This is a genomic window from Nereida sp. (assembly GCF_965655635.1).
GTDB lineage: Bacteria > Pseudomonadota > Alphaproteobacteria > Rhodobacterales > Rhodobacteraceae > Nereida.
Genome location: NZ_CBFHHE010000002.1, coordinates 84,844 through 135,965, shown reverse-complemented (window position 1 = coordinate 135,965; position 51,122 = coordinate 84,844). Strand labels below are relative to the sequence as shown.

General features: G+C 54.6%; 50 protein-coding genes and 1 pseudogene. 28 read left to right on the top strand and 23 right to left on the bottom strand.

What is annotated here, in order from left to right; genetic code table 11:
• Window positions 1-563: L-serine ammonia-lyase, iron-sulfur-dependent, subunit alpha (locus ACTF5M_RS01415; RefSeq protein ID WP_438959328.1), on the top strand; the 563-nt coding region annotated here is incomplete at its 5' end.
• 9 nt (window positions 564-572) lie between these two features.
• On the opposite strand, the gene ACTF5M_RS01410 is transcribed toward ACTF5M_RS01415, so the two are convergent.
• Window positions 573-1,244, bottom strand: a complete 672-nt coding sequence (locus ACTF5M_RS01410; protein ID WP_438959327.1) for a thiamine diphosphokinase — start codon at window positions 1,242-1,244, stop codon at window positions 573-575.
• A 139-nt stretch (window positions 1,245-1,383) separates the two neighbouring features.
• Here ACTF5M_RS01410 and ACTF5M_RS01405 point away from each other — a divergent pair, with 139 nt between their 5' ends.
• Window positions 1,384-3,417, top strand: coding sequence for a hypothetical protein (locus ACTF5M_RS01405; RefSeq protein ID WP_438959326.1), 2,034 nt, complete (start codon window positions 1,384-1,386; stop codon window positions 3,415-3,417).
• Between the two features lie 74 nt (window positions 3,418-3,491).
• Here the strand turns inward: ACTF5M_RS01405 and ACTF5M_RS01400 are convergent, their stop codons facing one another.
• Window positions 3,492-3,740, bottom strand: coding sequence for a DUF2842 domain-containing protein (locus ACTF5M_RS01400; protein ID WP_438959325.1), 249 nt, complete (start codon window positions 3,738-3,740; stop codon window positions 3,492-3,494).
• Window positions 3,741-3,773: 33 nt separating this feature from the next.
• A complete protein-coding gene (locus tag ACTF5M_RS01395; protein ID WP_438959324.1) occupies window positions 3,774-5,069 on the bottom strand; it encodes an adenylosuccinate synthase in 1,296 nt (431 codons plus the stop codon).
• A 213-nt stretch (window positions 5,070-5,282) separates the two neighbouring features.
• Here ACTF5M_RS01395 and secG point away from each other — a divergent pair, with 213 nt between their 5' ends.
• From secG to ACTF5M_RS01325, 14 genes are all read left to right on the top strand, one after another.
• Entirely contained in the window at window positions 5,283-5,636 is a 354-nt protein-coding gene (gene secG / locus ACTF5M_RS01390; protein WP_438959323.1) for a preprotein translocase subunit SecG, read from the top strand.
• A gap of 216 nt (window positions 5,637-5,852) precedes the next feature.
• The gene (locus ACTF5M_RS01385; RefSeq protein WP_438959322.1) at window positions 5,853-7,496 is read left to right on the top strand and encodes a CTP synthase; all 1,644 of its coding nucleotides are present in this window, start codon (window positions 5,853-5,855) and stop codon (window positions 7,494-7,496) included.
• A 173-nt stretch (window positions 7,497-7,669) separates the two neighbouring features.
• Window positions 7,670-8,035: a TerB family tellurite resistance protein gene (locus tag ACTF5M_RS01380; protein ID WP_438959321.1), complete on the top strand. Its 366-nt coding sequence runs from the start codon at window positions 7,670-7,672 to the stop codon at window positions 8,033-8,035.
• A gap of 91 nt (window positions 8,036-8,126) precedes the next feature.
• Window positions 8,127-8,990, top strand: a complete 864-nt coding sequence (locus tag ACTF5M_RS01375; protein WP_438959320.1) for a PhzF family phenazine biosynthesis protein — start codon at window positions 8,127-8,129, stop codon at window positions 8,988-8,990.
• A gap of 42 nt (window positions 8,991-9,032) precedes the next feature.
• Entirely contained in the window at window positions 9,033-9,326 is a 294-nt protein-coding gene (locus ACTF5M_RS01370; protein WP_438959319.1) for a DUF1330 domain-containing protein, read from the top strand.
• A 58-nt stretch (window positions 9,327-9,384) separates the two neighbouring features.
• On the top strand, window positions 9,385-9,819 hold the full coding sequence (locus ACTF5M_RS01365) for a TerB family tellurite resistance protein (protein ID WP_438959318.1): 435 nt from the start codon (window positions 9,385-9,387) through the stop codon (window positions 9,817-9,819).
• Window positions 9,820-9,935: 116 nt separating this feature from the next.
• Window positions 9,936-10,706, top strand: a complete 771-nt coding sequence (locus tag ACTF5M_RS01360) for an ABC transporter ATP-binding protein (protein WP_143081985.1) — start codon at window positions 9,936-9,938, stop codon at window positions 10,704-10,706.
• 40 nt (window positions 10,707-10,746) lie between these two features.
• Window positions 10,747-11,472, top strand: coding sequence for a transporter substrate-binding domain-containing protein (locus ACTF5M_RS01355; protein WP_438959317.1), 726 nt, complete (start codon window positions 10,747-10,749; stop codon window positions 11,470-11,472).
• Window positions 11,473-11,579: 107 nt separating this feature from the next.
• Window positions 11,580-12,461, top strand: coding sequence for an ABC transporter permease (locus tag ACTF5M_RS01350; RefSeq protein WP_438959333.1), 882 nt, complete (start codon window positions 11,580-11,582; stop codon window positions 12,459-12,461).
• A complete protein-coding gene (locus ACTF5M_RS01345; protein ID WP_438959316.1) occupies window positions 12,461-13,267 on the top strand; it encodes an ABC transporter permease in 807 nt (268 codons plus the stop codon). The genes ACTF5M_RS01350 and ACTF5M_RS01345 overlap by 1 nt, the downstream gene beginning before the upstream one ends.
• A gap of 44 nt (window positions 13,268-13,311) precedes the next feature.
• A complete protein-coding gene (locus tag ACTF5M_RS01340; RefSeq protein ID WP_438959315.1) occupies window positions 13,312-13,995 on the top strand; it encodes a type 1 glutamine amidotransferase in 684 nt (227 codons plus the stop codon).
• Complete coding sequence (locus ACTF5M_RS01335) at window positions 13,992-15,344, top strand: glutamine synthetase family protein (RefSeq protein WP_438959314.1); 1,353 nt, start codon at window positions 13,992-13,994, stop codon at window positions 15,342-15,344. Before ACTF5M_RS01340 ends, ACTF5M_RS01335 begins: the two co-directional genes overlap by 4 nt.
• Before the next feature lie 5 nt (window positions 15,345-15,349).
• Window positions 15,350-16,663 (top strand): NAD(P)/FAD-dependent oxidoreductase, encoded by a 1,314-nt coding sequence (locus ACTF5M_RS01330; RefSeq protein ID WP_438959313.1) that lies wholly within the window; start codon window positions 15,350-15,352, stop codon window positions 16,661-16,663.
• A 139-nt stretch (window positions 16,664-16,802) separates the two neighbouring features.
• The gene (locus tag ACTF5M_RS01325; protein ID WP_438959312.1) at window positions 16,803-17,996 is read left to right on the top strand and encodes a DegT/DnrJ/EryC1/StrS family aminotransferase; all 1,194 of its coding nucleotides are present in this window, start codon (window positions 16,803-16,805) and stop codon (window positions 17,994-17,996) included.
• Between the two features lie 20 nt (window positions 17,997-18,016).
• On the opposite strand, the gene ACTF5M_RS01320 is transcribed toward ACTF5M_RS01325, so the two are convergent.
• From ACTF5M_RS01320 to phaC, 4 genes are all read right to left on the bottom strand, one after another.
• A complete protein-coding gene (locus ACTF5M_RS01320; RefSeq protein ID WP_438959311.1) occupies window positions 18,017-18,967 on the bottom strand; it encodes a LysR family transcriptional regulator in 951 nt (316 codons plus the stop codon).
• 3 nt (window positions 18,968-18,970) lie between these two features.
• On the bottom strand, window positions 18,971-19,525 hold the full coding sequence (gene phaR, locus ACTF5M_RS01315) for a polyhydroxyalkanoate synthesis repressor PhaR (RefSeq protein WP_438959310.1): 555 nt from the start codon (window positions 19,523-19,525) through the stop codon (window positions 18,971-18,973).
• A 213-nt stretch (window positions 19,526-19,738) separates the two neighbouring features.
• Complete coding sequence (locus ACTF5M_RS01310) at window positions 19,739-20,176, bottom strand: phasin, PhaP (protein ID WP_438959309.1); 438 nt, start codon at window positions 20,174-20,176, stop codon at window positions 19,739-19,741.
• A gap of 180 nt (window positions 20,177-20,356) precedes the next feature.
• Complete coding sequence (gene phaC / locus ACTF5M_RS01305; protein ID WP_438959308.1) at window positions 20,357-22,192, bottom strand: class I poly(R)-hydroxyalkanoic acid synthase; 1,836 nt, start codon at window positions 22,190-22,192, stop codon at window positions 20,357-20,359.
• Between the two features lie 121 nt (window positions 22,193-22,313).
• On the opposite strand from phaC, the gene phaZ reads away from it, so the two are divergent.
• Both phaZ and ACTF5M_RS01295 read left to right on the top strand, forming a co-directional pair.
• Entirely contained in the window at window positions 22,314-23,585 is a 1,272-nt protein-coding gene (gene phaZ / locus ACTF5M_RS01300; protein WP_438959307.1) for a polyhydroxyalkanoate depolymerase, read from the top strand.
• Between the two features lie 18 nt (window positions 23,586-23,603).
• On the top strand, window positions 23,604-24,182 hold the full coding sequence (locus ACTF5M_RS01295) for a DUF6151 family protein (protein ID WP_438959306.1): 579 nt from the start codon (window positions 23,604-23,606) through the stop codon (window positions 24,180-24,182).
• A 10-nt stretch (window positions 24,183-24,192) separates the two neighbouring features.
• On the opposite strand, the gene ACTF5M_RS01290 is transcribed toward ACTF5M_RS01295, so the two are convergent.
• From ACTF5M_RS01290 to ACTF5M_RS01250, 9 genes are all read right to left on the bottom strand, one after another.
• Window positions 24,193-24,900: an alpha/beta fold hydrolase gene (locus ACTF5M_RS01290; protein WP_438959305.1), complete on the bottom strand. Its 708-nt coding sequence runs from the start codon at window positions 24,898-24,900 to the stop codon at window positions 24,193-24,195.
• A complete protein-coding gene (locus ACTF5M_RS01285) occupies window positions 24,897-26,018 on the bottom strand; it encodes a cobalamin-independent methionine synthase II family protein (protein ID WP_438959304.1) in 1,122 nt (373 codons plus the stop codon). The genes ACTF5M_RS01290 and ACTF5M_RS01285 overlap by 4 nt, the downstream gene beginning before the upstream one ends.
• Window positions 26,019-26,100: 82 nt before the next feature.
• Window positions 26,101-27,060 (bottom strand): cupin domain-containing protein, encoded by a 960-nt coding sequence (locus tag ACTF5M_RS01280; RefSeq protein ID WP_438959303.1) that lies wholly within the window; start codon window positions 27,058-27,060, stop codon window positions 26,101-26,103.
• 29 nt (window positions 27,061-27,089) lie between these two features.
• Complete coding sequence (locus ACTF5M_RS01275) at window positions 27,090-28,040, bottom strand: nuclear transport factor 2 family protein (protein ID WP_438959302.1); 951 nt, start codon at window positions 28,038-28,040, stop codon at window positions 27,090-27,092.
• Window positions 28,040-29,047: a LacI family DNA-binding transcriptional regulator gene (locus ACTF5M_RS01270; RefSeq protein WP_438959301.1), complete on the bottom strand. Its 1,008-nt coding sequence runs from the start codon at window positions 29,045-29,047 to the stop codon at window positions 28,040-28,042. The genes ACTF5M_RS01275 and ACTF5M_RS01270 overlap by 1 nt, the downstream gene beginning before the upstream one ends.
• Before the next feature lie 25 nt (window positions 29,048-29,072).
• Window positions 29,073-29,819, bottom strand: coding sequence for an SDR family NAD(P)-dependent oxidoreductase (locus ACTF5M_RS01265; RefSeq protein WP_438959300.1), 747 nt, complete (start codon window positions 29,817-29,819; stop codon window positions 29,073-29,075).
• Between the two features lie 190 nt (window positions 29,820-30,009).
• The gene (locus tag ACTF5M_RS01260) at window positions 30,010-30,996 is read right to left on the bottom strand and encodes an ester cyclase (protein ID WP_438959299.1); all 987 of its coding nucleotides are present in this window, start codon (window positions 30,994-30,996) and stop codon (window positions 30,010-30,012) included.
• On the bottom strand, window positions 30,993-31,643 hold the full coding sequence (msrA, locus tag ACTF5M_RS01255) for a peptide-methionine (S)-S-oxide reductase MsrA (RefSeq protein WP_438959298.1): 651 nt from the start codon (window positions 31,641-31,643) through the stop codon (window positions 30,993-30,995). The genes ACTF5M_RS01260 and msrA overlap by 4 nt, the downstream gene beginning before the upstream one ends.
• A gap of 44 nt (window positions 31,644-31,687) precedes the next feature.
• Window positions 31,688-32,917, bottom strand: coding sequence for an MFS transporter (locus ACTF5M_RS01250; RefSeq protein ID WP_438959332.1), 1,230 nt, complete (start codon window positions 32,915-32,917; stop codon window positions 31,688-31,690).
• 136 nt (window positions 32,918-33,053) lie between these two features.
• Here ACTF5M_RS01250 and ACTF5M_RS01245 point away from each other — a divergent pair, with 136 nt between their 5' ends.
• Window positions 33,054-33,797 (top strand): rhomboid family intramembrane serine protease, encoded by a 744-nt coding sequence (locus tag ACTF5M_RS01245; protein ID WP_438959297.1) that lies wholly within the window; start codon window positions 33,054-33,056, stop codon window positions 33,795-33,797.
• A gap of 29 nt (window positions 33,798-33,826) precedes the next feature.
• On the opposite strand, the gene ACTF5M_RS01240 is transcribed toward ACTF5M_RS01245, so the two are convergent.
• Window positions 33,827-34,612 carry an inositol monophosphatase family protein gene (locus ACTF5M_RS01240; protein ID WP_438959296.1) on the bottom strand — a complete coding sequence of 262 codons (786 nt, stop codon included), beginning with the start codon at window positions 34,610-34,612 and terminating at the stop codon, window positions 33,827-33,829.
• A gap of 71 nt (window positions 34,613-34,683) precedes the next feature.
• Here ACTF5M_RS01240 and ACTF5M_RS01235 point away from each other — a divergent pair, with 71 nt between their 5' ends.
• Window positions 34,684-36,099, top strand: coding sequence for a pyridoxal phosphate-dependent decarboxylase family protein (locus tag ACTF5M_RS01235; protein ID WP_438959295.1), 1,416 nt, complete (start codon window positions 34,684-34,686; stop codon window positions 36,097-36,099).
• Between the two features lie 6 nt (window positions 36,100-36,105).
• On the opposite strand, the gene ACTF5M_RS01230 is transcribed toward ACTF5M_RS01235, so the two are convergent.
• Window positions 36,106-37,011, bottom strand: a complete 906-nt coding sequence (locus ACTF5M_RS01230; protein ID WP_438959294.1) for a LysR family transcriptional regulator — start codon at window positions 37,009-37,011, stop codon at window positions 36,106-36,108.
• A gap of 87 nt (window positions 37,012-37,098) precedes the next feature.
• On the opposite strand from ACTF5M_RS01230, the gene metF reads away from it, so the two are divergent.
• Window positions 37,099-37,965 carry a methylenetetrahydrofolate reductase [NAD(P)H] gene (gene metF, locus ACTF5M_RS01225; protein WP_438959293.1) on the top strand — a complete coding sequence of 289 codons (867 nt, stop codon included), beginning with the start codon at window positions 37,099-37,101 and terminating at the stop codon, window positions 37,963-37,965.
• Here the strand turns inward: metF and ACTF5M_RS01220 are convergent.
• Window positions 37,931-38,914 (bottom strand): DUF2235 domain-containing protein, encoded by a 984-nt coding sequence (locus ACTF5M_RS01220; RefSeq protein WP_438959292.1) that lies wholly within the window; start codon window positions 38,912-38,914, stop codon window positions 37,931-37,933. The two genes, metF and ACTF5M_RS01220, sit on opposite strands and share 35 nt — an antisense overlap.
• 257 nt (window positions 38,915-39,171) lie before the next feature.
• On the opposite strand from ACTF5M_RS01220, the gene ACTF5M_RS01215 reads away from it, so the two are divergent.
• The 3 genes from ACTF5M_RS01215 (at window position 39,172) to ACTF5M_RS01205 (ending at window position 43,480) form a co-directional block, all read left to right on the top strand.
• A complete protein-coding gene (locus ACTF5M_RS01215; RefSeq protein WP_438959291.1) occupies window positions 39,172-42,063 on the top strand; it encodes a valine--tRNA ligase in 2,892 nt (963 codons plus the stop codon).
• A 44-nt stretch (window positions 42,064-42,107) separates the two neighbouring features.
• Window positions 42,108-43,208 (top strand): pyridoxal phosphate-dependent aminotransferase, encoded by a 1,101-nt coding sequence (locus tag ACTF5M_RS01210; protein WP_438959290.1) that lies wholly within the window; start codon window positions 42,108-42,110, stop codon window positions 43,206-43,208.
• Window positions 43,209-43,282: 74 nt separating this feature from the next.
• Window positions 43,283-43,480: a hypothetical protein gene (locus ACTF5M_RS01205; protein WP_438959289.1), complete on the top strand. Its 198-nt coding sequence runs from the start codon at window positions 43,283-43,285 to the stop codon at window positions 43,478-43,480.
• A 23-nt stretch (window positions 43,481-43,503) separates the two neighbouring features.
• On the opposite strand, the gene ACTF5M_RS01200 is transcribed toward ACTF5M_RS01205, so the two are convergent.
• Window positions 43,504-44,700, bottom strand: a complete 1,197-nt coding sequence (locus ACTF5M_RS01200) for a pyridoxal-phosphate-dependent aminotransferase family protein (RefSeq protein ID WP_438959288.1) — start codon at window positions 44,698-44,700, stop codon at window positions 43,504-43,506.
• A 155-nt stretch (window positions 44,701-44,855) separates the two neighbouring features.
• Here ACTF5M_RS01200 and ACTF5M_RS01195 point away from each other — a divergent pair, with 155 nt between their 5' ends.
• Together ACTF5M_RS01195 and ygfZ are read left to right on the top strand one after the other, a co-directional pair.
• Complete coding sequence (locus ACTF5M_RS01195) at window positions 44,856-46,763, top strand: ABC transporter ATP-binding protein (protein WP_438959287.1); 1,908 nt, start codon at window positions 44,856-44,858, stop codon at window positions 46,761-46,763.
• Between the two features lie 19 nt (window positions 46,764-46,782).
• Window positions 46,783-47,511 carry a CAF17-like 4Fe-4S cluster assembly/insertion protein YgfZ gene (gene ygfZ / locus ACTF5M_RS01190; protein ID WP_438959286.1) on the top strand — a complete coding sequence of 243 codons (729 nt, stop codon included), beginning with the start codon at window positions 46,783-46,785 and terminating at the stop codon, window positions 47,509-47,511.
• Here ygfZ and efp read toward each other — a convergent pair.
• On the bottom strand, window positions 47,508-48,071 hold the full coding sequence (gene efp / locus ACTF5M_RS01185; protein ID WP_438959285.1) for an elongation factor P: 564 nt from the start codon (window positions 48,069-48,071) through the stop codon (window positions 47,508-47,510). The two genes, ygfZ and efp, sit on opposite strands and share 4 nt — an antisense overlap.
• A 212-nt stretch (window positions 48,072-48,283) precedes the next feature.
• On the opposite strand from efp, the gene ACTF5M_RS01180 reads away from it, so the two are divergent.
• Window positions 48,284-48,601, top strand: coding sequence for a DUF6280 family protein (locus ACTF5M_RS01180; protein WP_048598313.1), 318 nt, complete (start codon window positions 48,284-48,286; stop codon window positions 48,599-48,601).
• A 104-nt stretch (window positions 48,602-48,705) separates the two neighbouring features.
• On the opposite strand, the gene ACTF5M_RS01175 is transcribed toward ACTF5M_RS01180, so the two are convergent.
• Window positions 48,706-49,278, bottom strand: a complete 573-nt coding sequence (locus ACTF5M_RS01175) for a cobalamin biosynthesis protein CobQ (protein WP_438959284.1) — start codon at window positions 49,276-49,278, stop codon at window positions 48,706-48,708.
• A gap of 52 nt (window positions 49,279-49,330) precedes the next feature.
• Here ACTF5M_RS01175 and ACTF5M_RS01170 point away from each other — a divergent pair, with 52 nt between their 5' ends.
• Window positions 49,331-50,797, top strand: coding sequence for a cobyric acid synthase (locus tag ACTF5M_RS01170; protein WP_438959283.1), 1,467 nt, complete (start codon window positions 49,331-49,333; stop codon window positions 50,795-50,797).
• Here the strand turns inward: ACTF5M_RS01170 and ACTF5M_RS01165 are convergent.
• Window positions 50,794-51,122: pseudogene (locus tag ACTF5M_RS01165) on the bottom strand (hypothetical protein); the annotation flags it as partial. The gene ACTF5M_RS01170 and the pseudogene ACTF5M_RS01165 sit on opposite strands and share 4 nt — an antisense overlap.

Here is a 51,122-nt window from a genome sequence, read left to right as displayed (position 1 = left end):
CAATGGCCGTGAATGAAGAAAACGCGGCTGGTGGACAGGTGGTCACAGCCCCCACCAATGGGGCCGCCGGCGTGGTGCCGGCAACAATACGCTACTACCTCGATCACGTGCCTGGCGCATCTGTCAGCCGCGTGCCGGAATTTTTGCTGACCGCTGCGGCGATTGGCGGTTTGGTGAAATTCAACGCGTCAATCTCAGGCGCAGAAGCTGGTTGTCAGGCCGAAGTAGGTAGCGCCGCCGCAATGGCCGCCGCTGGCCTGACGGCTGTTTTGGGTGGCACGACTGAGCAAATCGAAAACGCTGCAGAAATCGCACTTGAGCACCACTTAGGCATGACATGTGATCCGGTGCGCGGCTTGGTTCAGGTGCCCTGCATTGAGCGTAATGGGCTTGGCGCGATCAAGGCCGTATCTGCGGCATCGCTATCGATGCGCGGCGACGGCACACATCTTGTCCCGCTTGACGCGGCGATCGAGACCATGCGCCAAACCGGTGCGGATATGTCGGAGAAATATAAAGAAACGTCTCTGGGCGGTCTGGCCGTCAATATTCCGAACTGCTGACCACAGCACCTACCAGCTGGGTGCGGCACGCAATGCATCCGCCAGCACGTAGATCAACGTGCGGGGTAAAATAAGCAACATTTTGGGATCATATGTTTCGATTGTTACGGCGCCGCCCAAAGCCTCGTTCGAGGTGCCGATTGCGCTGTCGGGACTAAAACGAATGCCATCCAGCGCCCACTTCAGCCCAGTCGAGCTTGCCCGTGCGGGGCCCATCGGAAACAGTGAAACCCGCGTTTGCGCAGTCACATCCCTAAAATCAAGGCGCGCCGGCGCAAGACAAGCCGTATCGACCTCACCCACCACGATGCAGCGGGATTTGGGCGCTTTGACAAGGCCGCTAAGCACAGCAAGGCCGTGATCCATGCGCGCGCCGGTAAACCCGATGGCATAGATAAGCGGCGCATCGATATTGCGTAACGCTTTGTCAAAATCCGTTGTGTCTTGTTCGGGCACTGCAATGACCCGATCCGCGAGTTTGTCATGGGCGGTTCCGCTGATACTGTCCAAATCGCCGATCACAAAATCAGGTGTCACGCGATTGGCCAGGGCTGCATCCGCCCCGCCATCCACAGCCACAACGCAACCGCACCTAGACGCCAAAGACCAATCATCACGATGAGTCGGACCACCACCAACAAGTAAAACCGGTGCGTTTTGTGAAACAATTGCTTTGGACATTTAACATTACTGCCTAAGTTGGAAACAAATCACAATTCTGCCTTGAAATAACACCGCCATCAACGCGGCATTGTTCCAATTTGACACATGTATCAAGTTAAACCGTTCCCCGCTGGATTACAAAGAAAGCGAGTACGCAATGGTAGGGCCAAATAAAATTCTAACAGTCTCATATGGGACGTTTTCACGCACTCTTGAGGGGTTTGACGATTCCTTCAATGCGATGAAAGCGATTGCGGAGTATTTCCGCGACCTTGCGGCTGATGACCGGTACTTTGGCGCAGAACCACCCGTACCAGACGCAGAGATGTTGGCCCGTGTCGCAGAGCGTGAAATTGAGCGGCGCGTGATTGGTCGCATTGAAGGCAATGACGTCGAACTTAGCGCCAGACCGAGCAGCCCTGCCCCCACACCCGCCGCACAGCCCGACGTTAGCGGCCCGCAAAACGCGACGATGGTGCCAAATATGGCTTCAGCAAGCGCCCAATCACAGCCTGATAGTGGCGTTGCAAGTGCTGCCGAAAAGCTCAAGCGCATCAGGTCAGCGGTCCAATCATCTGCAGCAACTAAAAGCGAGGCCACACGCGGCGCAGCACCAACCACTGCTGCGATTGCACCCAACCCCAGTGAATTTATCGAAGACCAGCACGCCGATGCAGAACGCGGTATAGACACTGCCTTTGCGGATTTGCATAACAGCGATGACGCCCCAACAGCGACTAACGCCGCCCCCTTCACACCAGTTGAAGCACCAAATGACAACGAAACAGACTTAGCTACGGACGATTTCGATATCGATAGCTTCATCTCGACTGTCGAAAACGATGAGGCCAACGACACAGTTGCGCACGCCCCCAAAGTTGATGCAGCAACAAGTCCCGTTGCACGGGTCATCAAAGTCAAAAAAGCAGATCTTGAGCGCGCATTGGACAGCGGTGAGTTGGAAGAACTGTTCGACGATGAAAGCGATGAACAGGAAGAAAACGAAGTCCAACAAGGCAATAAAGTTGAAGCCGCAAGCCCAGCAGATGACAGCGCTGAGGACGATGATGATCTAATGGATGACCCTCTCGATGCAGAAGACGAAACGGACGTGGAGGCAACAGAGACCGCGACAGATCACCCACAAATTATGCTCACAACACCCTCGTCCCTAAGCCCCGAGGATGAAGCGGATTTACAAGCAGAACTCGCGGCGGCGCTTGCTGCCGAGGAGGAAGCACAAAACGTGGCAGAAGCGCCCACACCAGAATTCATACCAGAACCTGAGACGGAGACGGAAGCGCGCGCAGTTGACCAACGCGCGCCTGAACCTACAGTTGAAACGCGTGACGAAGCCGCCACTACCAAAGAAGATGACGCAGCAGACGCTCTTGCAGCAATGCTTGCCAAAGCTGAGGTCGATGCCCGCAAAGAAGCAGCGGCCCAAACCCGCAAAGGCGCGCCAATTGATATGGAGCGTTTAATGCAGCAAGCGGACCGCGAGTTGACCACCGCCGAAACAGGCCGCAAGCAAAATGCTATTGCGCACCTGAAAGTAGCGGTCGCATTGAAAGCAGCAGACCTCGCCGCGGGCTTTGGCAATCGCAACGCCGATCAGACGGATGAGTACCGTGCAGATTTAGCCGACGCCGTGCGCCCAGCGCCCGCAGCCCCGCTTAAGTTGGTGGCCGAGCAACGTGTAGACATCCCGCAAGCACCGGAACCTGAGATGCAAGATGAGGATACGACACTCCCTGTGCGTCCTATCCGTCCGCGCCGTGTTGTTCGCGGATCAAAACCGGTTGCACAGCAAACCTCCGCTGCCGATCCACAGACGGCCGCGCCCAAGGCACCAATAAGCGCAGCGACTACAATTCCGGCATTTCAGACCGAAAGCTTTTCAGAATTCGCCGCCCAAATGGGCGCACATGAACTTCCCGATCTACTTGAGGCCGCGGCAGTTTATCTCGCTGTGGTCGAAGGGCAGCCAACGTTCTCGCGCCCACAAGTCATGTCAAAAGCAAGCAGCGTAAGTGACGACGGATTTAGCCGCGAGGACGAGTTACGCTCGTTCGGACAGCTGTTGCGTCAAGGTAAATTCCAAAAACAAAAACCAGGGCAGTTCGTGGTGCAAGAAACCAGCCGATTTAATCCCAACCAAGATTTCGCCCCCTTGCGGCGCGGGGCTTAATACCACCATTTTGTTAAAAGACTTGGTGAGCAGAAACAAAAAAGCGGCCTTAGATCTGGGCCGCTTTTTTTCGATTAGTGTTGTTCATCTTCCGGTGGTGCATTCGGATCAGCTTGCCCAACCCCTTTGAAAACCGCCTTCAGCGGGAAAGCCCATAAAACACCAAGTAAGACAAATACGCCCAACTCGATTAAAATAGAGGGCCGTCCCATCACGTCACGGAGCAAATCAATAAGTGTCACCGCCATAACAATGTAAATCGGCACCCCAAAAATCAGGATGAACAGTGACCAACGTCTCTTTGCTTTGTGGCTTAGCGCCATTGGTGGCCTCCGGAGTGTTAACGTTCGTGCTATTTAGTCTGCAAATGGATCCGTCACGAGAATGGTGTCTTCGCGCTCTGGTGAAGTTGAAACTAGGGCGACGGGGCAGTTGATCAACTCTTCGATCCGGCGGACATATTTGATGGCCGCAGCAGGCAAATCGGCCCATGATTTTGCACCAGCAGTGCTATCTTGCCAGCCTTCAATTTCCTCATAAATCGGTGTTACGCGTGCTTGTTGGTCTGCCGCCGTTGGCAGGTAGTCAAGACGCTCGCCATCCAGATCATAGCCAACGCAAATTTTGAGCGTGTCAAAACCGTCGAGAACATCAAGCTTGGTAAGCGCGATGCCAGAAACGCCAGACGTGGCGCAGGTCTGACGTACGATGGTCGCGTCAAACCAACCACAACGACGCTTGCGCCCTGTTGTCGTGCCAAACTCATGACCGCGCTCACCAAGACGTTGACCGTCTGCATCTTCCAGCTCGGTCGGGAACGGCCCTTCGCCCACACGGGTGGTGTAGGCTTTGACTATGCCCAAAACGAAATCAATCGCCGTTGGCCCAAGACCTGTACCCGTCGCAGCCTGCCCTGCGATTACGTTAGAGGATGTCACGAAGGGGTATGTGCCGAAATCGATATCGAGCAATGCGCCTTGGGCGCCTTCGAACAAAATCCGCTGACCGGCTTTGCTACGCTCGTTCAAAACTTTCCAAACCGGTGCTGCGTAGGGCAGCAGCTGTGGCGCAATGGCGCGCAGCTCGTTCAAAAGCGCTTCGCGGTCAACGGGCTCAATTCCCAAACCTTTGCGCAGCGGGTTGTGATGCTGCAACGCACGATCAACCCGCGCAACAAGTGTTGCATCATCAGCAAGGTCGGCTACGCGGACAGAACGACGTCCAACTTTGTCTTCATATGCAGGCCCGATACCGCGACCTGTTGTACCAATCTTGGTGCCAGCGCATGCAGCTTCTTCACGGGCACGATCCAGTTCGCCGTGTATTGGCAAAATCAGTGGTGTGTTTTCAGCGACCATCAATGTCTCGGGCGTGATTTCAACGCCTTGGGCACGGACCGTTTCGATCTCTTTCATCAAGTGCCATGGGTCCAGCACAACGCCATTCCCAATAACGGAGAGCTTGCCGCCACGCACCACACCGGATGGCAGCGCATGCAATTTGTAGACGTTGCTATCAATAACCAGCGTGTGGCCCGCGTTGTGCCCCCCTTGGAAACGGGCAATGACATCTGCGCGCTCTGAGAGCCAATCAACGATCTTGCCTTTACCTTCGTCACCCCACTGGGCGCCAACCACCACTACATTTGCCATTGCGCTCTGCCTTCATGCCTAGAGATCAAACCGTGGTCCCTATAAGACAGAGGCACGGCAGGGGAAAGGGTGAAAGGCGCGCTCAAACCTCAAAGCTGATAGAGTTACCCAGGTAGCAGCGTCAAATGAATGATAAATCCCCTACATTCGGACCTTGCGACATTGGGCCGTTCCCACTACATACCGGCCAACCTTTGATAAACGAGCGCCCCCATGGAAAACGTACTGCTGATTGTTTTGTTGTTGCTAGCTTTGGCTTTGATCGGCGTTGTGCTGCTTCAACGGTCTGAAGGTGGCGGCCTTGGCATGGGCAGTGGTGGCGGCGGTGGCGGTGTTATGACCGGCCGCTCGGCTGCATCGGCCTTGTCAAAAGTGACATGGATTTTGGGCGTCGCTTTCATGACGGTCGCTTTGTTGATGACTGTTTTGACATCCCTTGATGGCAACGGCAGCTCTGTTGTGGATCAATTGGCACCTCCTTCTGCGGAAACAGCACCTGTGGCCCCAGCGGGCGCGGACTTGCTGCCACCATCTGCGGATGAGCCAGCAACACCGCGTGCTGACTAAACAACCCAACACGACACAAGTTAGTCTAAATACCTGATCTAAAAGCGGCTTTCTTATACTATCTATAGTATATGGCGACATTAATTCCGCCCTATATTGCGTTTGACTGGTTGCGCACCTCGTCCGAATCCTGATAGGATTAAACCCCGTGATACAGCGCATCTGAGGTGCTGTTTTGCACCGAGCATGCAACAAAACACGGGGATATCTCACACCATGGCACGGTTTATTTTTATTACAGGTGGTGTTGTTTCCTCGCTTGGCAAAGGCCTTGCTTCTGCTGCTTTGGGCGCTCTTTTGCAGTCGCGGGGTTTTACTGTCCGCCTGCGTAAACTGGACCCATATCTCAATGTCGATCCGGGCACGATGTCACCCTTTGAGCACGGAGAGGTGTTTGTAACGGACGACGGCGCAGAGACCGATTTGGACCTTGGCCACTATGAGCGCTTTACCGGCGTTGCGGCGCGCAACAGTGATTCCGTTTCATCTGGTCGGATTTACTCAACCGTTCTCGAGAAAGAACGGCGCGGCGATTATTTGGGCAAAACGATCCAAGTAATCCCCCACGTAACCAACCAGATCAAAGAGTTCATCGACATTGGTGATGATGAAGTTGATTTTATGCTGTGCGAAATCGGCGGCACTGTTGGGGACATCGAAGGCCTGCCTTTCTTTGAAGCCATCCGCCAATTCGCCAACGATAAGCCGCGCGGTGACTGTATCTTTATGCACCTGACGTTGCTGCCGTTCATCAAAGCCTCGGGCGAGTTGAAAACAAAGCCGACCCAACACTCGGTCAAGGAACTCCGCTCAATCGGGTTGGCACCGGATATTCTGGTTTGCCGTTCAGAGGGTCCAATCCCGGAAAAAGAGCGTGAAAAGCTTGCTCTATTCTGCAACGTGCGCTCCGAGAGCGTGATTGCGGCGCAAGACCTTAAATCCATCTACGAAGCCCCACTTGCCTATCACCGTGAAGGCATGGACCAAGCAGTATTGGATGCCTTTGGCATTACACCTGCCCCTCAGCCCAACCTAAAGCGTTGGGAAGATGTGGCCGACCGCGTTTACAACCCCGAGGGCGAAGTCAAAGTTGCGATTGTTGGCAAATACACCCAGCTAGAAGATGCTTATAAATCAATCAACGAAGCTCTAACCCACGGTGGCATGGCCAACCGTGTGAAGGTCAAAATTGAATGGGTCGACGCAGAACTTTTCGACCGTGAAGACCCTGCTCCGCACCTCGAAGGGTTCCACGCGATTTTGGTTCCGGGCGGCTTTGGCGAGCGCGGCACCGAAGGTAAAATCAAAGCGGCAGAATTCGCTCGTACCCGTAAAGTGCCCTACCTCGGAATTTGCCTTGGCATGCAAATGGCTGTCATTGAGGCCGCACGAAATGTGGCTGGGCTTGCGGATGCCGGTTCCGAAGAGTTCGACCATGAGGCAGGCAAAAAGCGGTTTGAACCGGTTGTCTACCACCTCAAAGAATGGGTGCAGGGCAACGCAAAAGTTCAGCGTAAGGCAGATGATGATAAAGGCGGAACCATGCGCTTGGGGTCATATGACGCAACGCTGGTCGAAGGATCTAAAGTTGCCGAAGTGTACGGCACGACATCCATCGAAGAGCGCCACCGCCACCGGTATGAAGTTGATACGAAGTACCGCAAGCAGCTTGAAGAATGTGGCTTGTTGTTCTCGGGCATGTCCCCCGACGGCACGCTGCCCGAAATCGTTGAGTGGCGTGACCACCCCTGGTTCATCGGCGTACAGTTCCATCCGGAGCTGAAATCCAAGCCTTTCGCGCCGCACCCTCTGTTTGAGGGGTTCGTGAAAGCAGCGAAAGAGGCCTCCCGCCTTGTCTAAACCCGCCTTAGTTGGTTGAATTATTTAACACGCGCCCCGCACCCGCAGGGCGCGTTTTCTTGCAACACTTACCAAGACATGATTCGCCTTTGTTATTTTTTCCTTTGGAAACCGTCACCTCTGGGCCATTGCTAACGTAATGATCGCGAAAAATCGCGGCGCAAGGAGCAGATATGATAGGTGGAATTCTTGGGGTGGTCTCACGACCTGCTCGGCTCGAACCCGTTTTACCAGCACTCGACGACCACGTAACCCTTGCAGCACTGCTGGTGCGGCTTGCGCGCAGTGATGGCCCTCTCAACTTGGCAGAGATAACCACGATTGATGAGGTTCTGAAACGCCGCCTAGGTCTCAACGGTATTGCCGCTGCGCAATTGCGTGCATCCGGTGAAACGATTGAGCGCGAATATCCCCACACCGAAGCTCTGGGGCGCTTGCTAGCCCATGAGACGCCCGCCCACGAGCGCGACGCGCTGATAGATGACTTGCTTCTTGTGGTCAATTGCGACGGCCCAAAACAAGCCCCGAACACAACTTGATGGAGCGGATCGAAGCCCTCTTGCCCGCACCTGCGAAAACCATTCAAATGTACGGGACGATCAGCTAGGTCGTCCCTGCACGGTGGACCCAATGCTTACTCTCGACTTCACGACCTACGACGTATTCACGCAGCGCCCGTTCAGTGGCAACCCATTGGCCATTGTTGAGGGTGCAGACGATCTGAGCACAGCGCAGATGCAAACAATTGCTCGTGAATTCAACTTGTCAGAAACCATCTTTGTGCAAACGCCAGACGATACTGCGAACACGGCTAAGGTCCGGATCTTTTTCCCAACCGCCGAAATCCCTTTTGCAGGTCATCCCACCATTGGCTGTGCGCTGCATCTGGCCCAAAAGCGTGGGTTGGATCATGTGGTGCTTGAGGAAGTTGCCGGGCTTGTACCCGTCACAGTTACCAACGCCACAGCACAATTTACCGCGCCAGTTGTGCCTTTTGACTGCAATATTGCAGTCGATACTCAATTAGCGGCCTCCGCTTTGGGCCTGACCACCACGCAAATTGGCCCGCACACAGCGGGCGTGCACGAAGGCGGGCCGCGTTTTCTCTATATTCCCGTGGTGAATGAGGCCGCGTTGCAACAAGCCCGCCCACTCGAGCCCGCATGGGATCAACTGATACAAGCCTGTCAGGTGGACAATGCGTATCTCTATACACCAAGTTCCAATGCGCGAATGTTTTCCCCCACCGCCGGTATTCCCGAAGATCCTGCAACAGGCAGCGCAAGCGCAATTCTGGCTAGTCAGCTTTTGCAAAACGGCGCGCTGAACAAAGACGGCACAACCAAACTGCAATTGACCCAAGGCATTTCCATGGGACGGCCAAGCGAGATCCAATTTGAAGCAGATTTAGCCAACGGCGTACTGACTGCGGTGCGCATCGCAGGCAGCGCCGTGCCAATCTCAAAAGGGCAAATTACCGTTCCTTCCGCCTAATCAGCCCACCTATTTATCCCCCCCCACAAATCGGAGAAATACATGCCCAAAGGATACTGGATTGCACACGGAGATGTCTCAGACCCTGAAGGTTATGAAGCCTACAAGGCCGCAAACGCAGCCCCATTTGCAGAATTTGGCGCGCGTTTCGTCGTGCGAGGCGGCAAGCAAACCCTTGAAGAAGGGACTGCGCGCTCACGCACCGTCGTCATTGAATTCCCAAGTATTGAGGCTGCCTACGCTTGCTACAACAGCGCGGAATATCAAGCCGCCAAAGCCCTGCGAGAGCCAATCGCATTGACCGATATGGTTATCGTCGAAGGGTATGACGGCTAGACGCCGCGCAGTTCGGCACGCCACTTGAAAGCCCTTTTTAAAAGCATAAATACTGAATATGTTTGCACAACTTCTAAACCGCCTCACAGCCGATAAACCCTCCCAGCTTGCGGATACGGACGCGCGGCTTGCCCTGACGGGATTGCTGGTCCGGCTTGCCAAATCTGATGGGGATTACGCGCTTGCAGAACAACAGCGCATCGTTTCGATCATTCAGGCCCGCTACGGGCTGTCTGGCAGCGATGCTCAAAGCCTAAAACTGCAGGCCGAGGAGTTGGAAAAAGAAGCGCCCGACACAGTGCGCTTTACCCGCGCTATCAAAGATGCAGTCGCCTATGAGGACCGCATCGCAGTCGTCGAAGCGCTGTGGACCGTTGCATTGGCGGATGGTGAGCGTGACGACGAAGAAGATGCGCTTTTGCGCATGGTCGTGTCGTTCCTTGGTGTCTCAGATATCGACAGCAATCTGGCGCGCCAAAGGGTCAGCACCTAGGAAAGCCAAAAATAGCCGCAGCGGCGCCAAGTTCCGCTGGGTCAAGTTTGGCGCATACCATTGCAATTTCTGTAGAATCGAAGTGTATTAAAGCGCTAACATTTGCAGGGATAGCTGTGACCACCGACACTGTCATCGAATTGAAGGATTTGCACAAATCCTACGGAGAGCTTGAGGTTCTCAAAGGGGTCGGTATCCGCGCGGAACGTGGGGATGTTGTCTCGCTCATCGGCTCATCTGGTTCCGGCAAGTCCACGCTTTTGCGCTGTGCGAACCTGCTCGAAGACAGCCAGCAGGGCGATGTGATTTTCGAAGGCGATCCAGTCAATTGGCGCGGCACAGCCCAAGCCCGCCGTCCCTCTGATGCAGCTCAGGTTCGCCATATCCGCACTAACCTGTGCATGGTATTCCAACAGTTTAATCTGTGGGCCCATATGACAATTCTTGAAAATGTCATGGAAGCGCCTGTTACTGTTTTGGGGCGAGCCAAGTCAGAAGTTGAAGCCTCTGCGCGCAAATATCTCGAAAAAGTGGGCATTGGGGACAAATGCGATGTGTATCCCGCACAGCTTTCGGGTGGCCAGCAACAGCGTGCTGCCATCGCGCGTGCCCTTTGCATGGAGCCAAAGGCCCTGCTGTTTGACGAGCCGACGTCCGCCCTTGACCCAGAGCTTGAGCAAGAAGTGATCCGCGTGATCAAAGACCTTGCCGCTGAGGGGCGCACGATGCTGATCGTCACCCATGACATGAACCTTGCCCGCGATGTATCTGATCACGTTGTGTTTTTGCACCAAGGGCTGATCGAAGAAGAAGGCGCACCTGACGAGTTGTTTGGCGCGCCAAAATCCGAGCGTTTGCAGCAATTTCTTTCTGCTGGCAGCGCATAACAACACCAGTACTGACTTAATGAGACAAGGGAGAAACCTCATGAAGACACTAATTACAGCAACCGCTTTGCTTGCAATCACCGCAGGTGCAGCACTGGCAGGTAGCCACTCTGTGGTTCGTTTGGGAACCGAGGGCGCCTACCCTCCCTACAACTTCCTCAATGACGCAGGCGAAGTTGATGGCTTTGAGCGTGAAGTAGGCGATGAGCTGTGCGCACGCGCTGAGCTGACATGCGAGTGGGTCACAAACGAGTGGGACAGCATTATCCCGAACCTCGTGTCTGGCAACTACGACGCAATCATCGCAGGCATGTCCATCACAGCCGAGCGTGACGAAGTTATCGATTTCACAACACCTTACACACAGCCCGATCCCTCTTCATTCGTAGCAGCATCTGCTGACGTTGATCTGGCAGGTGGCGTAATCGCTGCGCAAACTGGTACAATCCAAGCGGGCTACGTTGCCTCAATGGGCGCGACACTTCTCGAGTTCGCAACACCAGAAGAAACAGTTGCAGCCGTGAAATCAGGCGAAGCAGATGCCGTCCTTGCAGACCGTGCATTCCTTGAGCCAATCGCAGCTGAAGATGCAGACCTGCAAATGGTTGGTGATGACGTATTGCTTGGCGGCGGCATCGGCATGGGTATCCGTGAAAGCGATACAGAGCTGAAAGAGAAGTTCTCCGCGGCAATCGAAAGCATGAAGGCGGACGGTTCACTGAACGTACTGATCGCAAAGTGGCTGCCTGAATCCGCTCCTTTCTAAGCGGTCAAAACATCCCGAAGGGGCGCTTGGCACACAAGCGCCCCTTTTGATATGTGGTGACCACCCCAAACCGCCAACATTTCGGCCATAACCCACAGAGGCTCGCCATCTTTGAATTTTGCTCAGACCCCAGCCTGTTGGCTGACTGGCGCTGGATGGCGTGTTACCTGACCACCGGCAAGCACATGTCGCTTTACTGGTCCGTGGGCACGGTTCTTTTGCTACTGGCAATTACGGCACCCGCTGCTTTGATGTTTGGTTTTGGCGGTGCGGCAGCCGCGCGATCATCTTTTACGCCACTGAGATGGTTTGGCAAAACATACATGGCGCTGGTGCGCGGCGTGCCTGACATTGCGTTTTTCCTCTTTTTTGTGATCGCACTGGACCAAGGGTTTGAATGGGCTCGCCACCAAGTCCTGTGCCCCGATTGGACAGACGCAATCCGCCAAGGCAACGATTTTGTCGTCTGCGCCGAGGCCAAACTGCCACAAGGCAACGCACCGCAGTGGGTCCATGAGGTCTACGGCTTTTTTGTTGCAGTGCTGACGTTTGCCATTGTTTTCGGGGCCTTCGCGGGCAACGTTTTGTTCGGCGCGATGCGTGCAGTACCGGCCGCGCAACTCGAAACGGCTGCGGCATACGGCATGAGCAAGCGCCAAACCTTCTGGCGCATCTTGGTGCCGCAAATGTGGGTGTTTGCCCTGCCCGGCCTATCAAACCTCTGGATGGTACTGATCAAAGCGACGCCACTTTTGTTTTTGCTGGGCGTTGAGGACATTGTCTATTGGGCGCGCGAACTAGGCGGTACGAAAAACCCGCGCTTCACAGATTACCCCCACGGCGATTGGCGGATGTGGTATTTCTTAGCGCTGCTCGTCTTTTATTTGGCCTTCACCAAAGTCTCTGAAGTGGTCCTTGACCGCGTCATGGCGCGCTTGACCCATGGACAGGCCACAGCCGCTGGTGAAGCCCAAAGAAAGGCCGCGTGATGAGTTGCACCCAAACTATCCTTGATTACGGTCTGCGCGCCATTGGGTACGGCGAGCGGCTTTTGCCACGTAGTGATTTTACGTTGTGCCAACAGTTTACGCTGATCGGTTCAGGCATGATCTGGAACATCTATTTTGGCTTGTTCGCCCTGATGTTTGGCTTTTGTTTCGCGGTCGCTCTTGCCATGGGAAAAGACAGCCCAAGGGCGCTTTTGCGCAAACCCTCCGAATGGTTCATTTTCGTATTTCGCGGATCACCGCTCTTTATTCAGTTCTTTTTCGGATACTTCGTCTTTTTGTCGCTCAAACCGATCCATCCGATGTTTGAAAGCCTTTCGGCAGCGTGGCTTGGTGCGTTGATCGTGCTCTTTTGCAATACCTCTGCCTACTCAGCCGAGATATTTTACGGAGCACTGAAATCAATCCCCAAAGGCGATACAGAGGCCGCAGACGCGTATGGGATGAGCGGCTGGCCACGGTTCAAGCGGATCGTTTTCCCCACCATGTTGCGCCTTGCGTGGCCTGCGTACACCAACGAAGCGATCTTTCTGTTTCACTCAACTACATTGATTTTCTTCACCGGATTTCCTGCGCGCCAACAACGCGGAGACGCGCTGTATTACGCCAGCTACTTTGCCGACAAAACGTTCAACCCGTTTGTACCCTACCCGATCTTGGCAATGTATTTCATTCTTGTGACCCTGTTGATTATTGGCGTCTTTGGCATTGCCAACAAACGACTTAATCGCCACCTTCCGTCACAGGCGCGCCCCAAACTTCGGTTGCGTCCACAGATCATCCGCTAAGCACGGATCATCGCCCTATTTTCGCTGTCAAAGGACACCACGCGATGCACATCGGTATTTTGCAATGCGGTCACACCCCTGACTTGGTCAACGCAAACCATGGCGACTTTGACGCCCTGTTCACACGTATGTTTGATGGTGAGGGGTTCAGCTTCACGACTTTCAATGTTGTCGATGATGAGTGGCCCGAGGATCATTTAACTGCGGATGGTTGGCTGGTCACAGGGTCCAAACATGGCGCCTATGAGGATCATTCTTTTATCCCACCGCTCAAAGAATTCATCCGCGCAGTAGATCAAAGCGATCGCCCCATGGTGGGGATCTGTTTTGGGCACCAGATCATCGCGCAGGCCTTGGGCGGTAGAGTTGAGAAATTTGCAGGCGGTTGGGCCGTTGGCCGCCACACGTATGATTTTGAAGGCACGTCCCTGTCGTTCAACGCGTGGCATCAAGATCAAGTCGTCACACGCCCTGAAACAGCCAAAGTTGTGGCCACGTCGTCTTTTTGTGAGAACGCAGCCCTGCGCTATGGGGCCCGAATTCTAACAACGCAGGCGCATCCTGAAATTACCAACGCCGTGCTGCATGATTATCTGGCCGCCCGCGGGAGCGATCCGCAGTATCCGACGGCTTTGATTGAGCAGGCCCAAGCACATGTGGATACCCCAAATGATGAATGGGTCGTCGCACGAATGCTATCGCATTTTTTGAAAGACAACGCACCATGACATGGACTGCAAACCTTCCCACACCGTTCAACGACTACTTGGGCGAAAACCGCCTTGATGAAGTGGAATGCATCATCGGTGACTTATCCGGTATCGCGCGCGGCAAAGCCGTTCCCGCAAAGAAATTCGCAAAACAATCCCAGTTCTTTTTGCCCAATTCGATCTTCTTTCAGACTATCGCCGGTGGTTGGGGTGAGGCCGCAGGCCCTGAAGGCTGGATCGAGCCGGACATGACCCTTGTGCCCGACATGAGCACTGCCACCGCCGCCCCTTGGACTGGTGATTGGACCCTACAAGTCATCCATGATGCAGTCACCCGCGAGGGCGAGCCTGTGCCAATGGCACCGCGCAACGTACTGAAACGGGTTGTCGCCGCCTATCACGCACGCGGCTTGACCCCTGTTGTTGCTCCTGAGATGGAATTCTATCTGGTCGGTCGCAACACCAATCCCGCCAACCCGATTGAGCCGATGATGGGCCGCAGCGGCAGGCCAGCCGCCGCACGCCAAGCGTACTCAATGTCAGCAGTCGATGAATATGGCCCGGTGATTGATGACATTTACGATTTCGCCGAAGCGCAAGGATTTGAGATTGACGGCATCACCCAAGAGGGCGGCGCAGGGCAGCTAGAGATTAACTTGCGCCACGGCGATCCGGTCAAACTTGCCGATGAAGTGTTCTACTTCAAACGTCTGATCCGCGAAGCAGCCCTGAAGCACGACTGCTTTGCAACCTTCATGGCCAAACCAATCGAGGGCGAGCCCGGCAGTGCGATGCACATCCACCACTCGGCCCTTGATCAAGACGGCAACAACATATTCTCAGCCGCTGATGGCGCTGAGACCGACGCCTTCTACCATTTCATTGCAGGGCTGCAAAACCACGTGCCTTCAACCATCGCCGTACTGGCCCCCTACGTGAACAGCTATCGTCGGTACGTCAAAGATCTGGCCGCGCCAATCAATCTGGAATGGGCCCGTGATAACCGCACAACGGGCATCCGTGTGCCCATCAGCGATGCTGCTGCACGGCGAGTTGAAAACAGGTTGGCGGGCATGGATTGTAACCCCTACCTTGCGGTTGCCGCCTCTTTGGCGTGTGGGTTGATGGGCCTTGAAGAAGCGCGCGCGCCACGCCCTGAATACCGCGGTGATGCCTATGACGCGGATGAAGACATCCCCCGTGGCCTGTTCGCGGCACTTGAACTTTTCGATAGTGCAGAGCGGCTCAAAGACATTCTTCACCCTGAATTTGCGCGGGTGTACTCCATCGTAAAGCGTACGGAATACGAAGAGTTTTTGCAGCAAATCAGCCCTTGGGAGCGTGAGCATCTTTTGCTCAACGTATAACCTGAATGAACTGGCTTTTTGCAAACGAAGCACAGGGTGTGATGCCCGAAAGCTGGTACGCAGCAACTGCTGAGGCCCCTGCCCCGCACCCTGTTTTGCGCGGAGATCATCGCGCTGATCTGTGCATCATTGGCGCGGGCTACACGGGTCTGTCTGCTGCACTTCACGCGGCCAAAGCTGGCATGTCGGTCATTGTTATTGACGCCCACCGTGTGGGATGGGGCGCATCGGGGCGAAATGGCGGACAAGTTGGAACGGGCTTTAATTGGGATGTTAGCGTGCTCGACAAAGCATTTGGCAAACAACGCGCCGATGCACTTTGGGCCATGACCGAGGACGCCAAAAAATTTACCCGTTCACTGCTTGCCGAACACGCGCCTGACGCTGACTACACCGCAGGCTTGCTACAAGCGGCCGTTACTGCGCAAAAAGCTGACGAGCTTGCTCAAGAAGCCGAATTAATGCACGCACGATTTGGATATGACACCACCATGTGCGACGCAGCACAGGTTGAGGCCCATATCGGAACAACAGCCTACGCAGGCGCAGCCCTAGATATGGATGCGGGCTACTGCCACCCGCTTCGCTACGCCTTCGGGCTTGCGCGGGCGTGCGATGCGGCAGGCGTTCGGATGTTTGAACGGTCCACAGTTCATAAAATTGATGTCGGCACTGGTCACAATTCCGCCCGATCACCCCACACCGTGCGCACAGAGTCTGGCACTGTTTCGGCAAAGTTCATCTTGCAAGCTACCAATGGCTACGGCGCGCATCTAAGTCGCAAAACCGCCGCCCGCGTATTACCCATCAACAATTATATCGCCGCAACCGAGCCTCTTGGCGCGCGCGCACCCATTAAGAAACCAATGGCTGTGTATGACAGCAAGTTCGTGCTGAATTACTTTTGGCAATCACGTGACGGACGGCTTATTTTTGGGGGCGGAGAAAACTACGGCAAACGCTTTGGCGAGATTGAGCCACGCGTCAGAAAGCAGCTGTCTGAAATTTATCCACAACTATCTGATATCAAATTTAGCCACACATGGGGCGGCACCCTCGCCGTTACCGCAACACGTTTACCATTTGTAGGCCGAGTCGCGGAAGGGCATTACAGCGCGGGCGGCTACTCAGGGCACGGGCTTGTGCTTGCCACTTTTGCAGGTCGAGCCTGTGTGAAAGCGATGCGCGGCAATACCGGTGAGTTTGACATGCTGCAAAGCCTTCCGTCGCCCGCACTTCCAGGCGGCGCCGTTCTTGGCGGTCTAATTACCAACGCCGCAATGCGGTGGATGGTGCTGAAAGACAGGCTTTTTCACTAAGCGCACAGCCCGCCAATCTTCTGACACACGTCCAAGACACCAACACGCATCGGTCCAATTGCCGCGGCGCTCAATTTTCATGGACCGATCAGTTTTAGTATTTTATAATTACAGAAAGTATCTTTCGGAAAGTATAAAAATGCTAGATCAAGCTCAGCCTACCAAAGTGCCCTCTGACCTTCACGCAGCTGAACCCATCCCCGCCGCTGTTCGCGATGAAATCGAGCGGCTTCTTAGCTCGGGTGATCTGTTCCGCTATACGTCCCAGAACGCACCCGTCACTCTGCTCGAACAAGAGTTTGCCGCACAGCTTGGAAGTACGTACGCGCTGGCGGTTTCATCATGTTCAGCAGCATTATTTCTGTCCCTTAAGGCCCTAGACCTGCCGCGTGATGCGCGGGTTCTTATTCCTGCTTTCACATTCGCAGCGGTGCCGTCATCTGTGGTGCACGCGGAATGTGTTTCAGTCCTTTGTGAAGTCGGTGAAAACTACCGGATTGATCTGAACGATTTTTCAGCCAAGCTTGAACAAGATATCAGCGCCGTCATCATCAGCCATATGCGTGGTCACACCTCTGACATGGACGCCATTATGCGTCTTTGTGATGCGCGAGATATCCCAGTTATAGAGGATGCCGCACATTCGCTGGGTACGACATGGCACGGCAAAAATATCGGTACATTGGGACGGATCGGATGCTTTTCGTTTCAATCCTACAAGCTCCTTAATGCCGGTGAGGGCGGCATTTTAATTACTGACGATGCTGACTTGGTTGCGCGCGCCACAATCATGTCCGGTGCCTATGAACACGCTTGGGAGAAACACGGCATCGCCGCTGAAGCCGTGGAAAAATGGCAAAACAAACTGCCGCTTTATAATTTGCGGCTGTCCAATATGTCTGCGGCAATCGTGCGCGCGCAACTGCCGGAAATTGCGCGGCGTGTTGCGGACGGGCGGCGCAATCATGACCGGCTAGCCACACAGCTTAATCGCCATCCCAATGTAACAGTGCCCGAAAAGCTTGACCCCGAAAACCGCGCCCCTGACAGCATCCAATTCAATCTGACCGATATGACTGATGCTGCGGTCACCGACTTTATACACCGCGCAGACGCACAAGGCATCAAAGTGCAGGTCTTTGGCATGTCAACGGATAACGCGCGGGCATTTTGGAACTGGCAGTTTTTGGATGACACCCCAGAGCTACCCAAAACCCGCGCGATGCTGATGCGCGCTTGTGATGTTAGGTTGCCAGCCCGCCTGACACCGCAAGACTGCGACATGATCGCAGAAATTTTGCTAAAGTCGTTGCCTAGTAGCGAGTTGAATTAGCCACGTAACAGTGACGCGCGCTACAAAATGGTCAGCGCATCCTTAAGCCAAGGGTGCCGCTGTGATGCGGGCTTCACGATCATCTCATTAAGATGGCCTTTGAGGCGCGCTGCCGTTTGTTCAGGCATATCGCGCAAAATACCGCGTCGCGCCGTCAGGCTGATTGTCCGGCTAAGCGCGCCAAAGGGCAGCGGGGCCACATCAACCTGCTCACGGAACCGGTCCGCACGCAACCACCCAAGCGGCGTAAAAATGGTCCAACCCTGCCCTGCAGCCACCATTGCCATGATCGCGTGATAGCTATCGAGTTCAAACTGATGTCCAAGGTTTAGCCGCTGCCGCGCCAAATGAGCCGTGATCGAGCGGCCCATATGATGGCGCTGTGTGTATTGAATCAGCGGCATTTTCTTCAGCGCGTCCGCGTCTGTGGGCTGGCCTCTGGGGACGGCGACGATGAAGTCTTCTCTCATCAATGGGTGCACATCCATCCACTCGCCGGATGCACCAACATCTGCAGCCACGACAATATCCAGCGCGCGGGCGTCCAGCAGATCAAACAGACGGTGCGACGCACCAGTCTCTAACAAGAACTGACACCCTTTCAGATCATTGGCCATGCCAGACAGAAGGCGCGGCGTCACATCCGCGTCAAAATCCTCTATCATCCCAAGGCGAAAGCTGGTCAACGCTTGCCCATCGAGAGCCAGTTCACTTCGTGCTTGGGTTACTTCGTTAACAATGTTTTGAGCGCGCAGTCGGAACGTCTCACCGGCAGGGGTTGGCAGCACAGGGCGAAGCGAGCGGTTCAAAAGCGTCACCCCGATGGCGCTTTCAAGGTTGGTCAACTGCTGACTAACCGTGGCCGGAGATGTGCCAAGCCTGCGCGCGGCCGCACTGATGCTTGCCTCCTCGACAGTAGCCAAAAATACTTCGATGCCCCAAAGGGTGAAACGGTCTTGGGATGCGCGCATGGACTAGGACAGTTTTGAAAGTTTATCTTGCAGCTCTGCCAGTTGCTTTTTGATATCGCTTAAGTCTTCGCCTTTTGGCGCGGAGACCTCGTCCTTCGCAGATGGTGGTGCCGCAAATCCAGTCATGCCGCTGGTCATTGCCTTCATGAAGGCTTCTTGTTGGGCTTGCATCGCCTCAAATCCGGGCATTTTGGCCATTGGATTGATTGTGCTCATGCTATCGACAACTTTTGATTGTCCGTCGCGAAGCATATCAAACGACATCTGCAAAAACTGCGGAACAACACTGGCGGTCTGGGTCGTATAGCTACGCACCAAATCATTGAGCACACCAACAGGCAAAACGCTTTCACCGCGGCTTTCGTGATCTGCGATAATCTGGAGCAGATACTGACGGGTTAAATCATCGCCTGATTTCAAATCGACAATCTGAACTTCGCGGCCTGCACGAATGAAGCTCGCGATATCTTCAAGGGTCACGTAATCGCTGGTCTCGGTATTATAGAGCCTGCGGCTTGCGTAGCGCTTAATTAGCAATGTCGATTTTTCTTCAGCCACGCGACAATCCTCCCAAGATGGTGCATTGGGGATAAGCCTATGCGCGCGCAGCAAAAAAGGAAAGAGATCTTGTGATCGTTCAAAGCTGCGGCGCAGCACAGACGGTACAAGGAACATACCGCAAAGAAAAAGCGGGCGCCAATACCGGCACCCGCTCTTTTGTATCCGTGTCAGTAATTGGGAGGAATGACGCGGATGAGCCTAAGGGGCTATTTATTTAGATGTGGCTTTTTTCGTTGCCGCAGTCGCATCAGCAGTCGCTTTTTTAACCGCTGCTGTTGTCTCGTCAGACATGTCTTTGCCAGCGGCCAAAACCAAATCAACTGTTTCCATCTGAACTTTTTTCGCAACTTCTGCGAAAGCTGCCATGTATTCAGCAGAAGCTTCTGCAGAAGCAGAGGCGAAATCTGTCATCGCTTTTGCGTAATCAGCAGGCTCAGCTTGTGCTTTGGTAACACCAGAAAGCTTAGTCAGCGTTTCTTTGGTCCATTTCGCAGAAATCTCGGAAGATTGGTCTGCTGCACTCAATGCAACTGCGGAGAGTTTTTCAGACAATGAAGCATGCGTTTTGAACGCGTCTGTCAGTGCGGATGTATCCACAGGGAATGCGCCCATCATGTCTTTCATTGCGGCTGTGAAATCTTGTGCCATTGGTCATACCTCTTAAATTCGCCAGCAAGACAACCCTGCTGCTTTCTGCGTCTGCAACATTGATACACGCTGCATCGCAGCAAATCAAGATTTTTCTGCCGTGCAGCATTGAGCGAAAAAGAGGTTAACAATCAAAGATCTAGCGAAACGCAGCCGCAAGGCGGGCTTGAGATGCGTAAACTATTTTGGCAGCACATATGTCCCTGGCGCGTCACAAATCACTTTGTGAGTCGCATCACCAGGCATACGCGCCTTACATTTCTTGGCGGAACGAGTTGCCAACCAATCGCCCCACGTCGGCCACCACGATGATTTAGGCGTAAACTCGGCCGCCTCTTGCCACGCGTCAGCAGTGCCTGACATGTCAGGGTTTAGGTAGTGTCCATATTTGTTGCGGCTCACCGGATTGATGATGCCCGCGATATGTCCTGACTGGGACAGAATGAAAGTTTTGTCTGTGCTGCTCATCTTCTGGATGCCGGCATAGCTGGATTTCCACGCAGCAATATGATCGGTCTCACAAGCAATGGCGCAAACGGGGACCGTCACATCGCTAATGTGAAGGGTTTCGCCCAACAGTTCAAACCCGGTTGAGGCAAACTCATCGCGCTGGCACAGGCCGCGCAAATACTGGATCGCCATCTTACCAGGAAGGTTGGTGCTGTCGCCGTTCCAAAAAAGCAAATCGAACGCGGGCGGGGCCTCGCCCAGCATGTAACTGCGGATCGCCGGGCGATAGATGAGATCGTTCGAACGCAGATAGCTGAACGTGCGGGACATATAATAGCTGTCCAAAATCCCATCTTGGCTGCACTGGTATTCAATACCGTCAACAAAATCATCGTTGAGGAAAACACCCACCTCACCGCGATCAGAAAAATCCGTGAGGGTCGTGAAAAAACTGGCCGCGTTCACCGACGTATCGCCGCGCTTTTTTAGCAATGACAAAGTCAGCGACAGCGTGGTCCCCGCAATACAGTACCCGACAGCATTGACCGATTTGACATCACAAATTTGCTTAACCTGCTCAATCGCTGTCAAGTACCCGCTCTCTACATACGCCTCCATCCCAACGTCCGCATAGCTGTCATCTGGGTTCACCCATGAGACAACGAACAGCGTAAACCCTTGATCGACGATCCATTTGATCAGGCTGTTTTGCTCTTTCAGGTCGAGAATATAAAATTTGTTGATCCAAGGCGGGAAGATGATCAGCGGCGTCTGGTGAACCTCGTCTGTGGTCGGCGTGTATTGGATCAGCTCAAACATGTAATTACGGAAAACCACCTTACCTTGGGATGTTCCGAGGTTTTCACCAACGGTGAACGCATTTTTATCCGCAAGCGTGATCAGAAGATCGCCATCGTTTGCCTCAATATCACGCACCAGATTTTCCAGCCCCTGCACCAGCGAGGCACCGTCGGTTTCCACCGCACGCTCAAGCGCATCTGGGTTGGTCTGCAAAAAGTTTGTGGGCGCCATCATATCCACAATTTGCTGGGTGAAATATGAGACGCGCTTGCGATCTTCGGAGGCCAACCCGTCCAACGCGTCAACCGCATCAGACATCGCTTGTGCATTCATCATGTATTGCTGCTTGATGAAGTTAAAATACGGATGGCTCTGCCACAGCGGGTTTGAGAACCGGCTGTCGGAGGGGGTCTCATCGGCTGGTGCTTCAAGCTTTCCTGCCGCCAGCGCATTCTGCGCCTCAACGAAATGCGCCATCGATTTGCCCCAAAAGGCAATCTGCTGTTCAAACAGTTTTGATGGATCACGGACCGCCTCGCTCCAAAAACTAGCGGCGGCCTTCAACATCAAGTCTTGGCCTGGACCCTCAAGCGAGGGATTTACCTGCCGCTTTTGCTGCATTGCAGCAGTGAGCCGTTTGGACAATTCTTCGACTTTCGATAGGTTTTGCGCAAGTTTTGCTGAGTGCTCACCAACCAAAAGGTCATTTGGTCGATCGATTGTTTCAGAAGGACCCCCGCTGATAGAAGATTCTTTGGTTGTCATATCGATCTGAGCCCCATACCGTGCAGTCGCAGCATAACACATGCTTTGTTCCCAAAGCAGCCCCACTATGTGTTACCATACAGCAACGTAGCGCACGCGTGAACCGATGCAGGAGACGAACATGAAATATATGGCAATGTATGACTGGATGGAGACGGTTCGAAACACCAACCAGTGGCTTGGTGCATCCGCGCGTGCCCTTACATCCTACCCTGCAACGGCCGCCATGCCCAACCCGATGCTGGACTGGGTCCGTGCATGGGGCGAAGTCACAGAGCGCAGTTTTTCGCGCATGACCGTCAAACCTGACTGGGACATCGCGCATTTCACCAACGCAAAAGGCCAAGACCGTCTGGTTGAACCACGCGTCGTCATGGCGCGCGATTTTGGTGATCTGCTGCACTTTCATATTCCGGGCCGCAAAAAGAAGCGCCACAAAGTGCTGCTCGCCGCGCCAATGTCCGGCCACTATGCAACATTGCTACGATCAACCGTTTTGAGCCTGCTGCCCGATTGCGAGGTCTACATCACAGATTGGCACAACGCCCGCGACATTCCCGTCAGCGCGGGTAAGTTCGATGTGGAAGACTACACGCTCTATCTGACAGACTTCATGCGCGAACTTGGGCCAGAAACACACGTGGTTGCAGTGTGTCAGCCCGTACCGCTTGCGCTTGCGGCAACGGCTTATCTTGCGGAAGAAAACCCTGACGCGCAGCCAGCCAGCCTGACTTTGATCGGCGGGCCGGTGGATCCAGATGCTAACCCAACTGATGTGACAGACTTTGGCCACTCGGTCTCAATGGGACAGTTGCATGAGACAATGATCCAACGGGTCGGTTTTAAATACAAAGGTGTTGGGCGCAAAGTATACCCCGGTTTGCTGCAGCTTTCGTCGTTCATCTCGATGAACCTTGAAAAACACGCAACAGCATTCGGGGATCAAATCGCCCGCGTTGCCCGCGATGAGGCCGGTGATCACGACAAGCACAACGTATTTTATGACGAATACCTTGCTGTCATGGACATGACCGCTGAATTCTACCTTTCAACAGTTGAACGCATTTTCAAAGAACGCGAAATCGCCCGTAATTGCTTCACGGTGAACGGCAAGAAAGTAGATATCAGCAAGATCACCGATGTTGCCGTCAAAATCGTAGAAGGCGAGAACGACGACATTTCAGGGCCTGGGCAATGTCTTGCTGCTCTCGATTTGTTGACTGGCCTCCCCGATACGAAAAAGGCTAGCCATTTGGAGCCGGGCGCGGGTCACTATGGCATCTTTGCAGGCCGCAAATGGCGCGAAAATATCCGTCCGTTGGTTATCGATTTTATGGCCAGCAACGCACGAACAACGAGTACTGACGCTGCAAACTCGAACACTGCAGCTTGACTTTAAACGGGGTCATTCATGGCTACTGATGTAACGCTAAGCTGCAGCTGCGGTGCGCTTTCGGCAAAACTGTTAAATGTGGGACCGCAACACGGCTTTCATGCCTCGTGTGATTGCGATGATTGCCACGCCACAAACAACCACCACGGCGTACACGACCCCAAAGATACGGCGATTGATCTTTATCAAACCAGCCCATCAAACCTGAAAATCCTATCGGGTGGTGAGAACCTGAGTGTCCTGCGGCTTTATAAATCCGGTGGGCTGCTGCGCTGGTATGCGAAATGCTGCGACACACCGATGTATAACACCATGGCCAGCCCGAAGCTGCCCGTGGTGGGAGTTATTGCCAGCAACGTCGATAACCACGAAGCGCTTGGCCCGGTGCGCGCACAAGGCTTCGTCAAAAAGGGTGGAAAAACCACGCATAAGAATATGGTCGGAATGCTGAGCCGCATGATTGGCCGCATGGCCCGTGAGCGTATCTCAGGAAGGTGGCGTGACACGCCCTTTTTCGACGCATCCACGATGGAACCCGTTGCACCACCCTACACCCTTACCACAGACGAACGCACCGCCGCTTACCAACCAAGGTAACGCGGGCGGCTTAGGCTGCTGTAGGCATATTCATCCAGTCATAGAGCAGGTCAATGACCTCATCAGGTGTCTCGAGCGTGGGCAAATGGCCCGCGTTTTCCAGCACGTGAAGCCGCGCGTTTACGATCAGCTCGGCCATAAACGTGTGGCGTCGCACAGGACACAGCGCATCATGTTCACCGCAAATGACCATGGTCGGCACATTTACACGGCGCAGAGTGCCTTGCTGGTCGCGACGGCGCTGTAGCGCGCGGGACTGACGGATGAACACATCAGGCCCAAGGGTCCGCGCCATTTCCATCACCAGATCAAGTACATCTTGGCGTGCAGGACCCGGTGCCAGATAATTGGGCTTCATTTCGTCGCGCATGACCTCAAGCAAACGACCGGTTTTCGCCGCAACAATCTGCGGCTCGCGCATTGCAGCAACTTGGGGCGTTTCAGCAAGCGGGTTCGTGTCAAGCAGGCAGAGCCGTGTGATCCGCTCAGGCGCGCGGCGCATCAACTCCATCGCTACGATGCCCCCCATCGACAAGCCAGCCAATGCAAACCGGCGCGGCAACAGATCGAGAAGCGCACCTGCGATATCCTCAACCCGCTCGCCTTGCGTGATGGGGGCAACCATCACAGCATGTGTTGACGACATCGCCGCCAACTGCGGCCCAAAAAGCCGCGCGTCACACATCATACCGGGTAAAAATACAATTGGTTCGCTCATGCGCTTTCCAAATTGGCTCCTTCACTTAGTGAACCAAGTTTTGCATATGCAATGTCCGGATCAACGGCTCCAAAGCCTGCAAATGTGCCAAAGCCGCAGTCACTACCAGCGATCACACGGTCTGCCCCGACGATATTGGTAAACTTGGCAATGCGTTCCGCGACCAGCTGGGGGTGCTCAACAAAGTTTGTCGTCGTGTCTACAACACCTGGCACCAAGATTTTGCTATCAGGGATTTCAGAGACGCGATCGCGGAACACTGTCCATTCGTGGGCGTGACGCGGGTTCGATGTTTCAAAGAGCAATTGATCAGCACCGACCGACATGAGCGTGCTGAAGACCTTGTCCATATCAATGTCGCATACGTGTGGTCCCTCGTAATTGCCCCAACAAATATGGACGCGGACACGCGACGGGTCGATCCCTTCAAGGGCGTGGTTCAGCGCCTCAACGTGCCCCGCAGCGATTTTCAAAAACTCCGCATCAGTCAGGTCTTGGAACAGCATGTGGCGCGACAAAGCCAGATCCGGGCAATCAAGCTGTAGGTACAGGCCCGCGTCGACAATCGCGCGGTACTCGGCACGCATTACATCCGCGAGTGCTGCCAAATAGGCCTCGCGCGTGGGGTAGTAATCGTTTTGCAGAAAGAGGCTGATCACACCGGGGGACGCGGCATTCATAAAGCCCTCAGACGCGCCGTGCTTTTGCATCGCGGCTTTCAGGTTTGCGATATCTTTGGCCAGATCATCAACAGGCTTGGCCTTCACCTCGCCCACACACATGGGGCGGTTATATGTAGGGGTACCGCCACCTTGGGCTTGCCGCTCAAGAAACTTGGGGAACAGCTTCAAATCAGCAGGCGCATTGCGGGGGCTGTCACCGTCAAAACCAGTGTAGCGGTCTTTGACGTAGGTCGCATAGCTGATCTTGGACGTTTCACCATCACTGACGATATCAACGCCTGCGGCCACTTGGCGCGCAACCACATCATCGACTGCCTTTGTCATGCAGCTGTCAAATGCGGCTTGATCGTATGGCTGCTCTTTTTCACGGGCGAAAATGAAATCCACCACTTCTTGAACCCGCGGAAGTGAGCCTACGTGCGTTGTTTTAACCATCTGATATCCCCAAAATTATTCAACGCTACACTAGGCATTTTGGCCCTGCCCTCAACCCGATAGTCCGGCAAGGCCAATCATTTTACTGGCGCCAAGTAAGGCCGGCAGCGTCATCCGTAGCACTCACACGGTAAAGTGCCGCCTCGCCTGTCATCGCAGGTGTAATGATGCGTGCTTTGTTGGGGGGAATAGCAAAAGTATCCCCCGGGGACAGAACCGTTTCAAAGCCTTCGACATTCACCTTCCAATGGCCGGTCATGCCCATAAGCACCTCATGCTTGTCGGTGGTGTATCCCGCATCTGGTAAGGAACCGCGGCCAATCATGTCCACATGAAAGCCGGGCTTATCAACCAGCATCCCGTGCTCACCGATAACGCGCGCGGGCTGTTTATCCGCCAACGCAAGCATGTCGTAATACCGCGCCACGTATCCCGGCACGACCTCAGACGTAGTAGGTTCAGGGAATGCAGCCAATTCCGCATCACTCAGCACCGGCATCGGAACAACCCCATCAGGCAAGGTTTCCCCTTTTTTGGTGTCATAAAGACGTCCGTTGTCGCCCAGAATCAAACCGTGCGCACCCGCATCTTCAATAACTTGCGGCGCCCAGATCACGCCGCCGCCTGCATCATCGCCGCCCAAGATGGCCATAATCATACCGTAGTCATCACCGATGTTTTCAAACCCGCGGAACATACCTGTTGGAATATTGAAGATATCGCCCGCTTCCAAAGTGACTTCGCCTGCATCACCCCAACGGCCCCAGAAAAAGCGCCACTTACCTTTAAGGACAAAGAAAACCTCAGCAGTGCGGTGGCTGTGCAGAGAGTTGCGGCACTTAGGCGGCTGTCCCGCAGCACCAATGTTAAAGCCGATCTGATCAGAAATATGGACGTGCTGGTCGGCGCTTTCAGACACGCCGCCCCCAATGATTGTGAAGTTCTCTTTTTGATCAGAACCCGGCGTATGCGCATCAATAAATGCTGTCCTGCAGGGTTTAAGTTCACCGTAGCGAACGATGCGATCTGACAAATAAGTCATGGTGGTCTTCCCGTAGTATGGTGGCTGGCTCAGCCTTGGTGTTTCAAAATTTGCGCCCAAATGGCGACTTCATCAATCAGCGTCCACTCGCGGCGCAGGCCCCAAGGCCCGTATTCCACGTGGGTAATCCCCATCACGTGGACCGGCGCACCCGTGGGTTTTCCGAACATACCCCATCCGTCGTGATTGCCGTCCAGTGACCAACGCACAGCGGCACGTGGCGGCATCATTAGGTCTTCGCGACCGATAACGTGGTTCAGTTTGAATTCTGCAGAAGGGAACGCAGAGCGAAGCCCAAGCCAGAATGCATCGGCAAACTCGTGGCTGTGACCTTTCTTGTTGCCCGCGTATTCAAGCTGTGCGCCGCGGTCATATTCACGACTGATCACGCTGAATTCTGCGTGCATCATTCGCTCGATAAGACTGGCGGTCTTAGCGCCCCAGTCATTGTCGTTGCCGCGCCCAAGGTAGGGGCCGTCTTCGTCAATCGCAGGGGTGAACGGCGTCATCTCGTCCAAACGCTCGGCTGCAAATTCCCGTGGGTCATAGCCAAGTTGACGTACAATGCCGCCATTATCGCGGATCAGCCATTCGTCAGAAATCATGTTGTCTTGGGCAAAACAGTCTGCCAGCGCAAGGCTAACCACCTTGCGGCCCGTTGGCGCGCCAAATGCCCCATCCCCAAGATGCGTCGCCGTTGAGCGGATCCGGTGAGACGACAACATCCCTCGCTCCGGCGTACCAGACCAAATTACGTCTTCTCCCAGCAAAGTACGATCGGGAAACTGAACCAGCGTTGCCATCGTCGCTGCAGTCGCACCCTTTTCACCACGCGCAAACACACCGGGCATCCGGACGTAGACATCAGGGTGGTAATAGCGCTCCATCGCTTCGCCCAAGCCGCGATCTTCCCAGACCTCTTTGGTAATGCCGATGATATAATCAGGGAAATCTTTGAACTTATTGTCGAAGCCGCGCATCAGTTTTCCTTTGGTACTTTGGCTGAAGTTCTGACCACGAGGGGTCCATCAATTGTAATCTGATCTGCTGAGGCATCTGCGTCCTCAATCATCGCTAAAAGAGTGTCGACGGTTGCATGAACCATACGGTTTACGGGCTGACGAAGGGTCGTCAGCTCATATGCCCCCCAAGCCGCCATAGACACGTCATCATATCCGACGATTGAAACATCATTTGGCACAGATATCTTCATTGCGCCGCGCAAATGATCCATCACCGCGAATGCCATGTGATCATTACCCACAAAAATTGCGTCGCAACCCTGCTCACTCACCAGAGTTTCTGCCGCCTCAGCCGCAGTATCGCGGCGGTACATCCCATCAATCTGATGCACCAGTTCTGATCCCGCCGCTTGTAGCCCAATTGCAAAGCCTTGCGCGCGATCTTGGCCCGTGATCGAGCCCATCCAGCCCGAAATATGACCGATCCGCCGATGCCCGCCTTTAGCCAGAAACGACCCAATCTTGGCCGCACCTTGAAGGTTGTCGCTGGTGACCTGAGCCAATGCACCGCCCCGGTGACCACGGTTAAAAAGGACCAGTGGAATACCAGCAGCAGCGCATTTATTGGTCAGCTCGTCACTGATGCCCACACTTGCGGCGATGATGCCGTCCACCTGATAATCCATTAACTGATCAAAAGTCTGTTTGACCTCTTCGCCGCGGCCTTTGGTCGTAAATATCAGGATGTGGTAACCTTGCTCTTTGAGCACATTACTCAGCCGCTCAAGCGCATCTGGATAAAACTGATTATCAAGGTAAGCCACGACCAACCCAATGATCTTTGAGCGCCCTGTAATTAACCCGCGCGCCAACCTATTGGGCCGGTATCCAAGGGCATCAGCCGCGCTGCGTACTTTGTCTTGGGTGGCCTTGCTGGCGCTGGCACCACTGAAAACGCGGCTGACCGCAGACTGGCTCACACCCGCCCGCTGCGCCACATCAAACGAGGTGACCTTACCCTTCATTGGGCACCATGTTGGCGCACATACATCATCCCGCAGTCCAGCCACCATCCACTAAAATAGACGTTCCAGTGACCATCGCACTGGCGTCCGTGGCCAAAAACACCACAGCTCCCATAATATCTTCGATCTCGGCCACACGGGGCAGTTTAATCTTTTCTTCGATCCACGCGCGCTTTGCTGGATCTTCAAAAGTGGCTTCGGTCAACGGTGTGCGAATAAACGTCGGACAAATGGTGTTCACGCGAATGTTGCGCGGCCCCCATTCGATGGCCATCGCCTTGGTCATGCCCTCAACGGCGTGTTTTGTGCCGCAATATACAGCACGTTCCATCCCGCCGACGTGACCCATTTGGCTGCTGATCTGAATGATCGAACCACCGTTCTGCATGCCTTTGGCCGCTTCTTGCGCGAGAAAATAAGCCGCTTTGAAATTAATTTCTGACACTGCATCAAAATCTTCAGAGCGCGCATCAATCGCGGGACCGTGACGCGCCATACCGGCGGAATTACACACAACATCAACAGGTGTTTTCAGCACATTACGCACCGCTTCAAGGTCCGTCACATCAAGCTGAACTGCCTCAACAGAAAGGCCCTGAGCGGCCATTTCATCTGTGGCAGACTGCAACTCGGCAATGCCGCGCGCAGCCATGACCACATGCGCTCCTGCTTGTGCCAAAGCGGCAGCACAGCCCAGACCGATACCACGCGATGCGCCAGTAACCAGTGCACGTTTGCCATCAAGACGGAACGACGGGGTGTTGGGGATCATGGCTCAGACTCACTCTTGCATAGGTTTGCAAGATTACCCTACGCCCAAGATTTACACCTGACAATCCCCTTAGGGTGATCACCTTAAATGTCGAGAGATGTGATGAGATTTCTTAGCCGGAACGCGGATATGGCAGCGCCATTCGTTTAACACCACCACTTTCACCGTGATACTTTTGAGGCGCGCTTCCTTAGCGGGTTAATTCACGCATCCGCGCCAGAACATCCACGCCAAGCTGAGCGTAGGCATCTAGCAAATCAACAAGCACCCAGTTTTCACGAATAAGACCGTCTTTCACCCGCCAGAAATCAAGACTGCGCATAGTGATACGCTTGCCCGATGGTGCAATTCCAAGCCATCCACTGCCATCAAGCGTCATATCCATACCGGGCCATGCAGTGAAAGCAACATAGTCGCCTTGCGCAAAATAATGCCCCTTTTCGACCTCACCCTTGCGATCAGGCATCGCATTCAAAAACGGTATTTGATGGTGCTTGCGAAAACCTTCGATCCCGCGCGCAGTCCCAATGCCCGCTGGCCCGTACCAGCTACAGCGCGGATCCCAAAACGCAGGAAGCCGCATCGCATCTTCGCCGTCGTTGTTAAAACTTAGGTGATGCAACATATCACCCACCACCGCAGATGCCGCAGTACCATCCCCTTCAATGCGCAGACCGTCACAAGTTGACGGTCCAAAAACCGTCATCTCGCGGCCCAAGCTGGGCGACATCGGCCACGCACCGGCCTGCATCATTAGTTCGGGAATGTCCCAAAGCGCCTGCATTTCAACGATCTGATCGCCTTCAACGCGAAAGAACTCGTGAAACCGCATTGTCGCAAGGCGCGCCGTGGGCGGGATGTCCAAGAAGGGTGCCGCAAATTTACCCGCGTAATGGCCGCAGTGGCCAATCCATGTTTGACCATGGGTATCGACGCCCTGCATTTTGATGAACGGACGACGCTCAAGATCGGGAAACGCAGTGTAGAGCGCGCTTAACGGTCCCCCTTTTGAGGAACCGTCACCAACTGCCCCGTCAGCCGCGGTAAAATCAGCGACCGGCATCGTTTCAAACGGATAGGCCAGATGCACTGTGGCGCCTGGTGCAAATTTCGCATTTACTTCAGCCTGAGCTGCCGCAAGCGAGCACCCCTGCAGAACATCAAAAACGTTAATCATGCATCAAGTCCCGCAGGGCAGCTAACGCCGGTTCCGCCGATCCCGCAATACCCAGCCGGATTTTTCGCCAGATATTGCTGATGATAATCTTCCGCAAAGTAGAACGTTTGTGCCTCAAGAATTTCAGTGGTGACCGCTGGAAAACCCGCCGCATCGAGGTGCTCTTGATAGGCAGATTTACTTTGTAACGCCGCAACCATTTGCGCCTCGGTGCTGCAATAAATTCCCGAGCGGTACTGCGTGCCAAGATCATTACCCTGTCGCATACCTTGGGTAGGATCATGTCCTTCCCAGAAAGCCACAAGCAATTCTTGGAACGAGATAACCGCCGGATCATAAACGACCCGCACCACTTCGTTGTGCCCTGTCTTGCCGGTGCAGACCTCATCATATGTGGCGTTCGGTGTGTAACCCGCAGCGTAGCCAACCATCGTCAGCCATACGCCTTCAAGTTGCCAAAAAATCCGCTCAACGCCCCAAAAACAGCCCATGCCAAACTGCACCACTTCCATGCCTGTCGGAACCTCCATCGTCAGATCACGGCCCGACACGAAATGCGTCGCAGCCGTTGCAATAGGATCAGCGCGCCCCACAAGCGCATTTTGCGCACTTACCATCTGCATCTTTTTTCTTTGAAATAACATCATCGCAAAAACTCCGTTCCGCAGCTTCTTTGGTCAGTGATATAGGATCAGGTCGCCGGTTCGGCCAGCACGCGGCTAAACACAGTTTCGTTGCCAGGTGTTGGGTGACGCGGGATCAACAGGGACAAGCCAAGCGACAAAGCAGCCATGCCCGCCGCCAAGATAAACACCAGCCCCGGTGATGTCAGCCATACATATCCCAACAGAGCAGGCAAAAAGACCGCTGCGATGTGGTTGATGGTGAACGCTACAGCCGCCGTGGGCGCGATATCTGCGGGATCAGCGATTTTCTGAAAATATGTTTTAATCGCCAGCGCAAGGCTAAAAAACAGATGGTTTACCACGTAAAGTGACGCCGCCAAAACAACGCCCCAGCCCAAGTAATAAATGCCAGAATACGCCACGAAGACCACGAACAGTCCCACATATTCAACTGCCAATGCGCGGCGCTCGCCGAAGACTGCGACAACCTTGCCGATCATCGGCGCGAAAACCATGTTCGCTACCAAAGTAATCATCAAAAGCCCTGTGATCTCGTCCACTTTGTAGCCAAAACGCTCAACCATCATGAACGCTGCGAAAACCACAAAAATCTGACGGCGCGCGCCGGACATGAACTGCAACGCATAATATAGCCAGTACCGTTTGCGCAAAACGAACTCCTTGCGCTGTGGGTTGGGGCTTTCAAACTGTGGATAGGCAAAATACGCAAAAATCGCGAGGCACGCCGTGATCAAACCGCCTGTCATATAGACTGCGTTATAACTCAGGCCGAGCGGCTCCCACAAAAACTGCAGACCGATGTAGACAGACAATGTGGCCGCAGACCCTGCGCCGATGATCCAGCCCAATGTTTGTGGCGCACGCGCCTTATCGATCCACTGCAACTGAAGCGATTGGTTCACGGTCTCATAGTAATGAAAGCCAATGCTGCTTAGCATTGTAAGGGTCAAAATACCGCCCATGTAGGGAAACTTTGCAGTCAAAGCTGTGGCAACGCCCAGCAAAACCAATGACACAATTTTCAAAACCTGCTCACGCATCACCATCAAAACGGCGATGACCCCGATTGCAAAAAAGCCAGGAATTTCCCGCACCGTGTGAAGCCAGCCAATGTCACTGCCGTCAAAACCCGCGACCTCAATCACAAAGTTATTAAGAAGTGCGGACCATGTGGAAAAGGCAATTGGCATCGCGGCCGCCATCAAAAACAGCAGAGCAACAGGCTGGCGCCAAACCGGCAGGGTCTTGGCTTCGGAGAGTTGAATGTATTTCATACGCATTGCGATACGCCGAACCCGCATCAAAAGGAAGCCACCTTGTGCCGCGCTTATGTGTTCTCACGGTAGTATATGTCCGCCGAGCACGCTGTTGCCCTTGACCAATGCATAGGCGCAGATCACCTTTGCGAGTATGTTTCCAATCCGCGATCATAACCCGTCAGGCCGCGTGCCATTCGTGACCTACACGTTGATGGCACTGAACATCGGCATTTTCCTAAGTTATTGGTCGATCATGGATGACCCTCGCGCGCTGACGCGACTTTATATGGAGTGGTCGCTGATCCCACATCAGGTAACGGGTGGCTTGGACGTTGCGGGGTTGGTGACGTCCATGTTTTTACATGGTGGCCTGATGCATTTGGCTGGAAACATGCTTTTTTTGTTCATCTTTGGCGACAACATGGAAGACGCATTTGGCCATTTTGGCTTTGCTGTTTTCTATCTGGCGTGCGGTGTGGGCGCGGGTCTCGCACATGTTATTTCTGATCCACTAAGCACAATTCCCACTGTCGGCGCATCAGGGGCAATTGCCGCTGTGATGGGGGGATACTTGCTCCTCTACCCCAAGGCGCGGGTGGATATTTTGTTGATCTTGGTGATCATCTTCAAAGTCATCCCCGTACCCGCGTGGATCATGCTGGGGCTGTGGTTTGCATTTCAACTCTTTAGCGGGATCACTGCGCCTGCTGGCGCGGGCGTTGCCTACTGGGCGCACGCGGGGGGCTTTATAATCGGGATGGCCGCGACTGTGCCCTACTGGGTCAAAAACGGTGGGCCTGCATTCTGGCGGGTACGGCAGATGCAGCCGCCCCACCCAGAAGCGCAATACACATACGCGCGCAGCAACGTCCCGCGCGTAACCCGGCACAGATAAGCCTAGCGGTCAAACTTCAGGCACGTGCCTTAAGAGCGGATGACTTTGGCGAAGTTGTCGAAGATTTCGTTGTTTGCGGCAACCACTGTGCCGCTGCCGATGATGTCGTCACCTGCTGTTACAGCGTCAATCATGCCGCCACCCTCAGTCACGATGATCAAGCCCGCAGCAATGTCCCACGGCTTAAGGCGGCGCTCCCAAAAACCCTCATAGCGGCCAGCCGCCACATAAGCCAAATCAAGCGAGGCCGCACCAAAGCGGCGCACACCGGATGTTGCAGGCAACAAACGACCCAAGTCTTGGAGTGTCTGTGGAAGATCTGCGCGACCCGCCCAAGGCAAACCAGTTGCAAAAACTGATTCGATCAAACGGTTGCGTCCAGACACCCGAATACGGCTTTCGTTCAGCCAAGCACCCTGTCCCTTTTCAGCAAAGAAACATTCATCTTTCACCGGATCGTAAATGACGCCGGCAACAACCACGCCCTTATGCTCAAGCGCAATTGAAACAGCCCAGTGCGGCAGGCCATGCAAAAAATTTGTCGTGCCATCAAGCGGGTCGACGATCCAGCGGCGGGTTGGGTCCTGCCCTTCGGTCTCGGCGCTCTCTTCGCCCAAGAAACCATAGGTCGGACGCGCTTCCACAAGTTCTTCGCGAATGATTTGTTCTGCGTTCAGATCAGCGCGCGTCACAAAATCGCCCGCCCCTTTGACGCTGACTTGGAGCTGTTCGACCTCTCCAAAATCCTTCAAAAGCGCGCGGCCCGCTTTTCGGGCAGTTTTTATCATTACATTAAGATTGGCACTGCCCTGCATGGCTCAACTCCTATAAAGCTCAAGCCGCGGCTATAGAACGTCATCCACCATCACGCAAGGAGTTGTAACTCATGACAAACAAGAACCTTCATGAAGGCAACCGGATGGACCCAAGTGACTGGACAGCGTTTCGCGCCGAGATGCATCAGGTCCTTGATGCCTGCGTCGATCACCTTGAAAATGCCCGAAACCATCCATGGCGGCCTGTTCCCGATGGGTTTGACGCGGCCATATCGCTCGACACGCCAACGCGCGGTGATGTGACCAGTTTATTGACAGACACAATCATGCCCGCCTCCACCGGCAACACGCATCCAGCGTTCTTTGGATGGGTCCACGGCACAGGCCAAGCCATGGGGCTGGCCTCAGAAATGGTGGCGGCCGCGATGAATTCGAACTGCGGAGGCCGCGATCATGGGGGGATCCGTATTGAAAAAGAATGCATCCGCTGGCTGACCGATTTGGCGGGACTAGGCGAAAATGCAAGCGGCATCCTGACCACGGGCACATCGCAGGCCACAATCTATGCGCTGTCTGCAGCAAAAGTATCACGGTTTGGCGCAAATGTCCGCAAAACGGGCGTTCAAAATTTACCCCCAGTGCGTGTGTATATCGCCAAAGGTGCACATAGCTGCATCAAACAGGCCATGGAAATTCTTGGCTTTGGTGGGGACGCCGTTTGCCAGATCGCCTTGAAAGACGGGGCGATGGATGCGGACGCGCTGCAAACACAGCTGAACCAAGACACCGCCGCTGGCATTGTGCCGTTGGCAATTGTGGGCACCGCCGGAAGCGTGAACACCGGCACTTATGATGATCTGAACACTCTTTCGCGTATCGCCCAAGAGCATAGCACATGGTTGCACGTTGATGCGGCTTTCGGGTTTTGGATCCGCATCGCCGCACCACGCCTAAGCGTCCTTGCGAGCGGTATTGAGCATGCCAATTCCATCGCGCTGGACGGGCACAAGTGGTTGGGTGTGCAATACGATTGCGGCGCGTGTTTGCTACGTGATCATGATCTGCACCGCGCGACATTCTCGGATCGTGCAGAATATTTGACCGCGCAATCCGCAGGGATTGGTGCGGGGGACTGGTGGCCCACGGATTACGGCACCGAACTTAGCCGCGGGATGCGCGCGCTTAAACTCTGGACCACGCTCAAAACCCACGACTGCGATACAATAAGCGCCGCCATCACCGACAACTGTGATCAGGCTACGTTGATGGGCGAGTTGGTTGAGGCCTCTCCCCATCTAACGCTCGCCCATCCTGTCATCTCAAACCTGTGTGTTTTTACGCCAAATGCGGGTGACGCATCTGATATCGCAGCGGCCTTGCAACTGTCTGGTGATGCCGTGTTCTCGACCACGACGGTTGATGGCAAAAACTGTTTGCGTGCGGCGATCGTGAACCACCGTACCACATCGCAAACAATCCACGACGTGATCGCTGCTGTCGAGGCGCAAGTGATCGCTGCGCGTTAAATCGTGCTACTGGCGCTGAAGTTTAACCGCTTCAATGCCAGCCAGCTTTAGCAGATGAGCCATGTAGGGTAGCGTGGTCTCGTTGCTACGTGTGGCTGCGTAAAGCCTGCGCGTAATGCCTGTTTCTGTCAGCGGCCGCGTCACATAGTCAGACGAGTATTTCACCTCGCGCACGACCCAATCAGGCAACACCGCCACCCCGCGATTTGAGGCAACCAACAACAAGATGACGGCCGTCAGTTCCGCTTGACGGACCTCTGCGGGTTCAACTTTTGCAGGGATCAAAAGCTGTGAGAAAACATCAAGCCGCGAGCGTTCAACAGGATAGGTTATCAGAGTTTCACCGCGAAAATCCTCGGCATCGACAAAAGGCTTGCTGGCCAGCGGGTGCTGGTTCGAGGCAACAAAAACCGCGTCGTAATCAAAAAGAGGTGTGAAATCGACACCAACCAAATCCGCCGGATCTGACGATACAACAAGATCAACTTTTTCCTTTTGCAACGCGGGAAGCGCGTCAAAGGCCAAACCGGGTAAAATATCAACATCCACGTCAGGCCAGGCTTTGCGGAATTTCTCAAGCACCGGAAACAACCACTCAAAACAAGCGTGACACTCGATCGCTATATGAAGACGTCCTGCGCGGCCCTGCTCAATGCCCGCAAACTCAGCCTCAAGCGCTGCGACCTGAGGCAACACTTGCTCAGCCAGTCCCAACAGCTTCATGCCCGCCGCCGACAATTTCAACGGCTTTGAACGCCGGATAAACAACTCAACTTGCGCTTGATCCTCGAGGCCTTTGATCTGATGGCTCAGCGCAGATTGGGTAATGTTGAGCCTATCCGCGGCAGCCGACAGCCCACCGGCTTCGTGGATCGCTTTGATCGTGCGTAGATGGCGAAACTCAATATGCATGCTGCCCTCATAATGATGGTGAGCGTTATGAACTTGTCTCAGGTAATGCCCGCAGGCACAAAAACGCAAGCCAAAAAGGAATATACCATGCCAAACCCATCTGTGAGTTTCGAGTTTTTTCCGCCCAAATCCATCCCCGCGGCGTTCCGCCTTTGGGATTGCGTGCAAACCCTTGCGCCCCTTGATCCGTCATTCGTGTCTGTGACCTACGGGGCGGGCGGCACAACCCGCAAACTTACCCACGAAGCCGTGAGTGCGCTGAGCAGTCAAACAGACCTGACCGTAGCCGCACATCTGACCTGCGTCGATCAAACCCGTGATGAGACGTTGGAAATTGCGCGCGCCTACATGGATCAAGGTGTGCGCCAAATTGTGGCACTTCGCGGCGACGCGCCAAAAGACCAAGCTAAGTTCACACCACACCCCGAAGGCTTTGCATCGTCCCTTGAGCTGATCAGCGCGCTTAAAGCAGAAGGCGTTGAGCACATCCGCGTCGGCGCTTATCCGGATTGCCATCCTGATGCCGCGGACATGAAGGCCAACGTTGAATGGCTGAAACGAAAAATAGACGCAGGCGCCGACAGCGCATTAACGCAGTTCTTCTTTGAAGCCGACACGTTCCTGCGGTTCCGCGATCACTGTGCTGCAGCGGGCATCACTGCGCCGATCATCCCCGGCATTTTGCCGATCGAAACATGGTCGGGCGTGCGCGCTTTTGCCAACGCCTGCGGCACGCCAACGCCGCGCTGGCTTGATGATGCATTCGATAAAGCAACCCGCGACAACCGTTCCGACCTGCTAGCAATTTCACTGGCAACAGAGCTGTGCGATGCGTTGATTACGGAAGGCGTCGAACAGCTGCATTTCTATACGCTGAACAAGCCAGAAATGACGCGGGACGTCTGTCATGCTTTGGGGATTACTCCGCGACTCGAACTTGAGAAAGTCGCCTGATGCCGCGGCGCATCTCAACGGCCAGCGGGTGGATCGCCTCGGACGGATCAAGCCCGACGCGCCGACGTTTGCGGGACAAAAACACCACCGACAACCCACGCCAGTTTCCGGTTGAAGGCGCGTCAGGGTTTTCTACAAAGCGCTCACGCCAGTCACGGGGCAACGGCACGCCGCAGTGATCCAAGTGACCCAACATCCAGTTCAGCGGGATATTCGCCAAACCACGGTCCGCCACATATGCCCCAATCTGCCCGCCCACATCACCGTGCGTACCGCGAAACCACACTTGCTCCATCCGCACACCGCGCCAACCCGGACGGGTCTCCCATTTGACAGGCATATATGCCCGCCGCGTCTCATCAAGCGCCAACGCGTGAAACCCGTGGCGGACATTCTGGCCAAGCGTGTGAGAATGAAACAGGTGCTTCTTTTCGGTGATCCGCCACAGTAGAGGCAACCGTAGCCCAAGGGCTTTGACCGTGTCCCAAACGCCAATCATCTCAATCGGTGTCTCTGGATGGCAATGGGCATCCGAAAACGCGCGCCGCACGTCTGAATTACTGCCGCTTTCGTAATGCCTGTAGGCCGTGCGAATATTGCGCATTGTTGCGTGTTCGCGCTGCAAAAGGCCAATTTTCTCCACCATGCCCGCCAAACTTCGTACAGCATACGCTCCGCGCGAAAACCCAACCAGAACAATTTTGTCGCCTGCCCTGTAACGACTAGACAGATACCCGTAGGCCCGCCGGATTTGCCGGTTGATGCCGCGGCCTACCATGACATCCCACGTCGTGCGCCAGTCATACCACTGGATGCCCGGCTCATAATAAACGGACAATTGCGGGCTTTCACCGACTTCTTGCAGGAGTTTGAACACATGCCCCACGTTCGTCTCACGCCCCGGGTTCAACGATGACATGGTCCCATCAAGGATGATGACATGGGTCACGCTGGCGCTATGCGTGCCTTCCTTGATTTGCTGCGGAGCAGGTCCCCGCGTAATCCACTTGAATAATCGCCTAAACACAACGCGCACTCCTTGGACCAGCCATCGCACAAGCGGCCATCACACCCCAACCAAACTGACGTGAAAACAGTGTAATATTTCGTAACGCAGCCGCAATGGGTCAGTTGTCTGCTCACAGGCCTTTTCCTTGGGACGCAGCTCGGCTATCTGAGGGCCAATCTGATAAGGGATCAAGATCGATGGCACTGGACAAAACTTTCAATGCAGCCGAGGCAGAGGCGCGTCTTTACAAAGCATGGGAGGACAGCGGTGCCTTCAAAGCAGGTGCGAACGCATCTCGCCCCGAGACGTTCTCTATCGTGATCCCGCCCCCCAACGTCACAGGCAATCTGCACGTTGGGCACGCATTTAACAACACGCTGCAAGACATCTTGATCCGCTGGAAACGCATGCAGGGCTACGACACCCTGTGGCAAGCGGGCACAGATCATGCTGGTATCGCAACCCAGCTTGTTACCGAGCGTGAAATGGCCGCCAATGGCGAACCCACCCGTGCCGAAATGGGCCGTGACGCCTTTATTAAGCGCGTTTGGGAACAAAAAACCCGCACACGTGGCAATATCATCGGTCAGCTGAAACGTCTTGGCGCGTCTTGTGATTGGGACCGTGAGGCCTTCACGATGGGCGGCGCCAAAGGTGACCCAGAAGCTGGCAACGGCGCACCAAACTTTCACGATGCTGTCATCAAAGTCTTCGTAGAGATGTATAACAAAGGCCTGATCTACCGCGGCAAACGTCTGGTGAACTGGGACCCCCATTTTGAAACGGCAATCTCTGATCTTGAGGTTGAGAACGTCGAAGTCGCGGGCCATATGTGGCACTTCAAATACCCGCTGGCGGGTGGTGAGACATATACTTACATCGAGAAAGATGCTGATGGCGTCGAAATCCTGCGTGAAGAGCGGGACTATATCTCCATCGCGACCACGCGCCCTGAAACAATGCTTGGGGACGGTGCTGTTGCCGTAAATCCGCGCGATGAACGCTATGCGCCAATCGTTGGTAAGCTGTGCGAAATTCCCGTGGGGCCCAAAGAGCACCGTCGCTTAATCCCGATCATCACCGATGATTACCCCGATATGGACTTCGGCTCTGGTGCGGTGAAAATCACCGGCGCGCACGATCCCAATGACTATCTGGTGGCAAAGCGCGCTGGCATCCCGCTTTATAACCTGATGGACACCAAAGCAGCAATGCGCGCCGATGGCCGCAGCTATGCCGAGGAAGCCGCAACGGCTTTGCGCATTGCGCGCGGCGAGGAAGACTTCGACGAGGCGAAAATTGCCGCGATGAACCTTGTCCCCGATGATTACCGCGGCCTTGATCGGTTTGAGGCCCGTAAGAAAGTGATCGCCAACATCACAGCCGAAGGTTTGGCCGTGATGACCCAAGAGACCTTCACAGATGAGGACGGCAACGAGGCAACCCGAAGCGTGCCACTTGTTGAGAACAAGCCGATCATGCAGCCCTTCTGTGACCGCTCCAAAGTGGTGATGGAACCTATGTTGACGGATCAATGGTTTGTTGATGCGTCGAAAATCGTGGGCCCCGCCCTTGATGCTGTGCGTGACGGCCGCACGACAATTTTGCCCAAGAGCGAAGAGAAAGTATACTTCCACTGGCTCGAGAACATCGAACCTTGGTGCATCTCGCGGCAGTTGTGGTGGGGACACCAGATCCCCGTTTGGTTTGACGGCGACGGCAATCAGTACTGCGCGGCAACCGAAGTAGAGGCCCAAGCACTTGCAGGTGACGGTGTAAAGCTGACCCGTGATCCCGATGTTCTGGACACATGGTTTTCGTCCGGCCTTTGGCCAATCGGCACACTTGGCTGGCCGGAACAAACCGCAGAACTGGCGCGCTACCACCCCACATCAACGCTGATTACTGGTACAGATATTCTGTTCTTCTGGGTTGCCCGAATGATGATGATGCAAATGTCCGTGGTGAACGACATTCCGTTCGACACAGTCTATCTGCACGGTCTCGTACGCGATGCCCAAGGAAAGAAGATGTCGAAAACCACCGGCAACGTGATCGACCCAATTGACATCATTGACGAATACGGCGCCGATGCGTTGCGTTTTGCCAATGCGGCGATGGCGTCTCTGGGCGGGGTGCTGAAACTCGATATGCAGCGCATCGCGGGCTACCGTAACTTTGGCACCAAAATCTGGAACGCCCACCGCTTTGCCGAAATGAACGGCGCTGTGGGCAGCAACGGCATGCGTCCAGAGCCCACCGCCGCAGTCAACCGCTGGATCATTGGTGAGACGGCCAAAGTGTTTGCAGACGTGAACGCAGCGCTTGAAGCTTACCGCTTTAACGATGCGGCAAATGCGCTTTATGCATTTGTGTGGGGCAAGGTTTGTGATTGGTACGTGGAGCTGTCAAAGCCGCTTTTGCAGGGCGATGATGATACGCACAAAGCCGAAACCCAAGCGACCATGGCATGGGTTTTGGATCAGTGTTTGATCCTTCTGCATCCCATTATGCCTTATGTCACCGAAGAACTTTGGGGCACATCAGACGACCGCACATCCATGTTGGTCCATGCAGAATGGCCAAGCTACGGCGCGGACCTTGTGGATCCGGCAGCGGATGAAGAACTGAACTGGGTGATCTCTTTCATCGACGCAGTCCGTTCCGCACGCGCGCAAATGAACGTGCCTGCGGGCCTCTATATTCCGGTTCTCGCGATCAATATCGATCCGGCAGCGCGGGCGGCCTACACCGCCAATGAGGCAATGATCAAACGTCTTGCGCGGATCGATAACCTGTCTAACGCAGCCGAGACACCCAAAGGGGCGATCTCTGTGAACGCAGGTGCATCAAGCTTTGCGCTGCCGCTCAAAGACATTATCGACGTGGACAAAGAAAACGCCCGCCTATCCAAAAACCTGCTCAAGCTTGAGAAGGAAATCAAAGGGCTCGAGGGCCGCGTCAACAATCCAAAGTTCGCACAATCCGCACCTGCGGAAGTGGTTGAAGAAGCCAAAGCGAACCTGTCAGAGCGTCAAGGCGAGGCAGAGATTGTACGCGCAGCTTTGGCCCGCTTGGCCGAGATTTAGGCAGGCACTCACGGGCCTTCGGGCGGCAAGGAAAGGTATTGAACATGAGCAATGATTTTCTGACGCCGCTCGCCCGTGAGTTGCCGGCCTCGGTCCCTTTTGTTGGGCCAGAGGCGCAGGAACGCGCCCGTGGTGAGGCCTTTACCGCGCGGCTTGGCGCAAACGAGTCTGCCTTTGGCCCCTCAACCAAAGCTATTGCGGCTATGCAGCACGCAGCAACTGAGGCTTGGCAATACGCCGATCCAGAGGCGCATGAGCTGAAACACGCTTTGGCTGAGTTTCACAGCGTCAGCCCAGATCACATCATGATCGGTGAAGGCATCGACGGTCTTTTGGCCAATCTAGTGCGTCTCACAATTACTGAAGGTGACCATGCGGTCACGTCGCTTGGGGCCTACCCCACTTTCAATTATCATGTTGTAGGATTTGGCGGCACATTGGCGACAGTGCCATACCAAGACGACCATGAAGACATCCCTGCCCTATGGGCAAAAGCGCAACAGACCCCGCGCACCAAGCTGATGTATCTCTCAAACCCCGACAATCCGATGGGTACGGCACATAGTGCAAAAGTGATTGAGGCAGCCATTAAAGACATTCCAGTAGGCGTTCTTTTGGTGCTCGACGAAGCATATGCAGACACCCATCATGACCTGCCGCAGATTGATGCCAATACCCCGAATGTCGTTCGGATGCGCACATTTTCAAAGGCTTATGGGCTTGCCGGTGTACGGGTCGGCTACGCACTTGGCGCGCCTGATGTCATCGCCGCATTCAACAAAGTGCGAAACCATTTCGGGATGTCGCGGGTCGGGATGGCTGGTGCGCTAGCCGCATTGCAAGACCAAAGCTATCTAAAGCAAACAGTAGCGCAAATCGAAGCATCCAAGGCGCGCATCGCTGACACAGCTCGCGCGCACGGGCTTACCTGTCTGCCCTCACATACCAATTTTGTGGCAATTGATTGCGGCCGTGACGAGGCTTTCGCAGTCAGGGTGATGAACGAATTACTCGAACGCGGCATCTTCGTGCGCAAGCCCGCCGTGGCCCCACAAAGCCGTGCCATCCGCGTGTCCTGCGGCCCGAAAGATGCCATGGACGCATTTGAAAAGGCATTTGCAGCGACTATGGCGAAGTTGGCGTAATTTGAATTAATTCTTGCCTGTTAGCTTTGCCGCCATAAAGTTATGTTTAACCATTGGCTTCTAGCGTGCAGAGTATGTCTTATCGAAAACCCGTGTCTGACCGTGCAGAGCGTTACACAAAGCCGTTCCTATGGAGTTTTGGCGCGCTGCTATTTATGGCGATCTTCGCCATCTACACCATCTGGGGTGCTGTTGGCGTGATGCTCTTTGCCTACAGTTTTGACCTGTTAATCATCAGGCGCATTCCACAAAAAATCAAAAAACGCGCCTGAAAACCTTTAAACATCCTGTGCTTTTATCCCTGCCCCGCCAGAACGCGCGTCGCAGCTTCAAGTGCTCCGTGCCCATGGGGCAAGCCAGTGGCTACAAGCCCTGTTTGAATTATGCCCAACGCACCCAAAATCATTTGCGCATTCACGTGACCCATGTGACCGACACGGAAGAAACCGTCTGACTTTGGATCGTCCTCAGTTGCCATGCCCAACCCGATACCAAGCGTAAGACCCGCATTTGCGCTCACCCAATTTCGCAGGGTCGTCGCGTGCGGGGCGCCGGTGCGCAATGTTGTTACCGCGTGACTGCGCAGCGCACGATCTGCGATGTTCAACTCAAGCGGGCCGTCTTGGGACCAACACTCAAACGCGGCCCAAACGGCTTCGGCCAATACACGGTGCCGCGCCAATACGTTCTCATAGCCTTCTTCGTTGATAATATCCAACGCTTCGCGCAATCCATAAATATGATGCGTCGGGGCTGTGCCGCACCAATGCAGATAGAAAAGCTCTGGGTTCGTGCGCGGGCGCCAATCCCAATAGCGCGACAGGCATCCGTTCGTTTCGCGGATGCCATCGGCTTTGTCGCTGTAGAAAACAAAACTCATCCCCGCCGGCACCATCAGGCCCTTTTGACAACCCGCGACCATCACATCGACGCCCCACTCGTCCATGCGGAAATCATCACAGCCAAAACTAGCGATACAATCCACCATTAACAGCGCATCACTGCCCGCCTCATCCATCAAAGCACGCACGGCAAACACGTCGTTTTTGACTGAGGTCGATGTATCAACGTGCACCATTAAGACCGCTTTGGCCTGAGGTGTCGCCACAAGAGCCTCGGCGACACGGGCGGGATCAAAACTGCTGCGTCTGCCGAAATCCAGAACATGCGCGGTGACGCCCATCGCCTTGGCCATATCCGCCCAGCCATTAGCGAACAGTCCGGTCATGATGACGATCACCTCATTACCTGCCGAAAGCGTGTTGAACAAAGCAGCCTCCCACGCGGCATGGCCGTTCCCGATATACATCGCCACGTGATGCTTGGTCCGCGCCATCGCCTTGAGATCTGCGGGAAGTGTTTCAGTGATCTCAATCAGTTCGCCCTCATAAATGTTGGGCGACGGGCGGTGCATCGCCTGCAACACCCGGTCCGGCATAACAGAGGGACCAGGAATGGCGAGGTAGTGGCGACCGTGGGCAAGCGATGTCATTGTAAATATCCTTGAAAAGCTCGGATCTGTTCCGATGGCCTAGAGCTAGACCGCCGATGCGTGTTGGTCAATTCGTGACCCTTGCGCCAACCTGTTTGCCAGAATAGACCGTAGGTTACGCATCTGCCCTGCCTAACTGAAAGTGCGCAACGACAGTGACCGAAAGATCCCCTCCTCCAACTGATCTAGCCGCGCAAAGCCTTGTTGCTGCGGGCACGCCTCGCACCCTTACGGACCGCGCGCTTTTTAACTGGCTTTGGACACGGTTTTTGCGTCCGCATACGGGCTGGCTGATCATCGCGTTGATCTTTATGGCCATCGAAGGCTCCATGCTGGGGCTGTTGTCGTATATGCTGCAGCCGATGTTCGACACAGTGTTTGTGGGCGGTAACAAAAGTGCTGCTTACGTCGTAGGCGGAGTAATTTTTGGCATTTTTGCAGTTCGTGCCATCACAACTGTTGGCCAACGCGCGATCCTTACGCGCATCGCCCAAAAGACCGAAGGCACCATTAAATCTGATATGGCGCGTCACCTGATGAGCCTCGACATGGGATTTCATCAGAAAAACCCACCGGGATACCTGATTGAGCGTGTGCAAGGCGATGTGCAAGGCGTGAACCAAGTCTGGATGGCGCTGATTACCGGTGCTGGCCGTGATGCAGTGACCCTTGTGGCGCTTTTGGTTGTGGTACTGTCCATCGATTGGGTCTGGACGCTTGTCACCCTAATCGGGCTGCCGCTTATGATCCTGCCAAGCCAACTGATGCAGCGGTTTGTGCGGCGCAAAGCCACAAATGCCCGCGATGTTGCGGCCTCTATGTCGACGCGGCTTGATGAAATTTTCCACGGCATGGCCCCCATCAAGCTGAACCGCTTGGAGACGTATCAAGATGACCGCTACACCGGACTGATCTCGAAACGTGTCCGCGTTGAGGTGCAAGCCGCGATTGGCCGTGCGATGATGTCTGGTCTTGCGGATTTGGTGGCAGGCATCGGCTTTTTCGCCGTACTGGTTTACGGCGCGAGCGACATCATCTCGGGCGAAAAGACCATCGGTGAGTTCATGTCGTTCTTTACGGCCATGGGATTTGCGTTTGAGCCCCTGCGCCGCTTGGCCGGTCTTGCAGGTATCTGGCAAACGGCTGCGGCGGGGATTGAACGCCTCAAAGAGTTGTTTGAAACCACGCCGGATCAGATCAAAGCGCCAGTTTCCGTAACCCCGCTACCTGCAGAAACCGGCGACATTATCCTACGCGACGTGCATCTTAGCTACGGCGATCATCCAGTTTTGCAGGGCGCAAGCTTTACCGCTGTTGCAGGCCAAACGACCGCGCTGGTAGGCGCATCTGGCGCGGGCAAATCGACTGTGTTCAACTTGCTGACTCGCCTCAATGACCCAAGCGCCGGTCAAGTCATGTTGGGCGACACAGACATTACTCAATTTGACATCAACGCGCTACGCTCGCTCTATTCCGTGGTGACCCAAGACGCGCTGCTCTTTGATGAAACAATCCGCGAAAACATTTTGTTAGGTCAGGGCGACGTCACGGACGAACAGCTTGCTGCTGCCCTTGATGCGGCCCACGTCAGTGCGTTTTTGCCCAAGCTTGAACAGGGCATTGATACCCCCGCTGGTCCACGGGGGTCAGCCCTTTCTGGCGGACAACGACAGCGTGTCGCGATCGCGCGCGCACTTTTGCGCGACACGCCGATCTTGCTGTTGGACGAGGCTACATCCGCTCTCGACACCCAATCAGAAAAACTGGTCCAAGATGCGCTTGAGAAGCTTTCAAAAGGCCGCACAACACTTGTGATCGCGCATCGCTTGTCCACAATTCAAAACGCCGACAAGATTGTGGTGATGGACCGAGGGCGCGTCGTTGAGGAAGGCAGCCACGGGGCGCTGATGGCGCTTGGTGGGGCATATGCCGCCCTTCATGCTGCGCAATTCAAAGACGGCAAAACAGTGCACCGCGCACCGTATCTCAGTACCCCGTCCGAGACCGAAGAGGCACCAAGCATCTGGACGTCACTGACTAACCTGTTCCGCCGCTCAACATAATTAACTGTAGGCATAAACCATGACCGACCGCACCGTTTTTACAATCAAAGGGCCTGACCGTCATAGCTTTCTAGCAGGCCTCATCACCAATTCATTTGATGCACAGAGCCCGCTCACATATGCGGCACTGTTGACCGCGCAGGGTAAGTTCGTTGCCGATTTCTTCTTGCTCAATGACGCGGAGCAAGTGTTACTTGATGTGGCTAGTACCCACGCCAGCCTGCTGTTCACGCGGCTGAACATGTACAAATTGCGTGCGGATGTGGCCATTGCGCAAGGTGATCTGTCCGTATCGCTTGGCAGCGGCCATGCTGATCCGCGCCACCCTGAATTACCCAACCGTGCTTATAGCGCCGCAAGCGATAGCAGCGCGCCTTCAGCAGTCGCAGCGGACGCGCTTTCATCCCTAAACGTACGTTTGGCCGTGCCGCAAACGGGGATTGAGCTGACGCCTGACACCTACATTCTTGAGGCGGGGTTTGAACGCCTAAACGGGATCGATTTCAAAAAGGGATGTTTTGTCGGGCAGGAAATTTGCGCGCGGATGAAGCATAAGACTGAACTGAAAAAGGGCCTCGTGAAAGTCGCCCATGACGGCAGCGCAAAGGCCTACACCCCCATCACCAAAGACGGCAAGCCCGTGGGCCATCTCTATTCAGTGTCGGGGAACTTGGGACTGGCGCACATCAGATTTGACCGCGCCGAAGGGATGAGGGCAGATGAAACCGCCCTCACCGTTGTCGATTAGGCGCGCTCTGCGTATTCCATCGTTTCTGTGTTCACGACGATGTCTTCGTCCTGGCCAACAAACGGCGGTACCATTACTTTGAAACCGTTATCCAGAACCGCTGGCTTAAAGCTGTTTGCGGCTGTCTGACCTTTAACGACTGGCTCTGTCTCAACCACTTTGCACACCACCTTTTGTGGCAGCGTTGCGTTAAGCGCTTCGGCTTCGTGGTATTCGATGACGATGGTCATGCCGTCTTGCAAGAATGCGCGGCGCTCGCCCAAAATATCTGCGGGCAGTTCAATCTGCTCATAACTCTCAGTGTCCATGAACGTCAGCATGCCGTCGCTTTCAAAAAGGAACTGCTGGTCTTTTTGCTCAAGGCGGACGCGCTCAACTTTGTCGGCACTGCGAAAACGCTCGTTAAGCTTTGAGCCATTTCGAAGGTTCTTCATCTCAACCTGAGCAAAAGCACCGCCCTTACCTGGCTTCACATGGTCTACTTTCACAGCGGCCCAAAGCCCGCCGTTATGTTCCAAAACATTACCTGGTCTGATCTCATTTCCGTTAATTTTTGGCATTGGTCGGATGTCCCGCAAGTGTTGATATACTATTAACAGCGCCTATATCCTTGGTAACGGAAGCTGGCAAGCAAGGGCCGATTATTACAATTCAGTAAAAAGCCATACGTTTTCATCATGACAGCCATGCAAAAAATACTTCCCCGAATCGCATTGAATGGTCCATAACGACCCGACGTCGATAACAAGACCAACTGTATTTAGGAGACGAGATGCAAGATTTCGTTGATGGCACTGCATTTAACAACGAACAAGGCAACCGCGCACGCAAGCTGTTTGCAGCGGTGGTGCTGGCCGCATTGGACGATGCGATCGCTGATGACAAGAAATACGGAAATGGTCCAGACCAAATCGCCCGTTGGGCACGTTCACGTGACGGCCGCGAGGTTCTAAGCTGCGCAGGTATTGATCCGAACGAACGTGTTGTCGAAGGTTTGATGGACTTTGTTGGCAAGGGCGTACGGACATCCGTGGCACTTAGCCGTGAAGAAAGCGAGCGTCGCAACGCAGCACAGGCAGAAGCCGCTTAAGCGTGCTGCGAAACTCACTGCAAACGAATTAATAGAATGCGTCCTAAGATTTAGGGCGCATTTTTTGTACGTATTTTATCGCGACTGCTCCGGTTACCCTAAGGCTAAAATACAAACGCCCAGATCAATCCAGGCACAACATGTGCAGCCATCAAAACACCACTCAAGCCGACGATCAATTTACTGCCCCAAAAACGTCTTACGATGAAGGCGCCTGCAATCAGGCTCATCCCCATTTCAATCGGCGCGACAATCCCAGCATAATGATTGCGATCCCAATAGCTGAGCGGACTTTGGTAAATCCAATCCGTTAGGGGCCAGAAATGCGCGCGCCCGTCATCATGATGCAGCGGAAAATCAAACAGCAGATGTAAAAGAGCCGCGCCGCAAAGACCAATTGCCCAATCCAGCCGCCACCAAAGCGCCGCAACAAAGCCAGCCCCCCACAAGATAAAACTGTTATCGACGCGAAAAACGGCTTGCCAGAGGTCGGAAAAATAAAGCTCGCCGAACACAATGCGTGCATCAATTCCCATAACAAACAGTGACCACCCCGCCATCACATAGAGCGATGCATCAGGGATCAGCGCCCCGGCTAATGCGGCAGCCGTGACCCGTGACGCGTTCGAGCGCCCAAATACCGCAAGTCCAAAAATCAGATGTGCCGGTGTGTTCATCGTGGCCCTCCGCTGCGGGTCAATGTAAACACAGGTAACGCGAGGGGGCACAATGACAAAAGCAATCATGATACAAGGTGCCGGCTCAAATGTGGGCAAGTCGATCTTGGTGGCTGGCATCGCGCGTGCGTGCGTGCGGCGCGGCATGAGCGTTCGCCCGTTCAAGCCGCAGAACATGTCCAACAACGCCGCTGTCACTGAAGATGGAGGCGAAATCGGCCGCGCCCAAGCGCTTCAAGCAATGGCTTGTGGCGTGGCCCCACACACGGATATGAATCCCGTTTTGCTCAAGCCCGAAACCGACATTGGCGCGCAAGTTATCGTACAAGGCGAGCGTGTTGCCACACTCAAAGCGCGTGATTACGCTGAAGCAAAGCCCAAGCTTATGCATGCCGTCCTTGAAAGCTTTCACCGTCTCGCAAGCACCACCGATCTGGTAATCATCGAAGGCGCAGGCTCACCTGCGGAGGTGAACTTGCGCGCGGGCGACATTGCCAACATGGGCTTTGCCGAAGCCGCAGGGGTTCCCGTCGCCCTGATCGGTGACATTGATCGCGGCGGCGTTATTGCCCAACTGGTCGGCACCCATGTGGTGCTACCCTCAGAAGATCGCGCACGGATTAAGGCCTTCGGCATCAACAAGTTTCGAGGCGATACGAGCCTGTTTGATGAGGGGCTAACTGCAATCATAGATCACACGGGCTGGACGTCGTTGGGCGTAAGCCCTTGGTTTGCCGATGCTTGGAAACTACCTGCCGAAGACGTGATGGATGTTGCCAGCCGAACCGGTGGGGCGTTCAAAATTGCCGTGCCGCGCCTTGGCCGCATTGCAAATTTTGACGATCTGGACCCGCTATCATCCGAGCCGGACATCACAGTTGAAATCATTGAGGCCGGACGCCCCCTGCCCGCTGATGCGCAGCTGGTTTTGATACCGGGCAGTAAATCAACGATCGCCGATCTGGCCCATTTCAAGCAACAAGGTTGGGACATAGATCTGCAGGCCCATGTGCGGCGTGGTGGTCATGTGTTGGGTATTTGCGGTGGTTATCAGATGTTGGGGACCAAAATCCATGATCCCGATGGCATTGAGGGACCGGCTTGTTCCGTCGATGGGCTGGGTCTGCTTGACATTGAAACGGTCATGCACCCCCAAAAACGCCTTAGCTTATCATCCGGGTTTCACACAGCATCCGGCCAGCCCGTTGATGGGTATGAAATCCACTTAGGCAAAACGACAGGCAAAGACTGCGACGCTGCGTGGTTGACCCTAGATGGGCGCTCTGAGGGGGCCGCATCCGCGAATGGCAGGATCAAAGGGTGTTATCTGCATGGCCTTTTTGCAGCAGATAAATTTCGCGCAGCGTACCTTGCAGAATTAGGCGTCACGTCCCGACAGCTCGATTATCAAGGCGATGTAGAGGCCACACTTGATGCGCTTGCTGATCACCTAGAAAAGCATATGGATATTGACGCTTTGTTGGCATGCGCCGCTGATGTACGCAGACCTACGGCCTAATCTAGATCGATACTTGCCATTGCGCGGTGAATTTCGCGCCGTACCAGTTTTCGGACATTACGGCTGATCTGCTCACCCAACTCGCCTTGAAGCTCCTCACGGACAAGTTTACCGATCAACTCGCGCAGAGCATCTTCATCCATAACATGCTCTTGGAACATGTTTTCGTCTTCAGCTGAATTTGCCGAAGTTTCCGGACCAACCTCATCCGCCACGATTGATGACAGGTCCGCATCCGACAAAAGCGCCGCCTCAGCTTCTTGATCCTCATATGGAGGCACCTGAGACGCCGGGGATTTTGCGTCACCGGTAAAAAACGCCACGA

Excerpts from the sequence above, each read along its gene's own strand:
- ACTF5M_RS01410 (WP_438959327.1), bottom strand. The coding sequence starts at position 1,244 with ATGTCCAAAGCAATTGTTTCACAAAACGCACCGGTTTTACTTGTTGGT.
- ACTF5M_RS01405 (WP_438959326.1), top strand. The coding sequence starts at position 1,384 with ATGGTAGGGCCAAATAAAATTCTAACAGTCTCATATGGGACGTTTTCA.
- ACTF5M_RS01400 (WP_438959325.1), bottom strand. The coding sequence starts at position 3,740 with ATGGCGCTAAGCCACAAAGCAAAGAGACGTTGGTCACTGTTCATCCTG.
- ACTF5M_RS01395 (WP_438959324.1), bottom strand. The coding sequence starts at position 5,069 with ATGGCAAATGTAGTGGTGGTTGGCGCCCAGTGGGGTGACGAAGGTAAA.
- secG (WP_438959323.1), top strand. The coding sequence starts at position 5,283 with ATGGAAAACGTACTGCTGATTGTTTTGTTGTTGCTAGCTTTGGCTTTG.
- ACTF5M_RS01385 (WP_438959322.1), top strand. The coding sequence starts at position 5,853 with ATGGCACGGTTTATTTTTATTACAGGTGGTGTTGTTTCCTCGCTTGGC.
- ACTF5M_RS01380 (WP_438959321.1), top strand. The coding sequence starts at position 7,670 with ATGATAGGTGGAATTCTTGGGGTGGTCTCACGACCTGCTCGGCTCGAA.
- ACTF5M_RS01375 (WP_438959320.1), top strand. The coding sequence starts at position 8,127 with ATGCTTACTCTCGACTTCACGACCTACGACGTATTCACGCAGCGCCCG.
- ACTF5M_RS01370 (WP_438959319.1), top strand. The coding sequence starts at position 9,033 with ATGCCCAAAGGATACTGGATTGCACACGGAGATGTCTCAGACCCTGAA.
- ACTF5M_RS01365 (WP_438959318.1), top strand. The coding sequence starts at position 9,385 with ATGTTTGCACAACTTCTAAACCGCCTCACAGCCGATAAACCCTCCCAG.
- ACTF5M_RS01355 (WP_438959317.1), top strand. The coding sequence starts at position 10,747 with ATGAAGACACTAATTACAGCAACCGCTTTGCTTGCAATCACCGCAGGT.
- ACTF5M_RS01345 (WP_438959316.1), top strand. The coding sequence starts at position 12,461 with ATGAGTTGCACCCAAACTATCCTTGATTACGGTCTGCGCGCCATTGGG.
- ACTF5M_RS01340 (WP_438959315.1), top strand. The coding sequence starts at position 13,312 with ATGCACATCGGTATTTTGCAATGCGGTCACACCCCTGACTTGGTCAAC.
- ACTF5M_RS01335 (WP_438959314.1), top strand. The coding sequence starts at position 13,992 with ATGACATGGACTGCAAACCTTCCCACACCGTTCAACGACTACTTGGGC.
- ACTF5M_RS01330 (WP_438959313.1), top strand. The coding sequence starts at position 15,350 with ATGAACTGGCTTTTTGCAAACGAAGCACAGGGTGTGATGCCCGAAAGC.
- ACTF5M_RS01325 (WP_438959312.1), top strand. The coding sequence starts at position 16,803 with ATGCTAGATCAAGCTCAGCCTACCAAAGTGCCCTCTGACCTTCACGCA.
- ACTF5M_RS01320 (WP_438959311.1), bottom strand. The coding sequence starts at position 18,967 with ATGCGCGCATCCCAAGACCGTTTCACCCTTTGGGGCATCGAAGTATTT.
- ACTF5M_RS01310 (WP_438959309.1), bottom strand. The coding sequence starts at position 20,176 with ATGGCACAAGATTTCACAGCCGCAATGAAAGACATGATGGGCGCATTC.
- phaC (WP_438959308.1), bottom strand. The coding sequence starts at position 22,192 with ATGACAACCAAAGAATCTTCTATCAGCGGGGGTCCTTCTGAAACAATC.
- phaZ (WP_438959307.1), top strand. The coding sequence starts at position 22,314 with ATGAAATATATGGCAATGTATGACTGGATGGAGACGGTTCGAAACACC.
- ACTF5M_RS01295 (WP_438959306.1), top strand. The coding sequence starts at position 23,604 with ATGGCTACTGATGTAACGCTAAGCTGCAGCTGCGGTGCGCTTTCGGCA.
- ACTF5M_RS01290 (WP_438959305.1), bottom strand. The coding sequence starts at position 24,900 with ATGAGCGAACCAATTGTATTTTTACCCGGTATGATGTGTGACGCGCGG.
- ACTF5M_RS01285 (WP_438959304.1), bottom strand. The coding sequence starts at position 26,018 with ATGGTTAAAACAACGCACGTAGGCTCACTTCCGCGGGTTCAAGAAGTG.
- ACTF5M_RS01280 (WP_438959303.1), bottom strand. The coding sequence starts at position 27,060 with ATGACTTATTTGTCAGATCGCATCGTTCGCTACGGTGAACTTAAACCC.
- ACTF5M_RS01275 (WP_438959302.1), bottom strand. The coding sequence starts at position 28,040 with ATGCGCGGCTTCGACAATAAGTTCAAAGATTTCCCTGATTATATCATC.
- ACTF5M_RS01270 (WP_438959301.1), bottom strand. The coding sequence starts at position 29,047 with ATGAAGGGTAAGGTCACCTCGTTTGATGTGGCGCAGCGGGCGGGTGTG.
- ACTF5M_RS01265 (WP_438959300.1), bottom strand. The coding sequence starts at position 29,819 with ATGATCCCCAACACCCCGTCGTTCCGTCTTGATGGCAAACGTGCACTG.
- ACTF5M_RS01260 (WP_438959299.1), bottom strand. The coding sequence starts at position 30,996 with ATGATTAACGTTTTTGATGTTCTGCAGGGGTGCTCGCTTGCGGCAGCT.
- msrA (WP_438959298.1), bottom strand. The coding sequence starts at position 31,643 with ATGATGTTATTTCAAAGAAAAAAGATGCAGATGGTAAGTGCGCAAAAT.
- ACTF5M_RS01250 (WP_438959332.1), bottom strand. The coding sequence starts at position 32,917 with ATGAAATACATTCAACTCTCCGAAGCCAAGACCCTGCCGGTTTGGCGC.
- ACTF5M_RS01245 (WP_438959297.1), top strand. The coding sequence starts at position 33,054 with ATGTTTCCAATCCGCGATCATAACCCGTCAGGCCGCGTGCCATTCGTG.
- ACTF5M_RS01240 (WP_438959296.1), bottom strand. The coding sequence starts at position 34,612 with ATGCAGGGCAGTGCCAATCTTAATGTAATGATAAAAACTGCCCGAAAA.
- ACTF5M_RS01235 (WP_438959295.1), top strand. The coding sequence starts at position 34,684 with ATGACAAACAAGAACCTTCATGAAGGCAACCGGATGGACCCAAGTGAC.
- ACTF5M_RS01230 (WP_438959294.1), bottom strand. The coding sequence starts at position 37,011 with ATGCATATTGAGTTTCGCCATCTACGCACGATCAAAGCGATCCACGAA.
- metF (WP_438959293.1), top strand. The coding sequence starts at position 37,099 with ATGCCAAACCCATCTGTGAGTTTCGAGTTTTTTCCGCCCAAATCCATC.
- ACTF5M_RS01215 (WP_438959291.1), top strand. The coding sequence starts at position 39,172 with ATGGCACTGGACAAAACTTTCAATGCAGCCGAGGCAGAGGCGCGTCTT.
- ACTF5M_RS01210 (WP_438959290.1), top strand. The coding sequence starts at position 42,108 with ATGAGCAATGATTTTCTGACGCCGCTCGCCCGTGAGTTGCCGGCCTCG.
- ACTF5M_RS01205 (WP_438959289.1), top strand. The coding sequence starts at position 43,283 with ATGTCTTATCGAAAACCCGTGTCTGACCGTGCAGAGCGTTACACAAAG.
- ACTF5M_RS01200 (WP_438959288.1), bottom strand. The coding sequence starts at position 44,700 with ATGACATCGCTTGCCCACGGTCGCCACTACCTCGCCATTCCTGGTCCC.
- ygfZ (WP_438959286.1), top strand. The coding sequence starts at position 46,783 with ATGACCGACCGCACCGTTTTTACAATCAAAGGGCCTGACCGTCATAGC.
- efp (WP_438959285.1), bottom strand. The coding sequence starts at position 48,071 with ATGCCAAAAATTAACGGAAATGAGATCAGACCAGGTAATGTTTTGGAA.
- ACTF5M_RS01180 (WP_048598313.1), top strand. The coding sequence starts at position 48,284 with ATGCAAGATTTCGTTGATGGCACTGCATTTAACAACGAACAAGGCAAC.
- ACTF5M_RS01175 (WP_438959284.1), bottom strand. The coding sequence starts at position 49,278 with ATGAACACACCGGCACATCTGATTTTTGGACTTGCGGTATTTGGGCGC.
- ACTF5M_RS01170 (WP_438959283.1), top strand. The coding sequence starts at position 49,331 with ATGACAAAAGCAATCATGATACAAGGTGCCGGCTCAAATGTGGGCAAG.